This is a genomic window from Psychrobacter sp. LV10R520-6, assembly GCF_900182925.1.
Classification (GTDB): Bacteria; Pseudomonadota; Gammaproteobacteria; order Pseudomonadales; family Moraxellaceae; genus Psychrobacter.
On sequence record NZ_LT900024.1, the window covers coordinates 115,344 to 173,014 of the forward strand.

Sequence of the window (57,671 nt, forward strand, 5' to 3'; positions counted from 1 at the left end):
GATTTCATCTCCTACTACGGAAAGTACGGACGCGCCAGTCGCCGACGTGGTAGACCCTGTACCTTCATTAACTTCATCGCCAAGTATGGCTTATGAGCAGGAGACTGTGATGTCCAACGATACTTCTAACGAGGCACTAAATAAAACGCCACTAAATAATGAATCGGTAAACAGGGAGCCAGTAGCAAGCGAACCATTAGCGACAGAGCCAACGGTTCATCAAGAACCGACTACGCGACAAAAGTCAGTAGTCAGTCCAGAACATGATAAAACCACCAAGACCGAGTTACAAGAAGAAGCCGACCCCGATGTGCTACGCGCCAAACAAGCGGCCACTGCGCAATTCTCAGGAACGGCTAATTTAGGCCAGTCTCGTGATCTTGGTACTAAAGGCAATAATGCCATGGATCAGGCAATTAATAATCCCGCTAATGACGGATATGTAGAGAAAAAACCCAGTGGCGGTTGGTTTATTTGGGTATTTATTGCCATCATTATTATTGGATTGGCCCTATGGCTGTTCAACATGGGCGGTGCGTAATTGATAGCTTAGATCTACCGCTCACCCTAAAATTTTCTACCAGCTTATAAATGTTGATTTATAAGCTGTCAGTATATTGATTCGCAAACTGTTCAGTTCGCCTAAACAGTAACAACATCAGTCAGTTTTGTTATACTGTCGAGCTAGATTTTAGCCCCATCAGAGCTGTGGATGTCCGCTATTTATAGCATGCTATATTTACCAGAATATCAATGCATGTTGTAACTCTATTGTTTGTGATTCCTGTTTTTACCACTCTCATCTTTTGCCAATATTGTGCTAAGAGACTATTTACTATGATAACTTTTGAAGAATATCAAGCCTTTAAAAATCGTGGCTTTAGCCACGCGCCACTGGTTAAAAAACGTTTAATGGATGCTCAGACTCCGGTATCTGTGTTTTCTAAAGTACGAGACCTAAGTGGCTCAGCGTACTTATTTGAGTCAGTGGTAGGTGGTGAGCGTTGGGCACGATATTCGATGATCGGCTTAGGTAGTGATCTTATTTTGCAATATGCAGATGGTAACATGACGATCAAAAAAGACGATCATATTGATATCAACGCAGTTGATGAGCCGTTTGACTACATTCGTAAGCTGATGGCAGGCTATAAGATGCCAACATCAGATGACGTCGAAGCATTACCCAGTTTTAGTGGTGGGCTAGTAGGCTATTTTGGCTATGATATGGTACGTGTTATCGAGCCTAGTGTTGGCTTATCTGACGCGCCCAATCCAATGTCATTGCCTGATATGTGGTTAATGCTATCGATGAGTGTGATCGTTTTTGATAATCTAGAAAATACTTTATCGATTATTGTCTATGCCGATTGTAATGACGAAGAGGGTTATGGTGCTGCTATTCGTGAGCTTGAAAAGATCGAAGACAAGCTCGCCGAAATGCCAAATTTAAGCGCGCCGATTATGCCAACCCCGAAGTTTGTATCGCAGACGGGACAAGAAAAATACTGTGCCGATGTCAATAAAATTAAAGACTACATTTTGGCAGGAGACGTAATGCAGGTTGTGCCTGCGCAGCGTTTGACTGCGGATTATAAGGGTGACTCCCTTGCCGTATATCGCGCCCTGCGGTTTTTAAACCCGTCGCCATATCTATTTTTAGTCCACGGGTATACTCTTGATGATCATAAGCGCTTCGATATTATTGGGGCTTCTCCTGAGATATTGTCACGTATTGAAAATGGCAAAGTGACGGTCCGTCCATTAGCAGGAACGCGTAAACGTGGCCAAGACGAAGCCGAAGACTTAGCGCTTGAAAAAGAGCTACTCAGCGATAAAAAAGAAATTGCCGAACATTTAATGCTGATTGATTTAGGGCGTAATGATATTGGCCGTGTCTGTGAATATGGCAGCGTCAAAGTTACGGAAAAAATGTTCATTGAGCGCTACTCGCAAGTGATGCATATTGCTTCTAATGTCGAAGGTACCATATTACCCGATAAAGACGCGCTTGATGTGTTTTGTGCAACCTTTCCGGCAGGTACGCTCTCAGGAGCACCCAAAATCCGCGCAATGCAAATTATTGATGAGGTTGAACCAGTACGACGTACGGTATTTGGTGGTTCAGTCGGTTATCTAGGCTGGCATGGTAATATGGACACCGCTATTGCCATTCGAACCGCAGTCATGCGCCGAGGTAAGATACATATTCAAGCGGGTGCTGGTGTGGTCGCTGATTCGGTTCCAGAAGCGGAATGGGAGGAGACCAATAAAAAAGCTTTGGCCTTGGTTAAAGCGGTAAAAATGGCTTGCGATGGACTGCGGATTCGCTAATAAATATTTGCTTTATGAATGATAGGCAGACGCTGCTAGAAATAGCAGTGTCTGATGCTTATAAAAATAGTAGCATAATCAAACATTTAAAATTATTTATCAAAAATAATGCGAAAATATAGAAATAGGGGTTGTGTTATACAATATATTTGATAGAATACACCCCACTTTGAGAGAACAAGCCGACTTAGCTCAGTTGGTAGAGCAACGCACTTGTAATGCGTAGGTCGCCAGTTCGAACCCGGCAGTCGGCACCATTTCTTTCAAAGTAGCTTTTTTTAGAATTACTTTAATTTGAATTTATTTTGATTAAAAGTGACTTTTATAAAAAGCAACCTAAGGTGGGATTGGGGAGCGGTCAAACCCAACAGACTGTAAATCTGTCGCGAAAGCTTCGAAGGTTCGAATCCTTCTCCCACCACCATATTTTTCTAAAGTTTGTCATAGCGCCAAGCATACTCTAAACCAAAACAGCTACTGGTTTGACACCAAGACTGTTTTTGGTTAAATATAGAGTTAATGCGGGTGTGGTATAATGGTAACACCTTAGCCTTCCAAGCTAATGACGCGGGTTCGATTCCCGCCACCCGCTCCATACATGTGGCATCAATCGCAAATGGTAGCTTTAAATAGCGACGAATAATTCATCATGACAGTCAGCTGATATAGCTTATACTGCTTCGTGATATTTTTTAGTATAACCTACTGGTTGTCTAAAATACGCTCATATAGCTCAGCGGTAGAGCACTCCCTTGGTAAGGGAGAGGTCTTGAGTTCAATTCTCAATATGAGCTCCATTTATTATTCAAGTTTGCGTGGTCGATGTACGATTTAGGCATGATATGAAGAAGCGGGCTATAACCATATCAATCTTATATAACACCGTTATAAACTTTTGGCCGATATTGAAAAAAATTCAGCAGACTCGGTAAGTAATGATTCAAAGGTGACACTGAGGTGTTGCCTTTTAGTGCTGCCAGTATATTAATTGCTATGTAATACTCTTGTTTTACATACCAAACAGATTGAAAAAATTAGCATAGTGCCCATATAGAGTAGTTAAATAGACTAATAGATAATATTCAGTAGATAAGCCATAGCGTCAACGGTTTGATGGTTTTAACTCTGTCATAAGCCGTCAAACAGCTATTCATTATGATTCACCAATAAAGAGGAATACCCCATGGCAAAGGCCAAGTTTGAACGCAACAAGCCACACGTCAACGTCGGTACTATTGGACACGTTGACCATGGTAAAACCACCCTTACTGCTGCTATCGCAACAGTAGCCGCTAAAACCTCAGGTGGCGAAGCCAAAGACTACGCGTCTATTGACTCAGCCCCTGAAGAAAAAGCACGTGGCATCACCATCAACACCAGTCACGTAGAATATGACACCGAAGCCCGTCATTATGCTCACGTTGATTGCCCAGGTCACGCCGATTATGTTAAAAACATGATCACTGGTGCCGCCCAAATGGACGGCGCAATCCTAGTCGTATCAGCGACTGACGGCCCTATGCCACAAACCCGTGAGCACATTTTGCTTTCACGTCAGGTTGGCGTACCGTACATCGTCGTATTCATGAACAAATGCGACATGGTTGATGACGAAGAATTGCTTGAGCTAGTAGAAATGGAAGTTCGCGAACTTCTTAGTGACTACGACTTCCCAGGTGATGACACCCCAATCGTTAAAGGGTCTGCTACCGAAGCCCTAAAAGGCAGCGAAGGTCCATACGGCGCACCTGCTATTGTTGAACTACTAAACATTTTAGACACCTACATCCCAGAGCCTGAGCGTGACGTCGACAAAGCATTCTTAATGCCAATCGAAGACGTCTTCTCAATCTCAGGTCGTGGTACCGTTGTTACTGGCCGTGTTGAATCAGGCATTGTTAAAATCGGTGACGAGATTGAAATCGTCGGTATCAAAAACACCCAAAAGACGACTTGTACTGGTGTAGAGATGTTCCGTAAACTGCTTGACGAAGGTCGTGCAGGCGAAAACTGTGGCGTATTGCTACGTGGTACTAAACGTGAAGACGTACAGCGCGGACAAGTATTGGCCAAACCAGGTTCAATCACCCCGCATACCAAGTTTGATGCTGAAGTATACGTACTAAGCAAAGAAGAAGGTGGTCGTCATACCCCATTCCTAAACGGCTATCGTCCCCAGTTCTACTTCCGTACCACTGACGTAACTGGCGCAATCCAATTACAAGACGGTACTGAAATGGTCATGCCTGGTGATAACGTTGAGATGGGCGTAGAGCTTATCCACCCAATCGCTATGGACAAAGGTCTTCGCTTCGCTATTCGTGAAGGCGGCCGTACGGTAGGCGCTGGTGTTGTTGCTACTGTTAAGGACTAATACTTAGTTACTGATTTCAGTACTTAAGTGTTTGACTAAAAAGCTGCTCTCTTAATCGAGGGTGGCTTTTTTTATGGAAGAGGGTAAGCGTTAGGGTGGTAATATTACTTATTAATGAAAAATGAGCTTTATTTAAAAAGAAAAATAAAGGAAGGATAATGCTAAGTATAAAAAAGCTATCAGACGATGCCGCTGAACGTCAGAAAAATATTCAAGCAGTAGCGGATATCGAAGCAGTTGTTCAGATGCAAGATGCATGGACTTATCAGGCGCTTACTGACTTACTTGCACAAAATAGTATGAAGTTGATGACCGCTACTCATCCCATTAATGAAGATATATTAGGGTACTGTCTATATCAAGTGGTCTTTGAGCAAGCAGAAATATTGCGTATCGGCACCCATCCTAAGCATCAAAGGCAAGGTATTGCCTCGCAGCTGTTTGCTGTCCTAAATAAAGAAATGGAAGCTAACAGAGTTGAGAGTCTTCTATTAGAAGTACGAGCAGATAATGCACCAGCGATAGCTTTATATGAGCAGCAGGGGTTTACAGTTATTCATCGACGTAAAAACTACTATCAACAGCCGCATCAGTTATCGATAGATGCGTTGATTATGCAGCTTAGTTATGTTGAGTGACTGTTTTTAAGAAGTTGGTGACGTTTGCATTTTACAGTCTTCAATATTGTGCTTATAGGTACTGTCTGCTTTCATACGTTCGAGGACAGCAATGCGCTCGGCGAGTAGCTCAACCATAAGATTAATATTGGCCTGTTGTTTTTTAACTTGTTCAAGTTTTTGCTTGGTAACAACTAACTGATCATCGAGATCAAGGTATCCATCATAGTAATCATTAAGGCTGTCTTTGATTTCAGTCAAAGTAAAGCCAATGACCTGTGCGCTTTTAATCAGTTCAATACGCTCAACACATTCTGGATGAAACTCAGTATATAAACGTGATCCTGCTTGGCGTTTGCGAGATTTTAGTAGCCCTAATTGATCATAATGGCGAACGGTATCTTTGGTGGTATTGGCCTGTGTGGCTAGTGTTCCAATGAGCAAAAATGAGGTATCAAGTGCCATAGCATAACCTTGTGAGCATAAAGAACAAGCTAATATTCAATAAAAAATTAAGAATTAAAACAATAAAATAGTGCAATAATCGCTCATTTTAAGACTCGTTTTTTTGTATTTGCCACGGCGTTGGGGACTCTAGCATAGCAACTGCCAATGCTTGATGAGAGTTAGGTTGCCATGTTACTGAGCGACTGCCAACTAAGGTATCTAATTGGGTGAGGAACTCAGCGCGTGGTAAGGTTTTCGCACCTAAGCTCATCAAATGCTCATTGGGCAGCTGACAGTCTACCAGTGCCACATTACTCTGTGTACATAAGCGCATCAGTCCCCAAAATGCCAGTTTTGAGGCGTTTGATGCACGGTGAAACATGGATTCGCCAAAATAGATGCCACCTATTTTTAGCCCGTATAGACCACCAATCAGCTGTTGTTGGTCATCCCAAACCTCAATGCTATGAGCAAAGCCGTGAGCATGCAGCTCGGTATAAGCGTCGATCATCTCGTCGTGAATCCAAGTGTGCTCGCCTTCAGCCAACCCATCACTGCGCGGTAAACTACAGGCGTGTATGACCTCATCAAAAGCTTGATTAAGCGTTAATTGCCAACGCTCACGTTTGGCTTGGCGACGTAGAGACTTGCTCGGCTGATAGTCAGTCGGTACCATCACGCAGCGCGGCTCAGGGCACCACCAAGCGATAGGTTCATCTTCATTGAACCAGGGGAATAGCCCTTGAGCGTAGGCAGAAATTAAGGTTTCAGGAGCTAGGTCACCGCCTACTACCACCACGCCGACACCATCAGGGTCGACGTTAGCAGGGTTTGGGAAATTATAACACCCAAGACTTTTTAAGGTCTCAGGCGTTATATACGCGGCTTCAAAAGGACGCGTAATAGAGTCGCTAATGGCCGTTCGCGCCGCTGTATTATGAGCGGCTTGATCAGAATGGCTCACTTAAGCCTCTGTGTCAGCAGTCAAGGTAGAAGCGTAAGTATGGTCTTGCGCATGGGTTTCACCTATGGCATCTAGATACTTTTCGGCGTCAAGTGCAGCCATGCAGCCGGTTCCCGCTGAGGTAATGGCTTGACGATAGACATGGTCTGCCACGTCACCAGCAGCAAATACGCCTTCAATACTGGTCTGGGTTGCATTACCATTAAGTCCGCTATTAACAATAATATAGCCATCTTTCATATCTAATTGACCGTCAAATAGGTCAGTATTGGGCTTGTGACCAATCGCAACGAACATACCAAAGACATCTAACTTCTTGGTGCTGCCATCGACAGTAGACTTAATCACCACGCCATTGACGCCCATATCATCGCCAACCACTTCTTCAACACTGTGATTCCATTCGATTTTAACGTTACCTTTTTTGGCTTTTTCGAACAGTTTATCTTGTAGAATTTTCTCAGAGCGTAAGCTATCGCGGCGATGTACTAAAGTCACTTCGGCAGCAATGTTAGACAGATACAAAGCTTCTTCGACTGCCGTATTACCACCGCCGATGACCGCGACTTTTTGATCTTTGTAAAAGAAACCGTCACAAGTAGCACAAGCTGAAACGCCCAAGCCTTTAAATTTTGTTTCTGACTCTAACCCTAGATACTGGGCAGAGGCGCCCGTTGAGATAATTAGGGCATCGCAAGTGTAGCTGCCGTTGTTGCCCTCTAATTTAAAAGGACGTTCGCTCAGATCAACGGTGTTGACGTGGTCATAGACCAATTCAGTACCAAAGCGCTCGGCATGGGCTTTCATACGATCCATCAGCGCAGGACCGGTTAAGTCATGAGCATCGCCCGGCCAGTTATCGACTTCGGTAGTGGTGGTGAGCTGTCCGCCCACTTCCAAACCGGTGACCATAACAGGCTTTAAGTTAGCACGAGCAGCATAGACTGCTGCCGAATAGCCAGCAGGGCCTGAGCCTAAAATAATAAGTTTTTCGTGACGAGGAGTAGGGGTAGCAGTTGTCATGGATGTTCCTTACTAAAGGTGAAGATTGATAGTATAAATAACAAATATAATGAAAAATAATGATTAAAAATTAGCACTAATGTAGTTTTTCTAATTGCTGTGTGATACTAACATAAGGGCATTCAGCAAAAAGCGCAAGTTTGCTAAAATAAACATGGATATCACTACAATCAAAGCATGTTTACCTTGAAATATTATTGTTGAAAAATCGCGAGAGACTCCAAAAATATCAAACAAAGGTTTTATAATTCTTCTTTTAGTTATGGTGTTTGTTTGCTAAATCACTTATTGGTCTGTTTTCTTACTCGCTTTCTTACATTCTTTATTAATAACACGGTCGCCACTTAAGCTATGTATTTGTTATTATACAAAGTTATGCTGAGTGTAATAGGCATTGGACAATATTAGTTACTGTAAAGAACGAGATAAGTCAGTACTCCTAGGCGTATTTTACGCCATAAATTGCACTCTATATACCTTTATTGGCTATGCCATAATAAGCAGTCGGCTATGTCATAATAGCCACTGTAGTAATAAGCACTGTAATAATAGCCACTTCGCTACTCAAATTTAAATAAGCATTTTATGTCAGCATGGTTAGACTTAATCATGCTTTGGCGACTATTTAGTATTAATAAAGCACTAATAACAAGGCAGATCTTACGTGATATCAGCACCGCTCATTGAGTATTTAAAAAAAGGTATATTTACCCTTCTTGGGTCAATATTGGCAGTTTATCTGTTCATTATTCTATTGACCTATACCGGCAACGATCCCAGTTGGTCGCATATCAGTAGCGATATGACCACCATTAATAACATGGGCGGCGCGATGGGGGCTTGGTTGTCTGACCTACTCTATAGCTTTTTTGGCTTTGGAGCATGGTGGCTGCTGGCGTTTTTGGTCTATGAGTCTGTTTTAATTTGGTGGGACAATAAGCCGACGTTTTGGCTATTGCGGCTAGTCACTTACGTGTTTTTGATATTAAGTGTGAGTGCCTTGTTTGCACAATTGGTAGCCTTGATTCAGCAGGTGTCAGATCCAGTAGCAACAGGGCTTGAGGGCGTTGCTGGTGGTATTATTGGACTTGAGTTACAAGCGCGTTTGGCCCAGCTATTATCGCAGTGGGGTAGTGTGGCATTTTTGGTAGTATTCGTTATTATTACTGCCACCTTTGCATTCAATATCCATTGGCTGGCTCTTTATCATAAGCTTACCAACTTAGCCTGGTTTGGTTCTAGCGTTAAGGCTGAGGATAGTGTGCAGAATGCCGGGCAAGAAAATGACGCCACACAACAAAGTAACACCATACAACAAAATACCAAAAGCTTGCTCACTGATGAAGATGCAAAAAACAAGAATGCTCAGCGAGAGAAACCAGACAATGGGCAATTGCCACTTGAGCTGCAACCTGCTCACAATTCTCTTAACGGCAATCAAGCATCAGATAACAGCGGTCGCTTCAGTGATGTGTTGACAGATTTTTTAGCTAAATCAGGGCTTGGCGCCAGCGTCAAAGCATCTATGGCAGCTGCGGCGGCGAATAATGCTATGAATGATGGCTTACAAACAGCTGCATCTACCCCTAACAGTCATTCTACTAATTTTGCCAATGACTCCCATTCCGCTGCAGCTACCTCTAATCCTACCACCGCAACCGTACGCAAAGTGGAACCTAGTTTTGCATGGAACGACGCAGGTACTGTTGATGATTTATTAGCAAATGGGTCAATGACTGAGCAAAATACGTTTGCTCCTAGTTCTTATAGTAATGCTACAGCTCCTTCAAACGTTGAGTTATCAAATGCTTCAGTATCACAGGTAGGGTCAACTGCGGCTGTAGAAACACCCACGGCTGATTTTACTCCCAACCATGAACAAGGTTCTGTTCAGCAAGCATCTGATGAGGTGGTCACTAATACGCCAACTGCTGCTGAGTCTAGTACTGCTGAACCACATACTTTAACGTCAAATACTGATAGCTTAAATACTGATAGCTCAAATGTTGATAGCTTGGCAGACGCTTGGTTAGCAGAGCATGCTCCAGCTCCAGTAGCTGCACCATCAGAATTTACAGAATCAGAAAACGATCATAGCTCGACTGCTCAACCAGCGCTAAAGACGCCATTAGATTCTGCTAACGATTTATCTGCTGATCTAACTGATGATTCTAAATTATCAAATGCTTCTGAGCCGTTAATTTCACCTAAAGTACCAAGTGCTTCTCAAGTAGCAAGTATCGTTTCACCAGCACCAGCACCAGCACCAGCACCAGCGAGCACCAGTCATTCACATCAGCAAGAACCGAGTGCGGTAGCTGATATGACTCCGACCAATACACCACCTGCTAATCCAAAAGCTACTCCAACGGTAGCGACCACTAATTCAGGTGCGACTGCCAATCAAAGCACAAGAGTTGAGACTGTAATAGATCCTAAATCAACCTTTAGCTTTGCAGTAGCAGATGGTGATTCGAGCAATCATATTACCGACATGATGCCAGAAGACGATAAATCGTCTGAAGATGATTTGCATACACCAGTTATGCCTGAAATTCATGATGATGCCGCCTTTTCTCAGCGTTCAAGGTCGATGCAAACGGCTAAATATCGTGACAGTCTTTCGGCTATTCCAGCGATATCTATTCTTGATAAGCCAGACCCTAATCGCCAGCCTAGCTATACCTTGGCTGAGCTTGAGCAATTGTCAGAACTGTTAGAAATTAAACTGCAAGATTTTAATGTAAAAGCGGAGGTAGTGAATGCCATTCCTGGGCCGGTAGTTACGCGCTTTGAAGTGGAACTGGCTGCTGGTGTAAAAGCCAGTAAAGTGACGGGTATTTCACGCGATTTGGCGCGCTCGCTATCAATGGCGTCTCTGCGTGTAGTCGAGGTCATTCCGGGCAAGCCTTATATCGGTATCGAAGTACCTAATAAAAAGCGTGAAATGGTGCGCTTAATTGAGCTGCTCGATACCGAAAAATTTAACGACCCCAAAGCGCAAATCAGCATGGCAATGGGTAAAGATATTGGCGGTAAAGCGATTATTACTGACCTTGCGCGTGCGCCACACATGTTGGTCGCTGGTACGACAGGTTCGGGTAAATCAGTACTGGTCAACGCCATGCTGCTATCGATGCTACTCAAATATACGCCTAGTGAGCTGCGGCTTATCTTGATTGACCCTAAGCAGCTTGAGCTTGCCAACTATAATGACATTCCGCATCTGCTGACTCCCGTAGTTACCGATATGACAGAAGCGGCCAGTAGCTTGTCATGGTGTGTGGCAGAAATGGAGCGCCGTTATCAGCTCATGAGCTTGCTTAAAGTCCGTAAATTAGACGAGTTTAACAAGAAAGTCCGCGCTGCTGAAAAAGCAGGCAATCCGATGATAGATCCTCTATGGCGCCCCAACGATAATGTGAGTATCAGCCAAGCACCTAAGCTTAAGACTCTACCAATGATTGTCATTGTTGCCGATGAGTTTGCCGACATGATCATGCAGGTGGGCAAGCAGGCTGAAGAGCTAATCACCCGTCTCGCACAAAAATCGCGGGCGGCAGGGATTCATTTAATACTTGCGACCCAGCGTCCATCAGTAGATGTCATTACCGGCTTAATTAAAGCCAATATTCCAGTACGGGCGGCTCTGCGGGTTAACTCTAAAGTAGATTCGCGGACGATTTTGGATAGTGGCGGTGCTGAAGATATGCTTGGTAATGGTGATATGCTGTTCTTAGGCCCAGGACAAATTGAGCCAGATCGCGTTCATGGGGCTTATGTTAGTGATGAAGAGGTCAATAGCATTTGTGATGCGTGGCGTGAACGCGGCGCGCCCGATTATATTGATAATATGGCAGGTAATTTTGAATTGTCTAGTCCCGGTGGCGGCAGTACGACCAGCGCCTCTGGTGAAGATGATGATCTTTATAATGATGCAGTCGGTTTTATTATGGAGACCCGTAAGGTTTCAGCCTCTAGTATTCAGCGCAAGTTCAGTATCGGCTATAACCGCGCAGCAAGGATTGTTGACTCGATGGAAGAGGCCGGACTGGTCAGCTCTATGGGTAAAAGTGGCAAGCGTGAGCTGCTAATGTAGGATTGTTAAATCTGCTTGAGCAAAGAGAAGACGAGTTACGAGAGTAGCTCGTCTTTTTTGATTCAAAATGAGTCCTACACAATGTTAGGATCAAGAATGAGAAGTATTGTATGTAGCTTGCTTGCCGCTTTAATTGGTTTATCAAGGCTAGCATTGGGTATCATTGCACTGTTTAATCCAGACGTGTTTGAGCTATATTTTTTTATGGACGCTTTAATCGGCGGTAGCATTTTAGGATGCTATGGTATTTTTGGTAGAGCTTTATTTTTGCAAGAGAAAAGGAATGGAAACAGTGATAACCATACTATGCAAACAGCATTTAAGTAAAAAATGCCATCGAACAGCTATAGAGAAAAGTAAATAAATAAGATTAAATATACGATATTTTCGATACAAGTTATTCTACTGACTGGTCATTATCCTTCTGGTGTCTGTTGCCCTTTGTTTTAACGCGCTATACTCAGTCAACACTTATATACCAAGGAAGGTCAGGAATGTTTAAAGAATATACCCAATATGATGCGCTAGGATTAGCAGCATTAGTAAATTCAAAAGACGTCAGCGCCAAGGAATTGCTGGATGCAGCCGTTGATAGGGCCAATAGTCTTAATCCCAAATTGAACGCCATCATTCACCGTTTTAATGAGCGCGCTTATGAAGCAGCGCAAGCAGGACTGCCAGCAGGTGCGTTCACTGGTGTGCCTTATTTACTCAAAGACTTATCGTTTGATTTTGCTGATGAGCCGCTGACTATGGGTAGTCGTAGCGTCAATATCGTGACTGACTACGATAGTGAAATCGTCAAACGTATGAAATCAACAGGCGTAAATACCTTTGGTAAGACCAATACCCCTGAATTTGGCTTAATTATCACTACCGAACCCAAAGCGCATGGCGTAGCGCACAACCCCTTTAAAAAAGGCTATAGCACTGGAGGCTCGTCAGGCGGTAGCGCATCGGCCGTGGCCAGCGGCATTGTACCGATGGCAGGAGCAGGCGACGGTGGTGGCTCGATACGCTTTCCTGCGGCATGGTGCGGGACGTTTGGGCTGAAACCAAGTCGCGGTCGCAATCCAGTAGGTCCGTCAATTGGTGAAGGGTGGGATGGTGCCAACGCCGATCACGTTATCACTCGCAGCGTTCGTGATAGTGCAGCGATGCTCGATGCGACCAGTGGCGCTGAAATTGGTGCGCCTTACGTCATTGCACCACCTGAGGGATCTTTTTTGCAAGCAGCCATGCGCGCTCCTAGACCTCTAACGATTGCCTTGCATAAACAGCCCTTGGTTGCCAATACCGTAGTGGACAAGGAGGTCTTAGCAGTACTTGAGCAGACTGCTGCCCAGTTAGAAGCGATGGGTCATCGCGTTATTCCTGCTGAGCCTACTATTAATATTGATAAGTTCTGGCATGACTTTTTGGTGGTAGTCTGCGCGCATACCGCCTTTACTATTGATAATGTCGAGCGCTGTTTTGGGGCTGAGCACGTAAAAAATCTCGAACCGCAAACCTATAATATGGCAATGCTTGGACGTTCGTTGTCGGCGGTGGACTTGGTTCATGCCAAACATGGCTGGCATAACAGCCAATATCAGACTGGGAAGCTGCTGACTGAATACGATATGATTCTGTGTCCGACCGTGCCTACGCCTGCGGTGAAGCATGGCATATTACCGGCAAGTCGTAAGGATGAGATGCTGATGCGTAGCGCTGGAATGCTTAATAAAGGCTTTAATATGGGTAAATTTGCCTTTAGCTCGGGTATGATTGAGAAACTTAGCGCGCCAGTGTTAGGTAAAATGGGTTTTACTATACTAGGTAATATCACTGGATTACCCGCCATGTCGTTGCCACTAGGCATGAGTAAAAAAGGTTTGCCTATCGGCATGCAGCTGATTGGGCGCATGAATGACGAGACTACGTTATTGAGTGTAGCAGGGGAAATGGAGCGTGCAGGTCTGTTTACCAAATCGGCTTTTGAACTATAGCACTCACAAAAGTAACTGTGTTTCTATGTTTGTAATGACGTCTTGTAATTATTAAACGTAGTTATTGTATTATAAAAATGATGCAGTATGGTTGGAAGACTTTCTGAAGCCTTTGAAGTAGCGATATCGCATAGCAAGCGAGAAAATTACTTTCAGCCATACGAATACTAGCTATGGAGTATTTGATGAGTGTGGCTATTTTATTTGGTATTAACTCTAAAACCAATCAAAGGGCTATTAATCAAAGCGATAAATATCCATACCTAAGCTATGATGGGCCATACTTTCATGAACAACAGAGACCCGTTGACCAGCCCCTAATGCAAAGAATAATGGTAATAAATGTTCATCACTTGGGTGGATATTTTGATAATCGGGATACTGTTGCCAATCTAACGCAGTAGGAATGTCCGTTTTAAGCTGTTGCAGTAACCACAGTTTAAAGTCTTTGGCGGCCGAGTCGATACTAGCTGCTTCCCAGCGTAATTTTTGTAAATTATGAGTAATATTCCCTGAGCCAATAATCATTATTTGCTCATCAAGTAAACGCGCCAGCTGTGCGCCTAACTGATAGCAAGCGATACTGTCATAATGCTGTGGTAAGGAGATTTGGACGATAGGGACATCGGCTTGAGGATATAGATGCCGAAGCGGTGCCCATACGCCATGATCACAAACTCGTATCGGATTGACACTACAAGCGATATCGTGCGCATTCAACTGCTGGGCAAGTGACTCAGCAAGCGGAGCATGACCTGCCGCCGGATACTCTAATTGATATAACTCAGGATCTAAGCCCGAAAAGTCATGCCATGTTTTTGGCTGAGGGTTGCTGCTGATTTCAAGCTTAGAGGACAACCAATGCGCAGACATAATGACAATCGCACGCGGCTTGGGCAAGTTTTGTCCCATACGTGCCAATGCGCTAGTCGTTGCGGACTGTTCAATAGCAAGGGTTGGGGCACCATGCGAGATAAATAGCGCTGGCAAGCGCGCCGCATTCGTCAATCCGGCAGGCGCATCTTCCCAAGCCACCGCCGCAGATATAGGCGTGGCTGCGTCGGCAACATTGCGATTATGAACGCGATATTGATTAGGATGGGAGACGTTAGGTTTAGCAGGTTTTGAATAGCTCATGCAAAGTTTATTAGGGCGCGCGCGGGTTTTTCAATCTGTTTTACTATTACTATTTTATAGCTGTGAGTTTTCCACTTGTTTTATTTAACTATTGTTAAATACCAGTCTCTAAATGCCAATCTTTAAATGTCGCTTTTTAATTGCCATCTTTCAATTACCACGATGATAAGGATGATTGTGATTGATACTCATCGCCCGATATAACTGTTCCATTAACACCACACGTACTAAGGGATGCGGCAGTGTCAGCGCTGATAACGACCATTTCACATCTGCCTTTGCCAATACTTCCTGTGATACCCCATCTGCGCCGCCAATGACCAGCGCAATATCATCACCTTGCTGCATGGCCTCCGCCAGTTTATCAGCCAAGCCTTCCGTCGATAGCATCTTACCTTTGACATCTAATACCCACAGCTGTTCGCGTCCAGCTGTAGCGTGGGCGGCTAATATTGTCTGTCCTTCTTGCTCACGGTACTGCGCTAAATTGGCGTCAGACGGACTTTTAGCACGTTTGGCAGCAGCAAGTTCAACGATTTCGGTGCTCAGCATCGGTTGAATACGTTTATAATATTCATTAAAACCGCTTTGCACCCAACTGGGCATTTTATTACCAACGGTCAAAAGTCGTACTTTCATTGCTAGTTGTCCTTTATATTCTATAGTTATAATGAAGGTTATAATAAAAATAAGGTTTATTTCACTTTATTTGAGTCGTTTTTATATGACGACCAGACTTCATCAATCGGTCAATGGTGCAAGTGTCTCAGCGACGGTATCATTGTCTGACGCCTCTTTATTTTTAGGAATAACGGTTAGTTTGGCATCAGATTCAAAAACAACGGCCTCAACATCATCTAGGTTCCTAATACCGTCGGAACGCATGGCGCATTCAATCTCTTGACGGGTCAGGCGTTCATCGCGCATGGCCTCCGGCAAAAACTGCCCTTGATAGAAGACGATACGCGGCTCAGACAATAGAACGCTGCTAAATTGTGGTGATATAGAAGCATATTTGGTCACCACAAACTGCAACATGTATAGCACTACGATAGATACACCACCTTCTATGAAGGGAATGCTTTCGAGCAAAATGGTACTGGCTCCCAAGGAACCGATCATCACGGTAACAATCCAATCAAAATTATTAAGCTGGGAGGTGGCGCGCTTGCCAGAGATTTTGGTGGTGACAACAATGAGGACATAAACCATGACTGCTGTCAGGACGATACGGCCAAGCTTGTCTATACTATCAAAAATTAACATATCCATGATGCTCGCTCCTAGTGATGATGTTGGGTCGCTCGTACATAAAGACACGACCGCTTTAAGTTAGCCTAACGGAATTTGCTTAGCAAGGGTGAAAAAAGTTTGTAGCATGTTCGGGTTAAAAGCACATACGGTTCGTTTATGAGTATTTTATTTAGGGGCAAGCAGTCGATTAAATATCCAAATACCTAGGCGAGCACTGACCAAGGTCAGTAGCAATATCATCACTAGCGCACTTAGCAGCGGTAAGGGCTGCTGAACTGTCATTTCAATTAAGACTTCACGGCTGACAGCATCGAAAAGAAATAGCCATAAACCAAGCAAATAAATGGTGGTCAGTAACCAAACCGCTCCAATACTACCTATGGTAAGGCGATTCATCTCGCTGTTTGTGAGCGCGCGGTGTTGATGCTTGATGAATTTATTTACCGCAATATATGCGCCAATTAGAATGGATAAGGCCGTCACCAGCTGCGAGCTGAGCGGTATTTGGGTTTGAATCATCATAAATATGGCGCTAGCAAGAATATAACCAACCGCAAAAAAGCCCACGTATTGTACCAAGTGGGTCTTTTGGGATTGCCCAGAACGGTTTGGTTGAACCTGACGCTTCTTGCTAAGATTGGGCATTGTGCGTGACATAAGCTTGCCTATACTAAGATTAAAAAATAATGTAATTAGAAAACATCGTAATTAAAAGGGTAATACTTGCTTTTTAGCGCCTACCTGTCACACCCATAAGACCAGAAGAGTCTTCTGGATGACTATTAGTGCTGGGCCGTCCAGTCCAACATGGCATCTAATACTGGTCTTGCAGTATAAGGGTTTAATGCCTGCTTGGTGTTAATCAATCCTACCACGGTATAGTCCTTACCTGATTGCCCTTTGACATAACCTGCCATTGCAGTGACGTTTTTTAAGGTACCGGTCTTTATCCATGCGCGTCCAATCGCGGCTGAGTCCGGTAAGCGTTCGCTATGAGCCGCGATAGTACCAGTAACGCCAGCCACGCCCAAGGAATCGACATAAGCACCAAAGCTTGGGTGGTTATAAGTGTAGGTTAATAGCTCGCTTAAGTTGGCCGCGGTAACGGTACAGTCGCGGCATAATCCTGAACCATTGGTCAGATGCGGCGGCGCTGTGGTTAGATTCATTTGCCACCACTGATTAATGCTCTGTAGCGCGGCTGGATAGTCGGTAGGTTTTGGCTGACCAAATTGGTATAAGCTGGTTGCGCCTGTTGTATTAGCATGAGCCAGATCAGTTTTGGCTAAATTACCTTGACCATAAGCACCCAATGACAATGCCACTTGCTCGGCCATGACATTGTTAGAGAAGTGGTTGATATCATATATTTGCTGGACAAGTGGCAGCGATGGATAGCTAACAATGGGCAGTGGCGAGAGTGGCAGTGATGCCAAACTGTTTTTTGTTTGGTTAGTTTTAGCAGATTTATAAGGTGTTTCTTGCGTAAGCACTTTTCCGCTAAGCGTATTACCCAGCTGTTGCCATTTTTCGGCGACCACGCGGGCGGCAAAGTCCTTGGCATTGGGATAGGCCACATAAAATAAATGCTTACCGCAACTGTCTGGCAGCTTGGCGTTGAGCGTTAATTTATCCGCTTGCCACTGCGGTGCTAAACTGCGTTTGGCTCGAGCACAAGCGGCTGGGCGTGTATTGATTAAACTGGGCAGCTGATAGTTTGCCAGCTGGGGAGTATAAATCAGCTGCGCTTGTCCCTTATCTAGCGGATAACTTTGAATACCCATACTGCTAAAGTTAACCAAAAACCCATCAGGACTGGCGTTATAAGGACGCAGCGGGGCGTTATCAAAGTCAGCAGGATTCTTACTAACATTTTTAAAGATAGCGCTATCGATAATGATGTCACCATCAATATGATGAATACCTGTTTTCTGTACTTTATACAGCAGTTGTTGCAGGCGCTTGTGAGTCATTTTTGGATCACCGCTGCCTTGAATAATGAGGTCACCGTACAGACGATTGCCAATTATCATTCCGGTATGGTAAACCCGCGTGTGCCAAACAAAGTCAGCGCCCAACGTATCTAGAGCAATAAAGGTAGTAATGAGCTTCATGGTGCTGGCAGGCAGGCGTGCGATATTGGGTTCATGGCTGAGCAAAGGCGCTGCTACAGGTTTGATAGAGGGTGAAGCGCTCTTAATATCAGTAGAAGGAGTAGTAATGCCAGAGCTCATTGGTAGTATTGAGGGTGTACTTTTGACACTTTGGTAAGTATAAGCATCATCGGTATAAGCGTGGAGTTGACTTTCTTTTTGTTGAATGTCCTGCTTACTGACCGTAATAACCGTACTTTCTTTAATAGTAAGGGTCGTGTTTGCTGCAGGTACCGGACTACTATTATTAGGGGTGTTATGATTGAGACTACTATCAATAACTTGAATTGGAAGTGGCAAGCGACTGGCATTCTTCTCGCCGACTGGGGTTATGAGGATACTAATATCAGTAGGCGTTAACTCTGCCCGAGTGAGCGCCGTTTGAATGGCTTCTGGCAATGCAGCCTGAGCGCTGAGCGGTGCTAATAAGGCCAATCCTAGCAGGGTATTTAGCTTGGTGCGCGACTTAATGTGGGGTGGTGACATCGCAATAAGGTAAGTACTGGGAGCGTTACTGGTGGCGCTAACTGAAAAGGTATGAAAAAGTTGAGAAGTAGCTCGCATGGGAAATCTATCGTCAGGTATTAAAAACCATCCATAGTAACATGAGTTGTTAAGTGAGCGTAGGCACAGTATAGGGATAAAAGGATTGCAGGGGCAAACTTGCCAAAGATAAACGCGTTGCTATAAACGTATTTTTTTTATTTTGAATCGACTATAAGAATATCAGCGCACATGCAAAAAAGCCATTGCGGTCATCACCGCATCATTATAGGCATCGTGAGTACCCAATTCGGGAATATCGTAATGAGCCAGAATATTGGTCAAATGCTGTGATTGATTGGGAATACCTTGGGTATGACCGCCCATGCGCCGACTGTATAATTGGCGGACATCAATTACTTCATTAGGTAGGGCAGTGCCCATATAGCGCTTGACTAAGGGGTTCAAAAACCCAGTATCTATCTGCGGACAAAACCCTACTATCGGTCGATTACCAATGAAGGGCAGTAGCAACGCCAGCATCTCGTCGTAGCTGATGCCATGCTCAACGTCGGCTGTCCGTAAGCCATGAATGACAATGGTATCGCGATTGGGCATCACTGGCGGGCGGCAGACCAGATGCAGACCGTTGCCGCTATCGATGGTATTGTCATTGATATGAATTGCTGCTACTGATAATAGATGATGCTTTCTCGGATTAAGACCGGTCATCTCACAGTCGATGGCGACCCAGCGCTCAGCTACTGGCGGCGCAAACATGGATGCCAGCTCTGGGCGCTGTAGCTGCGATTTTTGCCAAGAGGTCGTTAACTGCTTAAGCCAGCTCATAACATTTCCAAATCCATAGCGCATAATCCATAGTTAGCATAAGTTAGCCTCTCTATCCATCTCAAGCTGTTTGTCCTATCTCTAACTGCTATCCTATCTCTAGCTGATAGTGCCGACGTAGCTGGTTTTTAAAGCTTTTGACCACCGCGAGACACTCTTTTAATACGTCACGCTCAAGAGCAGACAAGGTGGTTGGGTCAACTTGCCGCGCATACTTATCATCTGTAGCTAGCGCTACGGCTAAGCGCTGTGCCATAAAAAACTCCAATGCCTCACCTAAATTATCCGCGCGCTCTTGCGTTAATACGCTGGCTTGCACTAGCGCTTTTAGTCGGTCTCTGGAGCTAGGAACCTGTAAAATGTCATGCTCTAACGCTAGCGTGCGGATGCCGTGCACCAGTGGGAAAAGTCCTGATTTTTTGAGATCAATGTCATGCGAGTTGGGTTTACCCAGTAGAGGGGCGAATTTTTGCCACCACTGATTGACTTCGCCGAACTGTAAGGCGGCACGAACAAACTGCCGTACGAACATACCATCTGCTTGTCGATGTGCCACTTTTAGATGTTCGCGAATCTGTGTTAGCAATGCCTCATCACCGCAAACGTATTCACCATCGAGTATCGCTGATAACCAAATGCCATGCATAGGATCGGTATTTTTAAACCATAAGCTGATTTGTGCTTTGAATGGCTTGATTGGCTGTCGCCACATGGGGTTGGTCATCATAATATTGCCTTCGCATAGTGGATAGCCAAGGTTTGCTAACTGGTTATTAAAGGTCTCAGCAAACTCTGCTAAATCAGGATGCGAATAGCCATCTCTAATAATCAGGGCATTATCTTGGTCTGTACGCATGATCTGCTCACCGCGCCCTTCTGAACCCATGACAATCACGCAGGTATTCGACATAACCTCATCGGGAACAATCAATCGCCACAGCTTAGTAAATACTTGCGCATTGAGTGTCTGTACCATTCGGCTAACGATACCAATTTTGACCCCGTTTTGCTGCTGCACTCGAATATAGCGGCCAATCAACTCAACAGCGGTATCGAGGCTGGTTAAGTCTTTAGCTTGTTCAATTTCGATACTAATAAGTTGGGAGTGATGGCCGATATGAGCGAGCATATCGCTTTGACCCAGTACACCTGTTACGTTGCCGTTAGCATCAATCACGGGCAGGCGGTGAATACGGTAGCGGGTCATGGTTAATAGCGCATCGCCAATCTCATCGTTAGCGTCAATAGTACGCAGATTAAAGCTAGCATAGCGTTGGCATAAAGTAGTGGCAGGGTCTTGCTGATCGCTGACGGCGCGGCAGATGTCAGTATCGGTTAGAATCCCCAGCGTACGATCTGAGCTGTTTGTATCTTCTAAATGCCCTGATGGTCGTACCAGCACGTGTTTCAGTCTCGCTTCAGTCATGATACGTGCCGCCTGATATAAGCTGCTATCAGCGCCGACAATATGTACGGGTAATAAAATGACATCGGTCACCGGCTGGAACATAATTTGCTGTACTTCTTGCTGAGCGGTATAGCTGCTAGCGCCTACTCCTTGTGCACTGCGCCGCTGTTGCAAAGCCTTTAGTCGTTCAGGGAGCTTATCTGATAATAGTTGGCGCACCAAATGATTTTGCGCGCTAATTCTATCAATTGCCGCCCCATTAATTTGTAGCAGCAAGGAGTCCTCGGCAGCACGGAATTGATAGTACTGCGTATTTTCATTCTCTTGAGTGTGCGCTCTAGTGCGTGATTCAGGCGTGCGACGACTGTCAAACCAGTCATTACTGTTGAGATGGTCGGAATGATTACTGCCTAAGTAAATAGCGACAAACTTGCCATCAAGCAGTTGCTCAACTTGTCCTTTTAGCACCACAAAAAAGTACTGTAGATCATCAGCGGCTAAGGTTTCTTGTTTGGCAAGATAACGGACTTGGGTATTTTTTTTGAGGCTTTGGCGCTCAGCTGAGCTTAAGACGTCAAAGGGAGGTTGGGTAAAATCAAGATGGGGCATGGCATCATCCTTGATGGCACGTTCAACGAGCAACGTATAATAGGCGGCAGGTAGTAGGACTATTTCTACTATAGCACTATCTTGCTGCTAATCCCTGATAACATTGATATTAGCAGGGATTTAGCAATGAGCTATCAAGGATATTTTTGAGTTTTTAGATGCTCAATTTTTTTAGCTCCTTAATATTTTCGCTCTTGAGGTCTCAGTTTGTTTAATAGGCTTAGGCGATAAGCAGTTTACGAATACGACTGATAGCCTCGCGACTCTCCTCAACGCTGGCCACCAGGGCAATACGGACGTAGCCTTGTCCTGGATTCTTACCTTTAACTTCCCGCGATAAGTAACGTCCTGCCAGCGCATGAATATTGGCTTGTTCATATAGCGCTTTAACAAACATCTCATCATCGCAGTCGAACTGCTCAGGGACCTTCACCCAAAAGTAAAACCCAGCTTCTGGCATCCGTAGATCCAATAGCTCACCTAACTCAGCCATCCATAGCGCAAATTTTTCTCGATACAATGCACGGTTTTGCGCCACATGCTTTTCATCTTGCCAAGCCGCGATAGAGGCAAGCTGATGTGGTATCGGCATCGCACAGCCTTGATAGGTGCGATATTGTAAATAAGATTGCAAAATATTGGCATCGCCAGCGATAAAGCCTGAGCGTAGACCGGGTAGGTTTGAGCGCTTGGATAAGGAATGAAACACCACGCAGTTTTTAAAGTCATCACGACCCAGAGCGGTGCATGCTTGGAGCAAGCCTATGGGCGCAGCATCAAAGTACAGCTCGCTATAGCATTCATCACTAGCGATGATAAAGCCATATTGGTCTGACAGACGAATGAGCATCTCCCAGTCGTCCAGGGTCATTACCGAGCCGGTAGGATTGTTCGGGCTACAGACAAATAACAGCTGCGTTCGCGCCCAAACTTCTTTTGGTACCGCGCGGTAGTCACCTTTAAAATTATTGTCATGTGTACAGGGCACAAAGTACGGCGTTGCCTGCGCAAGTATCGCTGCGCCTTCGTAGATTTGATAAAACGGATTGGGCATCATAATGACGGGATTATGATGTTGTGAAGACGGTTGGTTGTTTTGTGTACTGGTTTCTGGGCTGGAATCTTTATTAGTCTCTGTATCTGCTTTATGGTCAATAACCGCTTGAGCAAAACTAAAAATCGCTTCGCGCGTGCCCATTACAGGTAAAACTTCAGTATTGGCATCGACATGATGGAGAAAAAATCGCTTCTCAAGCCAATGAGCAATGGTTTGACGTAGCTCAAAAGTGCCATTGGTGGTTGGATAAAGACATATTTTGTCCAGATTTTCTTTTAATGCGTCCAATACAAATGCTGGCGGAGCATGCTTTGGTTCACCAATACCCAGTTTAATCTCAGAATAAAGAGCGGCGGGGCTACTGTTAGCAAGCAAAGTAGCCATTTTAGCAAAAGGATAAGGGTGCAGATGCGTTAAGTTGTGGTTCATAAGTGTGGTAACTATAAGTTGTGATTGGTAAGTGTGATAACTATAATAGACAATTAGTTATAAAGTTATAAAGAAAAGTTACATTTTAGCAGTGTAGCACTTCTCTTATTTTTTGTCTTATTATCGATAGCTTATAAAAATAAATGCAACGACCATCGCGCATTAGAGTGATTTACTGTAAGGATAACTGACTGATATGCCTATTTTCTCCAATAATAGTGAGCAGCGCACGGAATTTTATAAAGAGCTACAACGTCGTGAGCAGCAATGGTGGCAAGCACGTCAGCGCCTTGTTATGCTTAGAGAACGGCGGATGTTTTGGTTTGGGGATAACAGTTTGATTATGTGGTTGCTATGGCAATTGGTCAGCTATGTGGTGGTAGCTACTGTACTGATGCTGTTGGGAAAATTGCTACAGATGTCATTACCATTATGGGGATATATTGTCTTATTTGGCATACAAACGCTGATTTTTGTCATCATGTTTACCTTAAGAGGTCGGTTGGTTAATCATCTTCAAAACCGTATCAATACGGCCGATTTAGTACGTGAAACGGCACTCAATGAGATGGTTATCTTAGCGTCTGATAGTATTTTTCCTGATATTCACGCCCATGCGCCTATCTCTTTGCAGCGTATTCATGAGCGTTATGAAGCGCAGTTACGCTTGGGCAGCTTGCAATGTCTATTGCAAAAAGAGATTGAAGCCGGACGGCTGTTGTTATCTGAGAATGAAATATCGGCAAGGGTATTACCTCCAGAGCTTGCCGACGATGAACTGACACCCTATGCCGGCGAGATGATCTACAAAAGCATGATCTAAGTGTTTTTTAAGTAATGCTCTTTAAATCATAACCTCTATTAATCCTGCTATTAAATCTTTCACTAAGCTTTTCATTAAGCCTTCCACTAAGCATAAGTGCCATCACTACGTATGCTAAGACTCGCTCTTAGAGCGGCCTGCAACGTTTCGAGCTTATCAGCAGATAACGGTTTATCGTCTTGGTCACTGATAGTAAACATATCTTCTGCGCGCTCGCCTAAAGTAGTAATGCGCGCAGCGTGAACCTCGATTTTTTGTTGCAAAAACACCTGTCCTACTCGCGCTAAGAGCCCCGGCTGATCCAGCGTCTGCAAACTCATAATATGTTGATCCGAGGCTTCATTAAACTCAAAGCTGATGGTAGTAGCTACTTCAAAATGTCTCAGCTGGCGCGGGATACGCTTATGAGTAAGTTTAGGTACGGTCGGATTTTTGAAGGCATCAATCAATCGCTGTTTAAGCTCTTGCTGACTGTCTTCATCGACTAATAGCGTACCACTGCGATCCAGTAGCACGTAAGAATCCAAGGCAAAATCGCGGGTAGCGGTAATAATACGCGCATCCAAAACGTCTAAATTCATCTGATCAAACACGGCCATAGTCACGGCGAATAAGTTGACCTGATCTTGGGTATAAACAAAAACCTGTACAGCATCAAGTGCCAGTTCTCGATGCTCACGCAGTACGACCAGCGGCGCGCTATCAGCGTTAGAAGCGTAGCCAATAGGCGGATGGTTCAATATGGCCTCGGTATGCCATAAGATATCTTCTGCAATTTCTCGCAAAAAGTACTCATCGCCCAAATCGTCCCACAATCTAAGCACCTCATCGCGATTCATATGCTGATTATCGACATTATCTAGCATCGTAAGCGCTTGTTTGCGCGTGGCACCGATCATCTCTTGACGATTGGTTGGCGCATCAATATCAGCGCGTAAAATACGACGTGTTTGTGAGTAGAGCTGCTTCATGAGTGTCGCCCGCCAGCTGTTCCATAGCTGTGGATTGGTGGCGTTCATATCAGCGACTGTCAGTACGTATAGATGATTGAGGTGGGTTACATTGCCGATTAGATCTGCAAAAACAGTGACCACTTCAGGATCAGAGATGTCTTTTTTCTGTGCAGTCATCGACATCAAAAGATGATAGCGCGTCAGCCAACCAACCAAACGAGCATCCGCTTTACTCATACCATGTGCCAAACAAAAATTAATCGACTCAGTTTCGCCAAGCTGACTGTGATTGCCGCCGCGACCTTTGGCAATATCGTGGAACATCGCTGCCAATACCAAAATCTCTTTGCGCTCGATACGCTGAAAAATGGAACTAACCAGCGGAAAGTCTTGATAAAAGCGTTCATCAGTAAAGCGGTGCAAAATTCGAATCAAGAACAGCGTATGGGCATCGACCGTATAACGATGGAATAAATCATATTGCATCAGGCCAGTCACTTGCGCGAAGGCTGGGATATAGTTGCCCAACACTCCGTAGCGATTCATGGCACGTAAGCGGTGAAAAAGATAGTTTTGTTCTTTTAAGTTGGCCAAAAACAACGCTTGATGTTCAGGATTATCACGATAGTTTTGATCAATACCGCGCGCTGCAACTTTTAGCGCGCGTAAAGTTCTAGTACGGACGTTTTTAATCCCATATTGACCCATAAGCAAAAACATCTCTAAAATCGCTTCAGGATGCTGGGCAAAAACTCTGTGATGCGCCATTGCAATTTGCTCACCGATTTGATTGAAGTGGGCATTAAGGGGGCGTTTGTTTGGGCGCTCATCATCCGGTAACTGCGGCTCTATAATAGTCTCGTAGTAGTGATTGATCAGCATCTCGGATAGCGTCGATATTTGCATGGCACAGCGATAATAGTCGCGCATAAAGCGCTCTACCGCTGCATTAGGCTGATCATCCGGCTGGGTCTCGTAACCCATACGCTGGGCAATGTCGCGTTGATAATCAAATAGCAGTTTGTTTTCATTGCGTCCGGTCAGCTCATGCAAATAATGGCGTATTTGCCACAAGTAAACTTCTGAAAAGTTCAGCTCATCGAACTCTTTTTCGGTCAAAAAGTCTTGCTGTACCAAGTCGTAAAGCTTACCGACCCGAAAGTAACGCTTAGTCACCCAGCCGATGATATGAATATCACGTAGACCGCCAGGGGCCGTCTTAATATTAGGCTCAAGGTTATATTCTGTGGCATTGTGCTGAAGGTAACGCGACTTGGCCTCGGCAATCTTCACGTCATAAAAATCACGCTGTGACCACAATTTATTGACGATATCGTTTGGCACATCCTGTAAGACTTCATTGCCAATGAGCGATCTGGCTTCTAACAAACTACTGGCAATCGTATGATCACTCGCCGCCTCTAAGCAGTCATCGACACTGCGCACTGATAATGCCGGTTCAAGGCCAATATCCCATAGCATGGCGACCAAGCGATCAATTTTTGTGCTGACGTTGTTATCAATATCACTAGGAGACAGCAGCAAAATATCCACATCTGAATATAGCGACAACTCACCGCGGCCATAGCCACCGGTGGCAAACAGGGCCAAATCAGTTTTATCAAGCTCGAACCAGGAGAACAAGGTGATAAGCAAGCCATCAATGGCACAGGCACGTGCTTCTACCAACTGGCGGATATTGACGCCACGTTCAAGCTCTCGGCTGATATCCTCATTGATTTGCGTCAGCCATTCAGGAATACCCAGTAACGGGTTATCCGGAGTAAAACCTACTGCAGGCACATTAGCCGATAATAGTGGCGGTAGTGGAGAAAGATAAATGGAGGCAACATCGCAAGTAAACATGAGCGTTATCCAATTAAAAATATAAAATAAGAACAATAAAAAGTATAAGGGTAAGAAAATAGTAAATGCAATACTTCGTTTATATAATTAACCCAAAAAAAAGACCGCCTAAGCGGTCTTTCATTATATTACTGAGTTAAAAAACTTAAATCTTCTTCAGGACGAGTGGTAAATACCTCGCAACCATTATCAGTCACAACCATAGTATGTTCCCACTGCGCGGACAGCTTACGATCTTTGGTAATCGCGGTCCATTCATCTGGCAAAATCTTGGTCTGCCATGTTCCTTGGTTAATCATCGGCTCAATAGTAAAAGTCATGCCAGTTTTTAACTCAAAACCTGTGCCTTTTTTACCATAATGCATCACTTGTGGCTCGTGGTGAAATTCATCGCTGATACCGTGACCACAGAACTCGCGCACGATACTAAAACGTTCAGGCTCGACCACTTCTTGAATAGCCGCCCCGATGTCACCTAAGCGCGCGCCATTTTTGACGACTTTCATACCGGCATATAGGGCATCTTGTGCCACTTTACAGATACGATGCGCCATGATGGAGCCATTACCGACGATCCACATTTTTGAGGTATCACCGTAATAGCCGTCTTTAATCACCGTCACATCAATGTTGATGATATCACCGTCTTTTAGCAGTTTGTTTTCGGTTGGAATACCGTGACAGACCACATGGTTGACTGAGGTACAGATAGATTTGGGAAAGCCATTGTAATTAAGCGGGGCAGGAATAGCCTGTTGCACATTGACGATATAGTCATGGGCAATTTGGTTCAGCGCTTCTGTGCTGACACCAACCTTGACATGCTCGTCTAGCATGACGAGTAACTCGCTAGCAAGCTTACCGGCAACACGCATTTTTTCTATGGCTTCAGGGGACTGGATAAGGGATTTTTTAGTCATCATTATCGGTCTTATAGTTATGGAATTTATGTGGTTAAATTATACCATAAATGAGCGTGCCTCGGTTTTGTAGTCAGTCATCGCAATAACGTGTTAGTAACAGCTATATCAGACACATACACTTATCTATAGTGACTGCGTCGTCACGTTAATATTACAGTAATTAACAAAATTTTGTTGCATGTTGCAGAATATATTCGTAATGTATTTTGAGTTGCTAAAAGGAATAGCGACTGTCTTTTTCAGCTTTTCTCGGGAAGATATTTTTAGCATAAAGACATTCAACCCTCATTGTTTCTGATGATAACAAGGACGTTATTATGAAAAAGAAAGCCATGAAAATAAAAGCTATTAAGCTCAGCGCTTATCTTCGTACGGCCATAACACCCAGTGCATTTTTACCGACTATTGGTGCGATTGGTACCGGTATCCTCCTAATGACCCTGCAAACCACTTCTGCTCAAGCCGCTGGACAGTATTATAACTGTGCCACTGACAGCGGTTGTGAGTTGGTCGGTGCTAGATTATTTACCTCAAACTATACTAAAACCCAGTATCCAGTCGTACTGGTGCATGGACTTGGTGGTTTCAATAAGCTATTTGGGGTTGTTGACTATTTTTATGGTATTCCTCAGGATCTAATGAGAAACGGTACCGACGTATATGCAACCAAAACCTCAGCAGTTAATAATAGTGAGGTTCGCGGTGAGCAGTTGCTGCAACAAGTCAAAACCATTACGGCCGTTTCAGGCAAACCTAAAGTCAACTTACTTGGACACAGTCAGGGCGGTATTGATATCCGCTATGTCGCTGGTGTGGCGCCGGAATATGTGGCTTCAGTTACCGCCGTCTCAAGCCCAGAACAAGGGTCAAAAACAGCAGATGATGTACTTAAAACAATTTCAGCAACCGGTGTGGTTGGTGATGCTACATTGGGCTTCTTAGAGCTCATCGGTGGCTTCACAGACTAGTATCTGGAAATTGCAAAAACAAGATGGTTGGAAATCTCTCGTTGCTCTGTCTACCGATGGCGCAGCACGCTTTAATGCTAAATTCCCTGCAGCGATGCCGACACGGTATTGTGGTCAGCCAGCCAACACTCGAGTCAATGGTATCAAATACTACTCATTCAGCGGAGTTGGGCAAGTGACCAATATCCTTGATGTCGGTGACGCCGCATTAGCGTTGACAAGCTTATCATTTAAGGGTGAAGCAAACGATGGCGTGGTATCCGCCTGCTCAAGCCGACTTAGTCAAGTGATTCGAGAGGATTATAGAATGAACCACTTGGACGCGGTCAATCAGGTATTAGGTTTGACTGCATGGGGAGAGGTAAATCCCAAAACCTTATACCGTGGTCAGGTCAATCGTCTTAAAAACTCAGGCTTATAAGCTGAATTTTAAAATATAAACTGACTCTTAGAACAAGACGCTTCTTTTATGTCAAATAATCGTCATCCAGCCACTTTAGCAATTCTCATCATCGCCGCGGTTATCATAATAATCGGGGCGATTGTTATATGGTTTAAGTCTAATAATGTTGACGCAGAGTTTTCTCAATCAGCTTCTAATACAGTAGATAATGACCCTAGCGTTAATAGTAGATCAGCGCCAGACATGTCTAATCCTTATAAAGGACTTGATGCTTCTCCTGCCCAAAATAAAGCTAAATTTACTACAGAGCCAAAGAGTTCATCTCCTTCATTACCAGAAGTAGAGGTTGACGAAGAGAGTGTTATAAATGAGGACTAACCGTAAATGGTTCAATGTTATTACTTGGTAATGCCGCTAAACTCATAAAGTGTAACAAACCGTTAGCAGGTAATATCCCAACTAGCAATAGATGTTAGCAAAACACCTATACTCAGGAACAAACACTGACCGAAGCATATACATAACCTGTCATGACAAACACATGCCAGCACTACATGATGGCGTCTCTTTTTAAGTAGGTATAATAAAGTCTTTAGGTAGTAATAATAAAACGATGATCCATAAGAATACTTATAAAGATAATTATAGCAACGACAATTAACTTAACCACTGTAGGAGTTTATATGAAAAACATGACTAAAGTAATGATGGCTGCAACCCTTGCTGCAGGTACACTAGCGGCCGGTTGCCAAACAACTCCAGGCGTTACTGCACCAGTAGCTCAGACACTTACTAATGATGCATTACAAGCCCATAACTGGCAGTTAGTCGATGCTACACGTACTAATGGTGCTAAAGTTACTCAGCTATTCTTTGATCCAGCCAAACCGTTAACGCTCAACTTCATGAATGTTAATGGCAATAACCGTGTTACTTTTATGAACACTTGTAATAACATGGGCGCTGAGTATAAAATTGTGAATAAGAACGTTCAATTCAATAACGTTCTTAGCACTATGATGGCCTGCCCTGAGCCACAAGCTAGCTTTGATACTGCGACCATGGCAACAGTACAAGGTAAATATAGCTTAAGCAAAAGTGCTAATAATGTGCCTATGTTGACTATTACTAATGCCAGTCAAGTTGCTAATTTTAAAGCGGTATCTAAATAATTTTGCTCAGTAGCTTATTAGTCTGAATCGTTTTATAACTATAAAAAAGTTAAACGATTTATAAATAAAAAACGCCTCACTATGATGTAGTGGGGCATTTTTTATGGCGTTTTACCAAAAAGCTAAGCGATAATTGAGCTAAACTATAACTATTGTTCTTGATTGTTAATTATTTATATATTTATCTCTCGCCAAAATCTAACTGAGTTCTACTTTATGATTATCTCTGCTATCAATCAGCGTGTCACCAATAAGCGCCTTGGTATTACCGTTATGAGCGCTACTCTCAGTATTTTCTTGACGGCTTGTAGTACATTACCAACGACAGGCGCTGCGCACAAAGCGACGAGTAGTCTAACCAGTAACCCGCTCATAGCGGAGATGCCTGTAATAGATCGCCAAGGAAGTATTGCTTATGTAGAGGAGCAAGGCGCAGGTGCTGCCAAAATATCTACGCTTTATAGTATTCGTCCTGATGGTAGCGATAGACAATTAATTGAGCAACTTAACGGCTATATCTATGCGCCGGCGTGGTCAACCGATGGGCAGCTATTGGCATACAGTAAGCAAATACCGCGCCAGTCGCCAAAAATTTATATCTATGATCGCAATAGTAAAACGAATAATCTAGTGGTCAATGCTAACGGTAGCAATTTATCGGCGTCATTCTCACCGGATGGACAGAAAATGCTCTATAGCTCGACGGTTATTGGCAATGCCGATATCTACGAGATGCGTTTAAAGGATGGCAGTACCACCCAGCTTACCACGCTACCGAGTACTGAAGTTCAGCCCAGCTACGCTGCTGATGGTAAAAGCTTCGTCTATGTCAGTGATAAGGTTCGCGCTGGCCGTCCACGTATCTATCGTTATGACTTTGCGAGCGGCAACGCCACTAAGATATCTACTGGCGGCTATGCTGCCAGTCCGCAGCTGAGTTTTGACGGCACGCGCATGGCTTATCTGAACGGTCGGCAAGCGGCGGTCATGACTCTATCAACCGGGCAAGTCGTCAATCTAGCAGAAACCGGTCTTGATGAGCCAGCACGTTTATCACCCAGTGGCAGTTATGCCGTTTATCCAACGCGAAATATGCAGGGCAGCGCACAAAAGGGTGGTAGCCTAGTCATACGGTCATTGTCTGGCGGTACAAGCTATACTATCAGTAGTAAGGCAGGTGGAGTAGTGCGGTCACCGACGTGGGGACGTTAACCTTTAAGTTCTAGAATTAGTATTAAATAATCTGTGTATTAAACAACTTATATATTAAACACTTAATGAGAAAAATATGGCGCACAAAAAAAAGAATGTACGGAAAAAAGAATGTCCTGTCTGCCAACGAGAGTTTAGCTGGAGCAAGAAGCTGGATAAAAACTGGGATAGTATGGTCTATTGCTCAGACAAATGTCGCCGGATTAAGAAGTATGAGGGCTTAGATCATCAGAAATAAGATTGAGAGGGAATAGAAACTAGAGATGCTCTAAGTCTGGCTTAATGAGTTAACAGTGTAAGGAAGACTATGGCACATAAAAAAGTAAACCTACCGCAAAAAGTCTGCCCTGTCTGTCAGCGGCCCTTTAGCTGGCGTAAGAAGTGGGAAAAGGATTGGGAGCAGGTTATTTATTGTTCTGAGCGGTGTCGGCGGGGTAAGGCTCACGACGATAGAATAAGTAAGCACTAATATACCTATAACTCTTGTAATTGCTTAATTAACCAACTGTGAATGGGACTGTCGCTGGTACGTGGATGCCATGCCGCTATGACCATGAATGTCGGTGGTAAGTCCTCCACTTCTAATTTTTTAACCTTACTACTGGGTAATAGTCGCGCAGGATAGAAGGCAATCATATCGGTGGTATGTAGGATATCGGGCACCGCCGAAAAGCTAGGAACCGACATAACAATATTTCGCTTAAGACCTCTTGCTGCAAACCATTGATCGTGAGAGCCGCGCAGATTCGCACGCGAAGGGGATACCACCAGCTGCGGATGAGCGGCAATCTGCGCCAGTGTTAGTGGCTCTTTTATAAATTCGTTGCCACAGCCCGTAATGCATAAATGCTGCTCTTCAAGCAACGTCACATACGCTAAGTTGTCAGGAATAAACTCTGGAAAGGTAATCAGTAAGTCCAGTTCGCCTGCCGTAATAAGCTGATTAATATTGTCGGAGGCAAAGTCGCGTACTATTAATTTTAGACCGGGTGCTTCTCGGCGCGTAATATTAAAAAGCTGCGGTAGCAATGCCTGTGTTGCGTAGTCGGTTGCACTAATCGTAAACACGCCTTTATACGTCTGCGGCGAAAACACATCAGGCTCTAACAGTGCCTCTAGCTGCTTTAATATAAGGCTAATGGGCTGCTGCATCGATAGCGCTTTTGGCGTTGGCACCATGCTATTGCCTTGGCGAATAAATAAGCGATCATCAAATAAATCGCGCAACTTACGCAGTTGCTCACTAATGGCTTGTTGCGTTAGCCCTATTTTGCGTGCGACTTGCGAGAGGTTTTTTAGATCAAGCAGCGCCTGTAGCACTCTAAGCTGTTTAATATCGAGCCGATTAATACCATTCATAGTTGTATCTTAAACAAAAAACGGTTGTTTCTAATTGTACCTGTAAAACTCTATGCTTACCAACATTGCTTAAGCAACCAATCAAACCTCAAAATAGGTTACGTGGTTCAAATGATAAGCCCATCAGTTTGCTTTAAAAGAGAGTTTTATGACACAACCTATTCCAAATACCAACACTTTATTTTCATCTGTAAAACTTGGACCTTATACGCTCAAAAATCGTATTGTGATGCCAGCGTTGACACGCTCTCGCAGCACACAACCTGACAATATTCCTAACGAGTTGATGGCGAGCTACTATGCCCAGCGCGCCTCAGCAGGCTTTATGGTAACCGAGGGCACACAGATTGAGCCAAGAGGCCAAGGCTACGCATGGACACCAGGTATACACTCACAAGCCCAAATTGAAGGCTGGAAAAAAACAACGCAAGCCATACACGCTAAAGGCGGTATTATTTTTGCTCAGCTTTGGCACGTAGGCCGCGTGTCTCACACCAGCTTACAACCAAACGCAGCCCAACCTATCGGGCCTTCTGCTATAACTGCTGATAATGTAAAAGTATTTATCGAAACAGGCCCAGGCGAAGGTGCTTTAGATGATCCAAGCGCGCCACGTGCCCTTAGCACGGACGAGGTTGGCGAGCTAGTAAATATGTACGCCCAAGCAGCACGCAATGCATTAGAAGCTGGCTTTGATGGTGTAGAACTTCATTGTGCTAATGGTTACTTAGTGAATCAGTTTATCTCTGAGCACAGCAATACACGTGATGACCAATATGGGGGTTCGCTGACCAATCGTCTGCGCTTCTTAAAAGAGATCGTCGCAGCTGTCAGTGACGTCGTTGGTGCTGATCGTCTGGGTGTGCGGTTTGCGCCTTTATTTACCAGTACCAACGAGACCCGCGTGTATTTAGGTCTGGTAGAATCAGACCCTCACAACACTTATGTTGAAGCGGTCAAAGTGCTCGAACAAGCGGGCATTGCTTACTTATCAATTGCTGAAGCCGATTGGGATAATGCTCCTGATTTACCGGAGTCATTTTATCAAGCGGTCAGAGCAGAGTTTTCAGGACGTATTATCTATGCAGGTAAATATACTGTAGAGAAGGCAGTCAATATGTTATCTAAAGATTATGGTGATTTATTTGCCTTTGGTCGTCCTTTTCTTGCTAATCCCGACTTACCTGAGCGCATAGCCAATAACTGGCCACTCAATGAGGCCGATCCTACCACTATGTATGGCGGCACTGACATTGGTTATAGTGATTACCCTTATTACCAAAATAGTTAAAAAATAAAAACAGTTAAAAAATAAGGCCATTCGTGGCCTTATTTTTTTGTTTATGCCCTTAGCCTTTTTATGTGTTTTAAGCTATTTTAGATGAGTCATGACAATACAGCTGGCGCAAGAAGTGGGAAAAGGACTGGGAGCAGGTGATTTATTGTTCTGAGCGGTGTCAGCGGGGAAAAAATGAGAGTTGAGTTTTTATTTCGGCAGAATATAATATACTAAATAAAATATTGAGCTAGTCAATATCGATACCACGAATTCAAAGTTACTTAAAAGAAACGAATAAGATAATGAGTAAGAGTGTTAAAGCTACATTAAACGCTTGGTAAACAACGATAATATTTTTCATGTTACCAATATTTTTGGTTAGGTACTGTTTATGCTTAGATAACTTTTTTTCTACAACCCCTGAATCCAACTGGATAAGATTAATCTTATTTTGTATTTCAATCTCTAAGCTACTGACATTCGAATATGTTTTTGAGGTGACAAAGTAGTTAAATGTTGACCATACTACAATAGTTAATATCACAAAATATAGAGAAAGTGCTTCACTTTGGAATTTCGATAGCAGATAGATGTAAACACCAAACTGTAATGGTATAGCCATAACTTTACTATGAAAGCTAGAAGTTAGCTCTTGCAGTTTTTCAACGTAATCAGAAAGGTCTTTATTGAATTTTTTTTCAAACTCTTCGAAAGAAAAGTTATGTTGATAAAGGCTTAAAGCATTCTCTGCATTTAAGATTAAAAAATTAAAATTAGTTAAAATCGCATACAAGTCTTTTTTAGGTTTGTCAGATAAAAGCCTCGCTATAGCATCTTTAAAGAAACTTGGGAAGTTATCAGTATCTAATAGATGTTCTAACTTTCCAAAGTCTAACTCATGTGTCGTACTATAATAATTTATTCTATTCGCATCAGAATGGTAGCCTATAGCTACTTTTCCATAAGTACTTGAAAGCAAAAAAAATATCTTATTGATTTCATCATCAAAATCGATTATTTGATTGTCTATCAGAATAGATTTTAATCTCAGAAAATATTGAATATTCCTTAACAGACAATTTTGTGGAATGTGAGTATTTAAAATAATATAATTAACTGAATCACTTATAATTTTAGTATGTTTGAGAGCATCACTAAGGTTTTTAAATATTTTAATATCTTTATTTTCAAGTTTTATTTTAAAATAATCACCTTCAATGTGATGTTCTATACTAAAGGAATCAAGTATATCTTGATGTATTTGATACTTATTACTGATTGAGAGCTCTCTAGTATTTTTAGAGGTATCTTCCTTGAGACACACTCCTAAAACATCGAGGAGCTTTTCGATATCAGTCATCGTAATCAGTACTCCTATGTTTCTGTTCATTAATAATTCTTACTAAATCTTGTGACTTAATGAGAATTGTTTCATTATCATCTAAAATTCGAATATCTTCTTCATTGAATTTATCATAATTTGCTTGTATCCAAATCCCATCAGCTTGAGCAGTAATTTTGTAAAATTTATTTAAAAACTTACCTTTTAGTTTAAACTCATGACTAATTTCTATATTTTGCGAATCACAATAATCTATAATTTTATTAGGGTCTTCAAAAACATATTCGCTTAGACTTCTAATATTAACAAGTCTATTACTCTGGTTTTTAGCATAGTTATAGACTTGCCTCTTAACTTCGTCTCTATCTACACCTTCATCTAATTCAATATTATTAATTATTTCAAATAAATTTCCAGCATCTATATTTTCTGAAACTGGATTCGAGATACCTATCCAGTTTGTAAAATAATCTGAGACATTAGTGTTACCCTTAACCAACTGTAGGTATCTAGAATCTGGATTATTTAATAAATTGCTTATATTGATTCTGACGCCCATAGCGAAGTGTTTAACATCAAGGTATCGAACAAGTTCCAAATCCCAACTATTGTTAGGATTTTGAAACTCGATATTTGAACCTGTTGTCTTACGGACAAAGAATACTCCAAGGTAGTTATGGCTAGCAACTCTATAAAGAGTAAATACTAGATAACCTCCTTTAGCACTAGATAGATTAAATATTTGTTGATATAAGTTTGTACATAATAATTGTGACACAGTTAATAAATCAATGTTTTCAAAATCATCAATAGTTGATTTAAAGCCTAATTCTATCTCGGAAAGAACTGCTCTATTGATAGTTCTATTAGAAAAGGCACTATTAAGCGTTTCTACTATTTCAATTATTTGTTCATTCTCGGAGTTTATCAAGCTAGTTGTCACCATAAGCCGGTTTAAGCGGCTTTTAATTTATCCTGTTTCTGCTCTTTTACTGGGTTCAATGTCGTCGGCCCAACTGGTGAGCAGTTTCTAACCTCTTTTGAGCCCCAACGTATAGGGTTTTCAGCTTTAGCGAGATCCATCGTCATCTTACGCTGAGCTAATATCTCAACATCTTCACCCGTGTGGCGCTGATTGGGGGTCACAAAGCGAAGCTGACTGTGCTTATGCTCATAATTATACCAGCGAGTGAATGTAAGTACCCATCGTCTTGCATCATTCAGGCTTTCAAAGCCTTGTGTTGGCCAATTAGGGCGATACTTACAGGTTTTAAACAGCGACTCTGCAAACGGATTATCATTACTTACCCTCGGTCTACTATAAGAAGTAACCACACCAAGCTCATACGCTTTCATACGCATGGTTTGTGCTTTCATGGGTGCGCCATTGTCTGAGTGTAATACCACACCCGTGTGTAGCGCATTTTCACTGATTAACGTACGCTGTAGCAGCTCGGCTGCCAGTGTTCCTGACTCGTGATCATGCACTTCCCAACCGACAATCTTACGGCTATACACATCCTCAATCATGTACAGATAATAAAACTGCCCGCGAACAGGGCTTGGCAAATAAGTGATGTCCCAGCAGAACACTTGGCAGGGTCCTGTCGCCGTGAAGGTCTTTGGTGCCTTTGATACTCGAGGGGCAAGACTGCGACCTCGATGATTGAGTTGTTGGTGTTGCTTAAGTACCCGGTAAAAAGTGGACTCTGAACCATAATACAACCCCTCATCAAGCAGTGTCGGTACAATCTGGGTGGGCGGCAAGCTTGCAAAGCGTGGCAGGTTACACACGGCAATGATCGCGGCTTGCTCAGACGCGCTTAGCTTGTTCTTCGGTACGGGACGTATGGCATCTAATCGCTTGTCCCAGCTCACCTGACCCGCGCGGTACCAGCGCCGATAGGTACGTAAGCTAATTCCAACCTCTTCACAGGCAAGGTTAATTCTAGCACCTGACTGATTCGCGTCTTGTATCCACGCTAGATATTGTTTGCGCTCTGGCAGCAAGGTCAGTCGTCCTCGTGCTCCTCCCAAAACGCATCCAACTTTTTTCTGAGCACCAGTAAAGCGGCGGTTTCAGCCAACGCTTTCTCTTTTCGGGCAAGCTCGCGTTGTAGCTGTTTGATGTGTTTGCGATCCGTCTGCTGTTGACGCTTATCTTTAAGGCTTTGTTGTTTGCTGCTACTAAAGCCTTTTAGGGCGTCGCTACGCCACGCTTTGATTTGTTCGCTATAGAGTCCTTTACGGCGGCAGTATTCACTGAGTTCGGCTTCGCTTAGACTGCCGGTTTCAATGACGGTGGCAAGTTTGGTCGCGCTTGACCAGTCATTGGGGGTTCTCTTGTTTCCAGGCATGGGCTGACCTTGTTGTCGGGCTTGGTTGCGCCAATTATACAAAGTTTGTAGCCCAATGCCTTCATTTCTTGAGACTTCGGCGATGGATAGGTTCAAGGGTGGTTGTAGTTTGTTTAATATCGCCTGTTTACGTTCTTCACTATAGCGTGGCATGATGAGTCCTTGATGCCCCCATTTGGATTGTTTTTTTAGGGGTGACAACTATCCTGCCATAGGGGGCAAGCGCAAAATTAATGTTAAGTGTGGAAACTATTTTCAGTCAATTCCAACTAATAATCAGGCTCACAAAACCCACTGCTGATAGAGTTAAAATGAGTTTGGACAAAGTCTAAATAGTATTTATTTTCTAATTTTTGCCATATATCAAGGGTTAGTGCGTACAAACCAATCCTACATATTCGGGTTCAACCACTTCTCAGCGGTTTTCATGTCCCAATCTTTACGCTCAGCATAACTCTCTAGCTGATCGGTGCTGATTTTCCCCACGTTGAAGTACACACTGTCAGGATGCGAGTAATAAAACCCGCTGACGGATGAGGCAGGCCACATCGCGTAGCTTTCCGTTAAGGTCGTACCGATCGCATCAACCGTACCGAGCCATTCAAACAATTTACCCTTTTCGGTATGCTCAGGGCAGGCAGGATAACCAGGAGCAGGGCGGATGCCGATGTATTTTTCTTTGATCATTTCATCTTTGCTCAGAGTTTCTTCCGGCTGATAGCCCCAATAGTCTTTACGAATAAGCTCATGTAGATGTTCGGCAAATGCTTCAGCTAAGCGGTCAGACAATGCTTGAGTCATGATGGCATTATAGTCATCACCATTGGTTTTGTATTCTTCAGCGAGCGCCTCTGTACCCACCATGGAGACCGTAAAGCCGCCAAGGTAGTCGGTGTGCGCTTCTGATGGCGAGATGAAATCTGCCAAGCTAAAGTTAGGCTTGCCGCTGGCTTTGTCGCTTTGTTGGCGCAAATGCTCGAATTGATACGTTGGCTTACCGCCTTGTGCTGGATCGTTATCATAGACAGTAACCGTATCAGCACCGGTGCGCCGTGCAGGCATGAGCTTAAACACCCCTTTAGCAATGATTAATTTCTCATCAATCATTTTTTTGAGCATATCTTCTGCATTACCAAATAAGTCGCGCGCTGCTTCGCCAACCACATCATCTTGCAGAATTTTGGGATATTTACCCGCCAGTCCCCAAGAGATAAAGAAGGGCGTCCAGTCAATATAAGGCAGTAGATTGGTTATTGGATAATCGTCAAGTATGACTTGGCCTTGCTGGTTAGGAGTAGGCGGTACATAGTTGTCCCAATCATCCTTAAAGCCAATTTTGATTGATTCGGCATACGATATTTTGGCGGCTTTAGGTTGGCGTTTGGCTAAGCGTTCACGTACTTTAATATATTCTGCGCGAGTTTCATCAATTAGGCCTTGGCGGTTTTCTTTTGATAGCAATTTAGTGACCACGCCGACCGCGCGTGAGGCATCAGACACATAGATGACGCCGTTGTTTTGATATTGTGGTTCGACTTTGACGGCTGTATGAGCTTTGGACGTGGTCGCGCCGCCAATCATCAGTGGTAAGGTTATGCCGCGCTCTTGCATTTGCTTGGCGACATAGACCATCTCATCGAGGCTAGGAGTAATCAAGCCTGATAGCCCGATAATATCGACTTTTTCAGCAAGCGCGGTATCGAGGATTTTTTCACACGGTACCATCACGCCCATATCGACAATGTCATAGCCATTACAGCCGAGCACCACGCCGACGATGTTTTTGCCGATATCGTGGACATCGCCTTTGACCGTCGCCATGAGGATTCTACCTTTGGTTTCCCCTTCAACTTTTTCGGCTTCGATGTAGGGATTGAGCCACGCGACAGATTGTTTCATCACCCGAGCGGATTTGACCACTTGTGGTAAGAACATTTTACCCGCACCAAATAAATCGCCAACGATGTTCATACCATCCATCAAGGGCCCTTCAATGACCTCAAGCGGTTTGGGATATTTTTCCCACGCCTCTTTGGTATCCGCTTCAATATAAGTAGTGATACCTTTGACTAAGGCGTGAGCAATGCGTTTTTCGACTGTGTCTTCACGCCATGTCAGATCGACTGTGCTGTCTTTTTTCTTCCCACCAAAGCTGTAATTTTCAGCGACGGTCATCAACTGTTCAGTAGCATCTTGTCCCGTCTCACCTTGGTTGCGATTGAACATCACATCTTCGATGGCATCGCGCGCTTCTTTAGGGATATCGTCATACAGCTCAAGCATGGCGGGGTTAACGATACCCATGGTTAGACCAGCTTTGATAGTGTGATATAAGAATACTGAGTTAATGGCTTCACGAATGGGGTTACCACGGAAGCTGAACGAGACATTGGACACGCCGCCCGATACCATAGCATTGGGCAGATTATCAGTAATCCAACGTGTGGCATTAATAAAGTCGGCGCCGTAGTTATTATGATCAGTGATACCAGTGGCAACCGCAAAGATATTGGGATCAAAGATAATATCTTCTGAAGGAAAGCCCACTTCATTGACCAATACATCATAGCTGCGCTGACAGATGCCGGTTTTGCGCTCGTAGGTGTCGGCCTGCCCCTCTTCATCAAAGGCCATCACGATGACCGCTGCCCCGTAACGCATACAGAGACGCGCTCGTTCGACGAACTCATCATGACCTTCTTTTAAGGAGATGGAGTTAACAATTGATTTGCCTTGGATACGCTTCAGACCTTCTTCGATAATGTCCCATTTAGAAGAATCAATCATCAAGGGCACACGGCTAATATCGGGCTCACCCGAAACCAAATTAACGAAATGAATCATCGCCTGTTTGGAGTCGAGCATGCCCTCGTCCATATTGATATCGACGACTTGCGCACCGCCTTCGACTTGGTCACGAGCGACATCAAGTGCTTCGGTATAGGCTTCGGTTTTAATCAAACGCAAGAATTTCTTGGAGCCGGTAACGTTGGTACGCTCCCCGACGTTGACGAACAAGCTTGCAGGGGTGATGTTAAACGGCTCAAGTCCGGATAAGCGGCAGGCAGGTGGAATCTCAGGAATCACACGCGGCGGGAATTTAGCCACCATATTGGCAATTTGGCGGATATGCTCAGGTGTGGTACCACAGCAGCCACCGACGATATTCAAAATACCCGCTTTGGCAAAGCCTTCGAGTAGGGCAGTGGTTTCCTCTGGCGTTTGGTCGTATTCACCAAACTCGTTGGGCAAGCCCGCATTTGGATGCGCAGAGACATACATGTTGGCAATATTGGAGAGCGTTTGAATATGTGGTCTGAGTGCATCAGCGCCTAGCGCACAGTTAAAGCCCACAGAGAGCGGCCTGGCGTGGCGGACTGAGTTATAAAACGCCTCAGCTGTTTGCCCTGAAAGCGTGCGACCCGACGCATCGGTAATCGTACCCGATATCATAATCGGCAACTCAAAACCGATATCATCAAATACACCGGTTACCGCAAAGATTGCTGCTTTGGCGTTCAAGGTATCGAAAATAGTTTCGATTAGGATAATATCAACGCCGCCTTCCATCAGCGCCAGTGTCGACTCGCGGTAATTAAGTACCAACTCATCAAAGGTAATATTACGGAAGGCGGGGTCATTAACATCAGGCGACAGCGAACAGGTACGTGATGTTGGCCCCAACACCCCAGCGACAAAGCGTGGCTTTTCTGGCGTCTTAGCGGTGAATTCATCAGCGGCTTCGCGGGCAAGTTTGGCGGCGGTCTTGTTTAGCTCTGGCACCAGATACTGCATATTGTAGTCGGCCATCGACAGCCGCGTGCCATTAAAGCTGTTGGTCTCGATGATGTCTGCGCCAGCAGCAAGATGATCGCTATGAATCTCTTTTACCATATGTGGTTGCGAGAGCACCAATAAGTCGTTGTTACCTCGAACATCTTGATTAATATCAGCAAAACGCTCACCGCGATAGTCTGACTCCTCAAGCTTATAGTTCTGAATATGGGTTCCCATCGCGCCATCTAGCACTAAGATTCGTAATGCCATTTGTTCAGTGATGCGCGCACGGGCAGTGAGCTGCTGTGCCTTATAAGGAAAAACCGCTGGCGGCGTCAGTATAAAATCATCACCGGCTGATGTGGCAGAAAAAGTAGGAGCATTATCGGCTGTAGAAGAGGTCATCGAGGTCATAGGAACGCTGCTTATATCGTCAATATTATTAAGATAGGATAGAAAGGGATAAGATTCAAAAGCAAAAAATGCAAATTCTTAGTATTTTAGCATGAAAAGTCCAGCTCTCGCGGGCATGTCTTTAGTCATCTTTAGCAATTAAGTTTAGAGATAAAAACAATAATGAATCTTAGTAGTCAACATGCTACCAAATAGGAGTAAAGACATTCATTCGACTTAGAATTATAAACAAAAATATTATGATCGCAAATTCGAATGAGTTACGAACTAAAACATATAAGATTGCTCAGTATTTGTACAATAAGTTTGCTTTTAAAATTAAAAATTACCATTTTGCTTAAAAACGAGGTGAAACTTACACGGCTATTACAAAAAGTAGCGTAAACACAAATTGCTTATATTATTTTATATGTTAATTTAATTTCAGAAGGATGGGTCTTTCATAAGACAATCTTATGAATACAGATTCATAAGATTGTCTTGTGAATCTGTATTCATAGCTTTTTTGCTGTTGAGCCTCAGTCAATCTTAGGATTATTTATCTTTGGAGAAGCACACGTAAACCGGTAAGAAAATAACTAGGATATACTTCATTATTAAGGAAAAAACTATGAAAATTACCAAAATCGCTACCCTAGGTGCATTAGCCGTATCAATAGCTGGACTTAGCGCCTGTAACAACATGATGCCACAAAAAGAGGCTGCAATGAAGGCGCCGATGCACAGCCAATCAATGGCAAAAATGAACGTGGTACAGCTTGCGCAAAGCAACCCTGACTTCTCAATACTAGTAGAAGCCGTACAAGCAGCAGGGCTTGGCAGTATGCTATCTGATCCTAACGCTCATTACACAGTATTTGCACCAACCAATGATGCCTTCATGCAAGCGTTGACTGAAACCGGCAGGAGCAAAGCGCAACTGTTTGCAAACAAACCACTATTAACTAAAATCTTAGGTTACCATGTCATCAGTGGTGATATGGCTATGTATGCCAAAGATGTTAAGCCTGGTAATGTTATGACAGCTAGCAATGATACCTTGATGGTAACCAGTCAAGGCATGTTGATGGATGAGATGGGACGTACTGCTAATATTGTGAAAACAGACATGGCAGCTACTAACGGTGTCGTACATGTCATCGATAAAGTGTTATTGCCTAAATAAACCTTAAGCAAGAATTAACGGATTAAATATATCTGTTATAAGAGGGTAAAGCTGATATTAATGTCAGCTGACGCTCACCATGAGCTGGCTGCTAAGTTGCCAATATTGGATACTTTCCGTATTAGCATTACTACTATTCAGCTCATTAACGTTTAGCAACTAACTAATTACTGATTGATTGATTGATAGCTACTTTGTCTAGCCTTAAAGATTTTTACTGGTCAAACAAGTTATTGATGAACATCTATAAGGACATAACCATGTTAAAAAAGAATTTATTATCCTTGGCAATGGCCATGATCGTATTGCCTTTAGCTGCCTGTAGTAACAACGAGGAAGTGGCTACACCAGTTGAGACTGATGCCGAAACGGTAGTAGTGGCTGAACCTGAAGTTATGGCTGAATCTGAGCCTATGGCCGAAGTTGACCCTATGGATGCTGATATGGCCGCCGATATGACTGCTACGCAAAGTATCGCTGAAATGGCTGCTGGCAATGAAAACTTAACAATTCTAACAGCGGCACTGCAAGCTGCTGGTCTTGATACTATGATGATGGAAGCAGGCGAATATACTGTATTTGCCCCAACTGATGATGCATTTGCTGCTGTATTGACCAAACTAGACGTAACTAAAGAAGAGTTATTAGCCAATACAGACTTGCTAAAAAGCGTTCTTCCGTATCACGTAGTTCCTATGGTTGTTAAAGCGGCAGATATTCCTTATGGCACTCCTATCGAGACTGTTAACGGTCAAATGATTACTATTAGTGATGCTAATGTTATCACTGATGCTAGCGGTAACATGGCCAATATCGTTGGAACAGATATGATGGCAACCAATGGCGTTGTTCATGTTATTGACACTGTATTATTACCAAAATAACAGTTGTTTGAATAAGACTGTTCGTAAATAACTTAATAGTAGACTAATCAAAGATAAGAAGCTCAGCTATACGCTGGGCTTTTTTGTGCGTGCAATTTCTTATCCATAGTAAGCTTTTATAAATAAAGCAATTAACACTATATATTTTAAGTAAGCCATAAAAAACCCATAACCGTAGCCATGGGAATTTTAGATTGCCTTAAGTATTATTAGGGCGTGTTGAACATTCACAAATAGGCACTGCTGATAGCTAAAATGGTTCCAGACAAGAGGCAAATTGACGATAATGCAGATGCCTTAGCTAGAGTTGCTACACACTGCTCATGAATAGCTGGGGGGGGGGCAATTTTAGCATCAGCCCTGAGGACGGAGTAAGCAAAGCACTGCTTTGCCCGTCCGCAAGACAAGAGCTATGCTCGCAGTGGGACAGGACTCTTTTTTGCCACTACTTCATTAAAACTATCCGCTTAGAATGACTAAACTAGATATTTTTAATCTTGAATCGACTAAAAAATAGTCTCTGTCAGTGCCATGGTCGAATGTTCAACACGCCCTAATGACGATTACTTTAATATCGTAGTTATGTCTTAACAAAAAAAGTAACGTATCTTGTGATTACTCTTTTTATATATAACGACGACAAGTTCGCATACCCTATGCCATTAGACAGTACATTGGCTTCTTCGTTATATTATTTATAATAAAAGGTGATTGATACTTACTTCTGAAACTGAAACCCAGACAGTTCATCAAGCGGGTCTGTTCCCTGTGATTACAGGAATTGACTAGAGTTCATAGCTTTACTTGTTTTAAATGTACTGGCTATTTTTTAGATCTTCGATCAAAAGACCTATCTCTGAAGGCTAATTATTGGATCACTAGCTATCCATATAACTAACGGTTGTCCCACAAAAAAGCTCGTGACCATCGCCACGAGCTTTTTTTGATTTTACCTAAGAACTACTTAAGGATTATTTGATAAGACTTACTTCAAATAGCCTTATTTAAGATCTTTATGTAGAGGATCTTTATTCATGTCTTCCATCTGTTTGCGATGACGCTCTTCCCAATATGGCGCGTTTTTGATACCAAATTTTGCGGGATCAAAACTATAGTGTTTCACGCCAGCTTTACGCTGTGCTTCGTAGTCTTTAAGCATGGTTAGAGTCGGACGGGCCACAATGAAGATGACTAAGATACCAACGATGTTCAACCAAGCCATCAAGCCAACACCAATATCACCAATAGCCCAGATATAGCCAGCTGAGTTAAGACCACCGTAGGCAACCATCGCCATGATTAAGATTTTGACTAGGAATCTACCGATTTTACCTGCTTCTTTTCCTAGAAAGCGGGTTAAGTAAGCAACGTTTACTTCAGCGATATAGTAATAGGCCAAAATAGTAGTAAAGGCAAAGAAGAATACTGCGACGGCAATAAAGACATTACCGAAGGAACCGTATACTGATTCCATCGCCATCTGCGTAAAGGATGGTGAGCTAATTACAACATCGGCTGGTACGTTCTGTACCAAGAACTCACCGTCAGGCAGTGTACCTTGGATATTATAAGTACCCATGGTCAAAATCATGAACGCAGTAGCAGAACATACCAATATTGTATCGACATAGACTGAGAATGCTTGTACTAAACCCTGCTGTGATGGATGCTCAACTTCTGCAGCAGCAGCAGCGTGAGGGCCTGTACCTTGACCGGCCTCGTTGGAGTAAATACCACGTTTAACACCCCAGCCGATAGCAGCACCAAAGCCTGCTTGAGCGGTGAAAGCGTCGCCGACAATCATACCAAATACTTGTGGAATCATCTCATAATTAGCGAACATAATGAGCAAGGCTAAGACAATATAACCGATTGCCATAAAAGGTACTGCGTATTCGGTAAAAGTTGCAATACGCTTAATACCACCAAAGATGATAATACCTAGGACCACTAAAATAATACCTAGCGCCACTAAACGCATAGAGCCGACTTCTAATGCGCCGACATTCACTATAGTACCTTCGCCCATGACCTGTGCAAAGGCATTGATAACGCCGTTTGCCTGCACACCTGGTAGGAATATTCCACAGGCTAAAATAGAGGCAATCGCAAACAGGACGCCATACCATTTTTGACCAAGTGCCCGCTCAAAGTAATAGGCAGGGCCACCACGATATTCACCAGTAATCTCGTCTTTTTCTTTGTAAATCTGTGCCAGTGTTGATTCAACATAAGCGGTTGAAGCACCTAAGAACGCCACAACCCACATCCAAAATACCGCACCTGGGCCACCGAAGCCGATAGCAGCTGCTACCCCTGCGATGTTACCCATACCCACACGTCCGGCAAGCGATACCGCAAGTGCCTGAAATGATGAAATACCATCCTTACTAGACTTACCTGTAAATAGTAATTTTATCATTTCACCGAACAGACGCACTTGTACGAAGCGCGTCATGATGGAATAGAACAGACCAGCACCTAAGCATAAGTAAATTAATGCTGGGCTCCAAATAATTCCGTTTACTACATTGACTAAACCTTCCATATCTCTATTCCTAGTACTGTCTCAAAGTGGCTATGCTTGTCTAACTGTTTAAGCGAGATGTATAAACTAAACGTAACGACTTAAATTTATAGTCACTTAACCACTCAGGATAGCTTGTAGTTGTCCGTGTATATCCGCTTGCCTTATTACCAACACTGACAGTATCAATATTGTTTAATCAATACTATTTATCAAAATCAGTGCCGATGCTAAAATTAGCTGCGGCTGCAATTCCTTTTGCCATTTTAATCATTGCAATATCATGACGTCACGCAGTAAGAGTGGATAAATAACAAAAAAACCAGCGAATAAAGCAGTTGGTTACTATAGTTAAATACCCAGCAAAAGAGTGACAGCATTCAACGTGCAACTAGCCGTCATGATGGTCTCAACTTGCCCATAACTCTCAGTCAAATGACTGTTAATACCCATCGCTATTGATTTAAGCGGCAATTATTTATCAGGTATCTCAACCGTTATTGATAAAAAATTGATGGCCATTCAGCTTGGTATTTGTGCTAGTTATACGATAAGTTGAGAAAAACAATTGATAATTCGTACTCTGCCTATACTAATTGAGTAACAAATCCACTACCGATTGTGTGCAAAACATACGGTTAAGTAACTGCAATTTGCCACAAATATATGTTGATTACTAGATTTTTTTTTGATTACTGCATACTTTTTGTTTTAGAAGGGTCGTTAGTAAACGGATGTGTGGTCATATAGAGGTTTTGAGAGAAAGAATTTTTTAGGGGATAGTATTAAAAGTAGTGATTCATATTGAGACTCTGCCGTTGTGTTTTGGTAACGGTGAGTTGTAAAATAGCAATGTTAACGCCATTATTAGCAGCATATGTTTAGGCTATAGAGCCAGCACTGTATAATCGCTATCATAATTGATAACTGTCTAAATGTTGTTTTCATATAAGCTTTTGTATTACAGGTGTTTATATCATAGACCCAGATATCACAGAAACCTGCTATAAAGACCTACTATAAATAGGCGCACAGATAACAAATGCTTATCGTAGTAGATAAAAAAGTTATCAAGGCATGTGTTACCGGTTATCTATAGTTATTTATTATTCTTAGGAGAGACAAATATGTCGCGTAAAGCTATTATAAAACCTATGTTACTATCAGTAGTATTGGCAATATCAGCCGTCAGCTTAAGCGGTTGTGGCTATAATAATCTCCAGTCACAAGACGAGCAGGTGACTGCCTCATGGTCAGAGGTTGTCAACCAATACCAACGCCGTTCTGATCTGGTTCCTAACTTAGTTAAAGTCGTCCAGCAGTACGCCGATCAAGAGCAAGACGTCTTTACGCAAGTGGCCGAAGCGCGTTCACGTGCAGGCGGCATCACCTTGACTCCGGAAGTACTCAATGACCCACAAGCAATGGAGCGCTATGCAGAAGCACAAGCACAGATGGGCGGTGCATTATCACGTCTGATGGCTGTTTCTGAGCGTTACCCTGAGCTAAAGTCTGATGCGTTGTTCCAAGACTTGCAAGCGCAGCTAGAAGGCACTGAGAACCGGATTGCGGTTGCTCGTAATCGTTATATCCAAGAAGTACAAAGCTATAACACTACTGTGCGTCAGTTCCCAACCAATATCACCGCAAAAGTATTTGGTATGGACGTAAAACCAAACTTTACGGTAGCGAATGAAGAGGCCATCTCTACTGCTCCAAGCGTTGACTTTGGTGAAGACGATGCGGCTACCGCTCAGTAGTTTTTAACTGATCAATAGTCTTTAATCAACAAGCTTGAAAGTAAAACGGTGCTACAGGTTATACGATAGGTTTTTATTACTATAAAGTGTTAGTGTCGGTTGGCACAAGCGGCGGCTTTATCGGTTAGGTTGGAATTTTTAATACATCATTGAGCGTCGCACGATAGCCCAATTTAGCACGACATAATTCAGCACGGATGTTACTCGAGGTGGTATAGACTAGATGAATAATTCAAAAGCAATCGTATCGGCATTACTATTCATTATCGGTGCCAGTAGTGCACCCGCGCTGTATGCCGCTCCGAATGACGTTGCTGTCGCTGCTGATAGCACCTCGGATATGCAAAATCGTAGTGTTGAGGATTTAGTGGCCTTGGCCAAAGCAGGTGAGGCCAATGAAGCTATCAATGATGCGGTGTTGGGCAACGAGGCCATTAATGAGGCAGTGCTTGGCAACGATGCTTTGAATCCCAATGCGGCTGCTGATAGTACAAACAAGGCTGATGCACAAACCAAATCCGCAACCCCTTTACCGCCTGTTGAGTCGAGTGCGGCTACTATCGATGCCGATAAGCTGATATTGAACGAACCGGTCGTTGATCAGGCCAATATCTTAACGGCCCAGCAAAAACAACGCTTGACTGAGCAACTGAATAGGATTTATCGGCAAGGCCTAGCCCAAGCGGCGGTCGTTATTGTACCGACTACTAACGGTCTACCCATATTTGATTATGCGTTGCAAGTGGCGGACAAATGGCAACTGGGTGATAAAGACATTGATGACGGCTTGCTAATTGTGTTGGCCGTCAATGACCGTGAGATCTATATCCTAAGCGGTTATGGGTTAGAAGGTGTGATGCCAGACTCTGTGCTTAATCGCATTATTCGTGAGGATATTACCCCACTTTTTAAGCAGAACGACTATGCTGCTGGCCTTTTTGCAGGTGTTAGTGCTCTTGAGGCTCGTTTAAATGCAGATCCTGAAGTATTAGCCCGTGCCGATGCGCAGGCCGCTGAGCGCAGTGCTCAGCAAGGAGAAGATGAAAACCCATCTTCGATCGCTTTATTCGTTATGGCTATGATATTTGGCAGCTTTATCACTAGTATCTTTGGCCGAATATTTGGCTCTATTTTGACCGCTGGTGGATTTCTTGCCGGCTCACTAGCCTTAGGCGGTGGCCTTTTTATGACCATTATCATGGCCATATTTCTATGGTTGTTCTTGATTTCGCGTGGTTCAGGCGGTGGTCGTGGAGGTCGCGGCGGCGGCATGGTCTTCCTGCCAGGATTGGGTGGCGGTAGCAGTGGCGGCGGATTTGGCGGAGGAGGTTTCGGTGGTGGTGGTGGCGGCTTCGGCGGCGGCGGTGCTGGCGGTTCATGGTAGACTCATTCATTAGGCTATATTTACTAAGTGATAGTACTTACTAGGCCATATTTATCAGATTACAGTCAGCAATGGCGTACTTGAGGAAATAATATAATGGCACAAAACAACTTACCCTCATCACAGGCAAGTTTTGCCCGCTGGTGGCGACAAGTCCTGTTTGTCCCGATGCTGCATAGCAGATGGCTGACATCAGAGGCCAAAGCGCGTTTGACGACCAAAGTGACCAAAGCAGAGCGTGGACATCGCGGTGAAATATTCTTAGTGATAGAAAACAATTTGCCCATCCAAGAGGCCTATCATATCAACTGCCGCACGCGCGCTATTGACTTATTCAGTGAATATCAGGTGTGGGATACCGAAGAAAATACCGGTGTCTTAGTCTATGTGAATATCTGTGAACAAAGCTTAGATATTGTTGCTGACCGCGGTATAAGTGCGCACGTCAGTCCAACCGTATGGCGAGCGATGTGTGACAAAGCGGTGGCAGGTATCGCCAATAAAAAAACGGAAGAGAGCTTGACTGATTTGTTAGATGAGGTTGGACAGCTATTGGGTCAGTACTATTATCTTGAAGACAATCCGTCGGGTAATGAGCTGTCTGATACCGTAGTATTTCTAAAGTAGCTTTGATTGTTATAGTTAACCCAGTTTGGAAGCGATACAGTGCTACTGGGATGCTACTGTAACAAACGTTTTGCAGGCTCGAAGCACGCTTGCGAACAGCACGCCAGAAAAATTTATACCAGCAGCACGTTGCTATAAGTGACTCTCTTTTATTTTGAATCGACTATAACATCGCTTCAACTCTACATCAGAAAAATATATTTGTGCAAATTTTTGTATGAAACCAGAAAATAATGAAATTTTTAACCAAAATAAAAAACATGACCGGACCCACATGATTGACTTAATCAAAAGATTGCCAAAAGCCGAACTTCATTTACATATTGAAGGCTCACTGGAGCCTGAGCTGATGTTTAGGTTGGCTAAAAAGAACAATGTAGAGATTCCCTATGAGAGTATAGAAGATGTGCGGAATGCATATAACTTTACCAATTTACAAACCTTTCTAGATATATACTACGCTGGTGCCAATGTACTTATCAACAAAGATGATTTTTATGATTTAACTTGGGAATACATACTAAAATGTGTTGAAAACAATATCATCCATACTGAAATATTTTTTGATCCACAAACCCACACTTCAAGAGGAATACCTTTTGAAACGGTAATCACAGGAATCAAAGAAGCTCTGGCTGATGCAAAAGAAAAGTATGGCATTACCTCTTGTATTATCATGTGTTTTTTAAGGCATTTATCGCAACAAGAAGCCTTTGAAACTTTAGAACAGTCTTTTAGATTTAAAGAAGATATTATTGGCGTTGGTCTCGATTCATCAGAACTTGGAAACCCTCCCTCAAAGTTTGAAGCGGTATTTAAAAAAGCCAAAGAAGAGGGTTTTAAGTTAGTCGCGCATGCCGGTGAAGAAGCTGATTTTACCTATATTTATGAAGCTTTAGATTTATTGGCTATTGATAGAATCGACCATGGCGTTCAATCTATTAAAAGCCCAGAGCTTATGAAAAGGCTAAAAGAGGAACAAATGCCTCTTACCGTTTGTCCGAACTCAAACATTGAGCTAAAGGTTTTTCAAACCTATAAAGAACACAATATAAAAGAGCTTTTAGATTATGGCTTAAATATAAGTGTCAATTCAGATGATCCTGCCTATTTTAAAGGCTATATAAATCAAAACTTTATAAACTTATGTGAAAACCTACCAATAACAGAAGGCGATATAGTTACTTTGGTAAAAAACTCCTTCAAATCTTCATTTATAGATAATGATTTAAAAAATGAGTATTTAGCTAAAGTCGATGAAGCAATCTAATTAATTTTCCAGTAAATCGCTGCACTAAAAGTTACTTTGCTAGTCTTGCTACGAAAACAGTGCACTGATTTGATTGAACAGTTGCGGCATCACAACGCCGGCATTCGCTACTAGGGTGATGTCAACTACGGTATTGGGCGTAGGATTGGGGTTTATTTCGATAATCTTAGCACCGTTTTGTTTTGCTATTTGGGCAAGTCCAGCAGCAGGATAGACCAGACTGGAGGTACCAATACTTATAAATACCTCACAATTAGCGGCGGCATTTTCTGCCGTTTGCCATGCCTCAATAGGTAACGACTCACCAAACCAGACAATATCGGGTCTAATATAACCGTCACAATGGCCGCAATTTATTAATTGGTCTGCAAAACTAACTTGTTCATGGGCAACATTAGAAGAGTCAGAACCGTTCCAAAAATATTACTCAAATCTCACTAAATATATCTAACTAGCTAGATTTAAAATTTTCTTTCTGCTTCAATGCCATGCGCTACCTCTCGTTTGAGACTTAGACTGACTACGACTCCACAGACTTTTTTAATTGGCGATGGAACTCACCGACCAATGAGCGGGGTTATGCGACTGTTAAAATAACAGTCGCGTTATTTAAAATATTGATACTGGCGTTGAGATCGCGGTCATGTTTGGACTGACACTCAGGACACGTCCATTCGCGCATCTTTAGTGTTAATTCATCTTTGCCAAGGATGTGATTGCAGTTTGAGCAAGTCTTTGAGCTTGGGTAAAAACGACCGACTGACTTCACAACCTTGCCTTGCTCATTGGCTTTATAGATAAGCTGACGCTTAAATTCAAAGAAACCCAAATCACTAATGGCGCGTGACAGCTTTCTATTTTTAACCATGCCTTTGACATTAAGACTTTCAATCGCAATCACATCAAACTCTCTGACCAAGCTAGAGGTTATTTTGTGCAACGAATCCTGCCTGATACCTCTGATCTTATAATGCAAACGAGAGAGCTTGGTTTTCGCCTTTTCTCTGTTTTTACTGCCTTTTTTAGTGCGACTCAGGTTTTTATTGAGTGTTCTTAATTTGCTTAAATATTTAGCTAAGGGCTTAGGTGCTTTAATTTTGGTGCCGTCTGATAAAACTAATAAATCGGTAATACCAAGGTCGATACCAACGCTTTTACCTGTCTTGATAATCTTTTTAACCCTGTGGTCTAAATCAACTGCAACGCTGACAAACCATTTCCCGCCGCGCTTAGAGATGGTGGCCGCCATTATTTTACCGTCAAACCGTAAAGCCTCTTTCATGCGCACCCAGCCTAAATTAGGGATGCGAATGGATTTACCTTTAATGGCAAATTGGTCGTTAGAGAGACTGAATCTATCGTCTTTACCACGCTTGCGCGTGACGGGGTATTCAGCCAGCCCTTTAAAAAAGTTGTTATAAGCATCGCCCAGTTGCATGATTGCGGCTTGCGGGGCACATTTTGTCACTTCCGTCATCCACGGGAATAGCTCACGTTTAATGGCGTTCAATTCGCGTCTGAGCTTGGCTTGTGAGGGTCTGTTTAGATTTTTGGAATCAATCTCAATACCAGCCAATAAACAGGCGTCACGGTAGGCCTTGTCCTCTCTCTATTGACGTTGCCACTCATGCAAGGCCCAGTTGTAAGCTTTCCGCGCCACACCGCAAGCACGGGCAAAATGGTTCGCCTGTACGTTGTTTGGTTTGAGTTCGATGATATGACCACGGATCATAATACTTGTTTAACCGCCTCTATTAGTTTTTGATTTTTCTTGCTGCGAGAACCGTAGAGCCTCGCTGAAAATACAGTGATAATCTCTAATACATCTTGGGCTAATTCTTGCTCAAAACTAAGTTCCTCGCCTTGATTGATAATGACCACCTTAACATCACGCGCCTCACATAGCATAAACACCAATTCAGCACCAAAGCGTAAAAGTCTGTCTTTGTGGGTGATTACCAGTCGCTCGACTTTGTTGTCAAGAATGTCGTCAAGCAGGGTTTTTAAGCCTTTCTTCTTATAGTTCATACCACTACCAAAATCGGTGATTGTCTCGAAACGCCAACCTTGTTTGGCACAATAAAGTTCCAAAACCTGCGCTTGGCACTGCAAGTCATCTTTTTGGTCACGACTTGAAACACGAGCATAAGCAATGGTTTTTCGGTCTAATTTTGGTGGTGTATTTAAAGGGTGTGGTCTTACTTCATTTAAATCATAACGTCTGTGACCATTTTCGGTTCTTTTGGCGACTAACGTACCATCTTCATCCCAACGTCTTAATGTCGATTGAGCAACCCCAAAATGCTTGGCCGCCTCCCCAATACTAACCAGTTTTCCCATAACCCTATCTCTTTATTGTTTTTTAATTTACTTATTATAGATATAAATGATTAGAATTGGTTATATTTTAGGTAACTGTTCGTAACCCTGTTCATAGGGCGCATTACAGCGACTGCAACGATTACGCCAAAGATGACCGTGTAAATGGGACACGGTACTGCCAGCCTGCTCGTGTAAATCATCAACGTTTTGGGTAATTAGAGTCAGCTGTTGATTGTTTGATTCAGCGTGCTGTTGCCATTGTGCAAGGGCGTGGTGGGCTGGATTGGGTACTTTATCAGATACCAGTTGCCGACGCCATTGATACCATGACCATACCAGCTGCGGATCACGCGCAAAGGCTGCACAAGTCGCCAAATCCTCAGCACGATATTGCGACCATAAACCAGTTTGCTTATCTCGAAAAGTAGGAATGCCGCTTTCTGCCGAAACCCCTGCTCCGGTTAAGATACAAATGCGCTGTTTTGAGACTAATAATTTGGCAGTACGCTGCACTTCAACGATTAACTCTGACGACAATTCTGCTAACATAGCTTAACCCTTGCTAATAATGGATGCATAACCCTATGATAGACGGAATTTGGTGGCTTGTCATATTGCTAGCGGTGGTTGCCAGTTTGTGGCTACTGGCCTATCTGCGCGGTGCTAAAAGTGATGATAAAACCAAGGCATCTTCGCGTGCAAAAATATCTCCTAATGATGGCCTGCAAAAAACGGCTGCCATGCTCAAACAATATTTCCCTGATTACCGAGTGTCCCGTAAGAACAATCATTTACTTGTCATCAAGCAGGGCAAAAAAATCGCGATGATTACCATTGATAAAAAGCTCGCTACTGGTCAGCGCCGTTTAGGTGACGTGCCTATTATTAATTATCACCGCACACCTAGCCGTGCTCAGCTGAGCACTAATTTACAAGATGCAGAGTAGGGCTACTTATCGTTTTAATAGTAGCCAAACGGTCACTATCACCCAGAATGCAGATGCAAAAAACAATGCAGCCATGACATCTCCCAATCCTTGACTTTTATTAATATAGAAGTTCCTAAAGGGTTTTAGAGGTAATACTAGATAAGGAATAAGTGGCGCGAGGATAAGACAAATCAAAGAAGTGGTGCGCTCGGCGGGAATCGAACCCACGACCCTCGGCTTCGGAGACCGATACTCTATCCAACTGAGCTACGAACGCATGATGTGACTATTTATAATGTACTGTTCAAAATACTGCCGATTAATGGTTAATATTTTGAAGTATGTCAAAAAATAAAGACCGCTTAGTTTAACAAATAAAAGCCAAAAAGCCAATGAGTGAGGCCAGCTATTAAGGTTTTTTGAGAAAAAACAACATAGTCAGCAAACAGGCATGGCAATCCACCCCTCTTTTCCCTTATAATGTCAGGGAGAATGACCATTGATGATCACCGATTACAATTGTGCCCGCTGACCTAACGACCGTTTGCTATTGATGACTGTGCGTTATCACAGGAGGACAAACAGGACGTTTACGTTGTGCCAGCCCCTTGTATATGTAATAAGAGAACGTGACGAATGAGAAAAGTAGTGATGTTATCGGCAGCTGCCATTCTAGGAATCGCTAGTATCGCGGTGAGCCAAGCTGAAGATATCGGAGATACGCCTGTAACTGTCTCTGATGTAGCAGAAGCACAGGACGTTGTCGATAAGGCACCTGAAGTGCTAGGTGATGATGTACAGGCTGCCGCCGACACCACAGATGCTGCTCCTGCTGACGAGACTGCGCAAGCAGCGCCTGCTGCTGACGAAGAACCTGTTCCTGTCGAAACCCCGCAAGTGCAAAAGCTAATTGCCTTATATCCCAATTTAATCGCACGTATTCAGCCTGTTGGCCAAGTGTGTTTTGAAGAAGGTGATATTTGTAATGTGACTGTGCGCTCGTCTGGCCCCTCAGCGGGTGACGGCCCTCGTGATGGTGGTACGGTATATAATGCTGTTTGTCAGACCTGTCACACAGCGGGCTTGCTCGGTTCACCGATTTTTGGTGACGCGGGCGCTTGGGGACCACGTATTGCTAAGGGCAAAGAGACCCTATATACGCATGCTATAAATGGTTTCAACGCTATGCCAGCTAAAGGTGGTGCCGATATTCCTGACGAAGAAGTTCAAAATGCAGTAGATTATATGGTGAGTGCAGCCAGTTAGTCTGATGGCTATTCATATTTTGATCTGTGTCTGATGTTATTCAATAACAGATGAAATTGCTTATTTATGATATGCGTTACCAACTTGTAAAGTGCCTATTTCAGTCTATGAGATAGGTGCTTTTTTTATGATTGGTATTATTAATGTTGTGCTTGCATTAAAGCATGGTTGAAATTTGCCAATCGTAACCTTATTTTAAGACATTACACTATCCATCCTAAAAATGAATTTTATAATCCAATAGAGGTATTCATGTCTGAGGTACCAGCGCTTTCCGTCCAGAATTTATCCAAAACTTATGACAACGGGTTTTCGGCGTTAAAAAATGTCACCTTAACCGTGCCGCAAGGTGGGTTTTTTGCGCTACTGGGGCCAAATGGGGCGGGTAAATCAACGATGATTGGTATTATCAGCTCTTTGTTTCAACCGACTAACGGTAGTGTGCATATTTTTGGTGCTGACCTATTAGCCAATCCTTCGGTGGCCAAGCAGTATTTAGGCATAGTACCGCAAGAATTCAACTTCAACATGTTTGAAAAAGTAGAAGATATTCTGATAACCCAAGCAGGTTATTTTGGTATTTCTGCCAAAGAGTCAAAACCACGCGCCGAGCGCTTACTCAAAGCCTTGGGTCTATGGGATAAACGAGACAGCAAATCGCGCGAGTTATCTGGCGGTATGAAACGACGCTTGATGATTGCTCGCGCGTTGATTCACAAGCCCAAGCTGTTAATTCTTGATGAGCCAACCGCTGGTGTCGATATTGAGTTGCGTCGCTCGATGTGGGAGTTTATGCAGCAAATTAATATTGAAGAAAATACCACTATTATTCTCACCACTCACTATTTAGAAGAAGCTGAGCAGCTGTGTAAGCGTATTGCGATTTTGGATCATGGTGAGATTCGTATTAATACTGAAATGAAAGACTTGCTGGCGCAATTGTCCGTTGAGACCTTTGTGTTAGATTTGACTCAACCGCTCACTCAGCCTTTAGTCATCGATAAAGTAACAGAGATTGCCCAGCCTGATGAGCTAACTGTGGAAGTGACTTTGAGTAAAGGCGAGACTCTCAACTGTGTCTTTGAGCAGCTCACCAAACTTGAAATAGAGGTTGCCAGCATGCGTAACAAATCTAACCGTCTAGAGGAGCTATTTATGCGGCTAGTAGACAAAAACGTTCAGAGTGAGGACAGTATGAAGGAAGCAGGGTTATGAAACAGCCAGTAACTATAGATCCTAATGAGACCATGTCTTGGGCCAAAAAGTGGATTGCTTTTCAAACTATATTAGTAAAAGAGATTCGTCGAATTCTTCGTATTTGGCCACAAACCCTGTTGCCACCGGTCATTACCATGGCTTTATACTTTGTCATTTTTGGTAAGATGATTGGCTCGCGGGTAGGGGAGATGGGCGGCGTACCGTACATGCAGTTTATCGTCCCGGGGCTCATCATGATGGCAGTGA

At 43.4% G+C, this 57,671-nt stretch carries 50 protein-coding genes, 5 tRNA genes and 1 pseudogene (2 of these 56 cut by a window edge); 31 read left to right on the plus strand and 25 right to left on the minus strand.

Annotation, left to right across the window (positions count from 1 at the left end; all coding sequences use genetic code 11):
• From U1P77_RS00455 to rimI, 8 genes are all read left to right on the plus strand, one after another.
• A protein-coding gene (locus tag U1P77_RS00455) for an FHA domain-containing protein (RefSeq protein ID WP_321155523.1) crosses the window boundary here: on the plus strand, positions 1–541 show its end. It extends 665 nt beyond the left edge of the window; the window shows 541 of its 1,206 coding nt (coding positions 666–1,206); its start codon lies beyond the left edge, outside the window; its stop codon occupies positions 539–541.
• Between the two features lie 296 nt (positions 542–837).
• Entirely contained in the window at positions 838–2,334 is a 1,497-nt protein-coding gene (gene trpE, locus U1P77_RS00460; RefSeq protein ID WP_321155524.1) for an anthranilate synthase component I, read from the plus strand.
• Positions 2,335–2,515: 181 nt separating this feature from the next.
• Positions 2,516–2,591, plus strand: a tRNA-Thr gene (locus U1P77_RS00465).
• A gap of 83 nt (positions 2,592–2,674) precedes the next feature.
• A tRNA-Tyr gene (locus U1P77_RS00470) sits at positions 2,675–2,758 on the plus strand.
• Between the two features lie 97 nt (positions 2,759–2,855).
• Positions 2,856–2,929, plus strand: a tRNA-Gly gene (locus U1P77_RS00475).
• Positions 2,930–3,056: 127 nt separating this feature from the next.
• Positions 3,057–3,131, plus strand: a tRNA-Thr gene (locus U1P77_RS00480).
• Between the two features lie 386 nt (positions 3,132–3,517).
• Positions 3,518–4,708, plus strand: a complete 1,191-nt coding sequence (gene tuf / locus U1P77_RS00485; protein ID WP_321155525.1) for an elongation factor Tu — start codon at positions 3,518–3,520, stop codon at positions 4,706–4,708.
• Positions 4,709–4,866: 158 nt separating this feature from the next.
• Positions 4,867–5,346, plus strand: coding sequence for a ribosomal protein S18-alanine N-acetyltransferase (rimI, locus tag U1P77_RS00490; RefSeq protein ID WP_321155526.1), 480 nt, complete (start codon positions 4,867–4,869; stop codon positions 5,344–5,346).
• Between the two features lie 6 nt (positions 5,347–5,352).
• Here rimI and U1P77_RS00495 read toward each other — a convergent pair whose 3' ends face one another.
• The 3 genes from U1P77_RS00495 to trxB all read right to left on the minus strand — a co-directional run bounded on the left by U1P77_RS00495 (position 5,353) and on the right by trxB (position 7,759).
• The gene (locus U1P77_RS00495) at positions 5,353–5,790 is read right to left on the minus strand and encodes a MerR family transcriptional regulator (RefSeq protein ID WP_321155527.1); all 438 of its coding nucleotides are present in this window, start codon (positions 5,788–5,790) and stop codon (positions 5,353–5,355) included.
• An 88-nt stretch (positions 5,791–5,878) separates the two neighbouring features.
• Positions 5,879–6,676 carry a leucyl/phenylalanyl-tRNA--protein transferase gene (gene aat / locus U1P77_RS00500; RefSeq protein ID WP_414479054.1) on the minus strand — a complete coding sequence of 266 codons (798 nt, stop codon included), beginning with the start codon at positions 6,674–6,676 and terminating at the stop codon, positions 5,879–5,881.
• A 60-nt stretch (positions 6,677–6,736) separates the two neighbouring features.
• A complete protein-coding gene (trxB, locus tag U1P77_RS00505; protein WP_321155528.1) occupies positions 6,737–7,759 on the minus strand; it encodes a thioredoxin-disulfide reductase in 1,023 nt (340 codons plus the stop codon).
• A 664-nt stretch (positions 7,760–8,423) separates the two neighbouring features.
• Here trxB and U1P77_RS00510 point away from each other — a divergent pair.
• The 3 genes from U1P77_RS00510 to U1P77_RS00520 all read left to right on the plus strand — a co-directional run bounded on the left by U1P77_RS00510 (position 8,424) and on the right by U1P77_RS00520 (position 13,846).
• Positions 8,424–11,858, plus strand: coding sequence for a DNA translocase FtsK 4TM domain-containing protein (locus U1P77_RS00510; protein ID WP_321155529.1), 3,435 nt, complete (start codon positions 8,424–8,426; stop codon positions 11,856–11,858).
• A gap of 81 nt (positions 11,859–11,939) precedes the next feature.
• Complete coding sequence (locus U1P77_RS00515) at positions 11,940–12,185, plus strand: hypothetical protein (protein ID WP_321155530.1); 246 nt, start codon at positions 11,940–11,942, stop codon at positions 12,183–12,185.
• A 167-nt stretch (positions 12,186–12,352) separates the two neighbouring features.
• Entirely contained in the window at positions 12,353–13,846 is a 1,494-nt protein-coding gene (locus tag U1P77_RS00520; RefSeq protein ID WP_321155531.1) for an amidase, read from the plus strand.
• A 237-nt stretch (positions 13,847–14,083) separates the two neighbouring features.
• Here the strand turns inward: U1P77_RS00520 and U1P77_RS00525 are convergent, their stop codons facing one another.
• The 8 genes from U1P77_RS00525 to dapC form a co-directional block, all read right to left on the minus strand.
• Positions 14,084–14,983, minus strand: a complete 900-nt coding sequence (locus tag U1P77_RS00525) for a DODA-type extradiol aromatic ring-opening family dioxygenase (RefSeq protein WP_321155532.1) — start codon at positions 14,981–14,983, stop codon at positions 14,084–14,086.
• Between the two features lie 150 nt (positions 14,984–15,133).
• Positions 15,134–15,622: a 23S rRNA (pseudouridine(1915)-N(3))-methyltransferase RlmH gene (rlmH, locus tag U1P77_RS00530; RefSeq protein WP_321155533.1), complete on the minus strand. Its 489-nt coding sequence runs from the start codon at positions 15,620–15,622 to the stop codon at positions 15,134–15,136.
• A 102-nt stretch (positions 15,623–15,724) separates the two neighbouring features.
• Positions 15,725–16,255, minus strand: coding sequence for a DUF421 domain-containing protein (locus tag U1P77_RS00535; RefSeq protein WP_321155534.1), 531 nt, complete (start codon positions 16,253–16,255; stop codon positions 15,725–15,727).
• Positions 16,256–16,402: 147 nt separating this feature from the next.
• Positions 16,403–16,894, minus strand: coding sequence for an ABZJ_00895 family protein (locus tag U1P77_RS00540; protein ID WP_321155535.1), 492 nt, complete (start codon positions 16,892–16,894; stop codon positions 16,403–16,405).
• A 125-nt stretch (positions 16,895–17,019) separates the two neighbouring features.
• On the minus strand, positions 17,020–18,954 hold the full coding sequence (locus U1P77_RS00545; protein ID WP_321155536.1) for a D-alanyl-D-alanine carboxypeptidase/D-alanyl-D-alanine-endopeptidase: 1,935 nt from the start codon (positions 18,952–18,954) through the stop codon (positions 17,020–17,022).
• 162 nt (positions 18,955–19,116) lie between these two features.
• The gene (locus U1P77_RS00550) at positions 19,117–19,722 is read right to left on the minus strand and encodes a 3'-5' exonuclease (RefSeq protein WP_321155537.1); all 606 of its coding nucleotides are present in this window, start codon (positions 19,720–19,722) and stop codon (positions 19,117–19,119) included.
• A gap of 88 nt (positions 19,723–19,810) precedes the next feature.
• Positions 19,811–21,739: a DUF294 nucleotidyltransferase-like domain-containing protein gene (locus tag U1P77_RS00555; RefSeq protein ID WP_321155538.1), complete on the minus strand. Its 1,929-nt coding sequence runs from the start codon at positions 21,737–21,739 to the stop codon at positions 19,811–19,813.
• 220 nt (positions 21,740–21,959) lie between these two features.
• Positions 21,960–23,225 (minus strand): succinyldiaminopimelate transaminase, encoded by a 1,266-nt coding sequence (dapC, locus tag U1P77_RS00560; protein ID WP_321155539.1) that lies wholly within the window; start codon positions 23,223–23,225, stop codon positions 21,960–21,962.
• 196 nt (positions 23,226–23,421) lie between these two features.
• On the opposite strand from dapC, the gene U1P77_RS00565 reads away from it, so the two are divergent.
• Positions 23,422–24,048 (plus strand): hypothetical protein, encoded by a 627-nt coding sequence (locus tag U1P77_RS00565; RefSeq protein ID WP_321155540.1) that lies wholly within the window; start codon positions 23,422–23,424, stop codon positions 24,046–24,048.
• An 86-nt stretch (positions 24,049–24,134) separates the two neighbouring features.
• Here the strand turns inward: U1P77_RS00565 and glnD are convergent, their stop codons facing one another.
• On the minus strand, positions 24,135–26,867 hold the full coding sequence (glnD, locus tag U1P77_RS00570; RefSeq protein WP_321155541.1) for a [protein-PII] uridylyltransferase: 2,733 nt from the start codon (positions 26,865–26,867) through the stop codon (positions 24,135–24,137).
• A gap of 128 nt (positions 26,868–26,995) precedes the next feature.
• The gene (gene map / locus U1P77_RS00575) at positions 26,996–27,787 is read right to left on the minus strand and encodes a type I methionyl aminopeptidase (RefSeq protein ID WP_414479055.1); all 792 of its coding nucleotides are present in this window, start codon (positions 27,785–27,787) and stop codon (positions 26,996–26,998) included.
• Between the two features lie 320 nt (positions 27,788–28,107).
• Between map and U1P77_RS00580 the strand changes: the two genes are divergently transcribed.
• The 7 genes from U1P77_RS00580 (at position 28,108) to U1P77_RS00610 (ending at position 32,014) form a co-directional block, all read left to right on the plus strand.
• Entirely contained in the window at positions 28,108–28,758 is a 651-nt protein-coding gene (locus U1P77_RS00580) for an esterase/lipase family protein (protein ID WP_321155543.1), read from the plus strand.
• Positions 28,742–29,179: a hypothetical protein gene (locus U1P77_RS00585; protein ID WP_321155544.1), complete on the plus strand. Its 438-nt coding sequence runs from the start codon at positions 28,742–28,744 to the stop codon at positions 29,177–29,179. Before U1P77_RS00580 ends, U1P77_RS00585 begins: the two co-directional genes overlap by 17 nt.
• A gap of 48 nt (positions 29,180–29,227) precedes the next feature.
• Positions 29,228–29,539 carry a hypothetical protein gene (locus U1P77_RS00590; RefSeq protein ID WP_321155545.1) on the plus strand — a complete coding sequence of 104 codons (312 nt, stop codon included), beginning with the start codon at positions 29,228–29,230 and terminating at the stop codon, positions 29,537–29,539.
• 305 nt (positions 29,540–29,844) lie between these two features.
• Complete coding sequence (locus U1P77_RS00595) at positions 29,845–30,333, plus strand: META domain-containing protein (RefSeq protein ID WP_321155546.1); 489 nt, start codon at positions 29,845–29,847, stop codon at positions 30,331–30,333.
• A gap of 216 nt (positions 30,334–30,549) precedes the next feature.
• Positions 30,550–31,545, plus strand: coding sequence for a beta-propeller domain-containing protein (locus tag U1P77_RS00600; protein WP_321155547.1), 996 nt, complete (start codon positions 30,550–30,552; stop codon positions 31,543–31,545).
• 76 nt (positions 31,546–31,621) lie between these two features.
• Positions 31,622–31,783 carry a DUF2256 domain-containing protein gene (locus tag U1P77_RS00605; RefSeq protein WP_321155548.1) on the plus strand — a complete coding sequence of 54 codons (162 nt, stop codon included), beginning with the start codon at positions 31,622–31,624 and terminating at the stop codon, positions 31,781–31,783.
• Between the two features lie 69 nt (positions 31,784–31,852).
• Complete coding sequence (locus tag U1P77_RS00610) at positions 31,853–32,014, plus strand: DUF2256 domain-containing protein (RefSeq protein WP_321155549.1); 162 nt, start codon at positions 31,853–31,855, stop codon at positions 32,012–32,014.
• A gap of 5 nt (positions 32,015–32,019) precedes the next feature.
• Here U1P77_RS00610 and U1P77_RS00615 read toward each other — a convergent pair whose 3' ends face one another.
• Positions 32,020–32,904: a LysR family transcriptional regulator gene (locus tag U1P77_RS00615; protein WP_321155550.1), complete on the minus strand. Its 885-nt coding sequence runs from the start codon at positions 32,902–32,904 to the stop codon at positions 32,020–32,022.
• Positions 32,905–33,052: 148 nt separating this feature from the next.
• Between U1P77_RS00615 and U1P77_RS00620 the strand changes: the two genes are divergently transcribed.
• Together U1P77_RS00620 and U1P77_RS00625 are read left to right on the plus strand one after the other, a co-directional pair.
• Entirely contained in the window at positions 33,053–34,195 is a 1,143-nt protein-coding gene (locus U1P77_RS00620; protein WP_321155551.1) for an alkene reductase, read from the plus strand.
• A 110-nt stretch (positions 34,196–34,305) separates the two neighbouring features.
• Positions 34,306–34,386: pseudogene (locus U1P77_RS00625) on the plus strand (DUF2256 domain-containing protein); the annotation flags it as partial.
• A 74-nt stretch (positions 34,387–34,460) separates the two neighbouring features.
• Here U1P77_RS00625 and U1P77_RS00630 read toward each other — a convergent pair.
• From U1P77_RS00630 to metH, 4 genes are all read right to left on the minus strand, one after another.
• On the minus strand, positions 34,461–35,543 hold the full coding sequence (locus U1P77_RS00630; protein WP_321155552.1) for a hypothetical protein: 1,083 nt from the start codon (positions 35,541–35,543) through the stop codon (positions 34,461–34,463).
• Complete coding sequence (locus U1P77_RS00635) at positions 35,536–36,456, minus strand: nucleoid-associated protein (RefSeq protein ID WP_321155553.1); 921 nt, start codon at positions 36,454–36,456, stop codon at positions 35,536–35,538. Before U1P77_RS00635 ends, U1P77_RS00630 begins: the two co-directional genes overlap by 8 nt.
• A gap of 23 nt (positions 36,457–36,479) precedes the next feature.
• A protein-coding gene (locus U1P77_RS00640) for an IS3 family transposase (RefSeq protein ID WP_321155460.1) occupies positions 36,480–38,035 on the minus strand; the annotation gives its coding sequence in 2 pieces (ribosomal slippage) (positions 36,480–37,570 and positions 37,570–38,035; 1,557 coding nt in all).
• A 237-nt stretch (positions 38,036–38,272) separates the two neighbouring features.
• Complete coding sequence (metH, locus tag U1P77_RS00645) at positions 38,273–42,064, minus strand: methionine synthase (protein ID WP_321156565.1); 3,792 nt, start codon at positions 42,062–42,064, stop codon at positions 38,273–38,275.
• Between the two features lie 619 nt (positions 42,065–42,683).
• Here metH and U1P77_RS00650 point away from each other — a divergent pair.
• Together U1P77_RS00650 and U1P77_RS00655 are read left to right on the plus strand one after the other, a co-directional pair.
• Positions 42,684–43,238 (plus strand): fasciclin domain-containing protein, encoded by a 555-nt coding sequence (locus tag U1P77_RS00650; RefSeq protein ID WP_321155554.1) that lies wholly within the window; start codon positions 42,684–42,686, stop codon positions 43,236–43,238.
• 260 nt (positions 43,239–43,498) lie between these two features.
• Complete coding sequence (locus U1P77_RS00655; protein WP_321155555.1) at positions 43,499–44,122, plus strand: fasciclin domain-containing protein; 624 nt, start codon at positions 43,499–43,501, stop codon at positions 44,120–44,122.
• A gap of 1,000 nt (positions 44,123–45,122) precedes the next feature.
• On the opposite strand, the gene U1P77_RS00660 is transcribed toward U1P77_RS00655, so the two are convergent.
• Complete coding sequence (locus tag U1P77_RS00660; protein ID WP_321155556.1) at positions 45,123–46,670, minus strand: alanine/glycine:cation symporter family protein; 1,548 nt, start codon at positions 46,668–46,670, stop codon at positions 45,123–45,125.
• A gap of 1,106 nt (positions 46,671–47,776) precedes the next feature.
• Between U1P77_RS00660 and U1P77_RS00665 the strand changes: the two genes are divergently transcribed.
• The 4 genes from U1P77_RS00665 to U1P77_RS00680 all read left to right on the plus strand — a co-directional run bounded on the left by U1P77_RS00665 (position 47,777) and on the right by U1P77_RS00680 (position 51,690).
• On the plus strand, positions 47,777–48,409 hold the full coding sequence (locus U1P77_RS00665) for a LemA family protein (RefSeq protein WP_321155557.1): 633 nt from the start codon (positions 47,777–47,779) through the stop codon (positions 48,407–48,409).
• Positions 48,410–48,632: 223 nt separating this feature from the next.
• Complete coding sequence (locus tag U1P77_RS00670) at positions 48,633–49,793, plus strand: TPM domain-containing protein (RefSeq protein WP_321155558.1); 1,161 nt, start codon at positions 48,633–48,635, stop codon at positions 49,791–49,793.
• Positions 49,794–49,889: 96 nt separating this feature from the next.
• Positions 49,890–50,420, plus strand: coding sequence for a TPM domain-containing protein (locus tag U1P77_RS00675; protein ID WP_321155559.1), 531 nt, complete (start codon positions 49,890–49,892; stop codon positions 50,418–50,420).
• Between the two features lie 274 nt (positions 50,421–50,694).
• On the plus strand, positions 50,695–51,690 hold the full coding sequence (locus tag U1P77_RS00680; protein ID WP_321156566.1) for an adenosine deaminase: 996 nt from the start codon (positions 50,695–50,697) through the stop codon (positions 51,688–51,690).
• A gap of 48 nt (positions 51,691–51,738) precedes the next feature.
• On the opposite strand, the gene U1P77_RS00685 is transcribed toward U1P77_RS00680, so the two are convergent.
• From U1P77_RS00685 to U1P77_RS00705, 5 genes are all read right to left on the minus strand, one after another.
• Positions 51,739–52,047: an SIR2 family NAD-dependent protein deacylase gene (locus U1P77_RS00685; RefSeq protein WP_321156567.1), complete on the minus strand. Its 309-nt coding sequence runs from the start codon at positions 52,045–52,047 to the stop codon at positions 51,739–51,741.
• A 220-nt stretch (positions 52,048–52,267) separates the two neighbouring features.
• Positions 52,268–53,266: an RNA-guided endonuclease InsQ/TnpB family protein gene (locus tag U1P77_RS00690; protein ID WP_321155560.1), complete on the minus strand. Its 999-nt coding sequence runs from the start codon at positions 53,264–53,266 to the stop codon at positions 52,268–52,270.
• Positions 53,267–53,299: 33 nt separating this feature from the next.
• Positions 53,300–53,422, minus strand: a complete 123-nt coding sequence (locus U1P77_RS00695; protein ID WP_321155561.1) for a helix-turn-helix domain-containing protein — start codon at positions 53,420–53,422, stop codon at positions 53,300–53,302.
• Positions 53,419–54,030, minus strand: coding sequence for an IS607 family transposase (locus tag U1P77_RS00700; RefSeq protein WP_321155562.1), 612 nt, complete (start codon positions 54,028–54,030; stop codon positions 53,419–53,421). The genes U1P77_RS00695 and U1P77_RS00700 overlap by 4 nt, the downstream gene beginning before the upstream one ends.
• A gap of 60 nt (positions 54,031–54,090) precedes the next feature.
• Complete coding sequence (locus tag U1P77_RS00705; RefSeq protein ID WP_321155563.1) at positions 54,091–54,561, minus strand: Sir2 family NAD-dependent protein deacetylase; 471 nt, start codon at positions 54,559–54,561, stop codon at positions 54,091–54,093.
• A 35-nt stretch (positions 54,562–54,596) separates the two neighbouring features.
• Between U1P77_RS00705 and U1P77_RS00710 the strand changes: the two genes are divergently transcribed.
• Positions 54,597–54,959 (plus strand): hypothetical protein, encoded by a 363-nt coding sequence (locus tag U1P77_RS00710; protein ID WP_321155564.1) that lies wholly within the window; start codon positions 54,597–54,599, stop codon positions 54,957–54,959.
• A gap of 182 nt (positions 54,960–55,141) precedes the next feature.
• Here U1P77_RS00710 and U1P77_RS00715 read toward each other — a convergent pair.
• A tRNA-Arg gene (locus U1P77_RS00715) sits at positions 55,142–55,218 on the minus strand.
• A gap of 374 nt (positions 55,219–55,592) precedes the next feature.
• Here U1P77_RS00715 and U1P77_RS00720 point away from each other — a divergent pair.
• The 3 genes from U1P77_RS00720 to U1P77_RS00730 all read left to right on the plus strand — a co-directional run.
• Positions 55,593–56,207: a c-type cytochrome gene (locus U1P77_RS00720; protein ID WP_321156568.1), complete on the plus strand. Its 615-nt coding sequence runs from the start codon at positions 55,593–55,595 to the stop codon at positions 56,205–56,207.
• 252 nt (positions 56,208–56,459) lie between these two features.
• Positions 56,460–57,422 carry an ABC transporter ATP-binding protein gene (locus U1P77_RS00725; protein ID WP_321155565.1) on the plus strand — a complete coding sequence of 321 codons (963 nt, stop codon included), beginning with the start codon at positions 56,460–56,462 and terminating at the stop codon, positions 57,420–57,422.
• 32 nt (positions 57,423–57,454) lie between these two features.
• A protein-coding gene (locus U1P77_RS00730) for an ABC transporter permease (RefSeq protein WP_321156569.1) crosses the window boundary here: on the plus strand, positions 57,455–57,671 show its start. 557 nt of this gene lie beyond the right edge of the window; 217 of the gene's 774 nt are visible here — the first part of the coding sequence; its start codon is at positions 57,455–57,457; its stop codon lies off the right edge, out of view.

Coding starts and splice junctions, on each gene's coding strand:
- trpE (WP_321155524.1), top strand. CDS start 838: ATGATAACTTTTGAAGAATATCAAGCCTTTAAAAATCGTGGCTTTAGC.
- tuf (WP_321155525.1), top strand. CDS start 3,518: ATGGCAAAGGCCAAGTTTGAACGCAACAAGCCACACGTCAACGTCGGT.
- rimI (WP_321155526.1), top strand. CDS start 4,867: ATGCTAAGTATAAAAAAGCTATCAGACGATGCCGCTGAACGTCAGAAA.
- U1P77_RS00495 (WP_321155527.1), bottom strand. CDS start 5,790: ATGGCACTTGATACCTCATTTTTGCTCATTGGAACACTAGCCACACAG.
- trxB (WP_321155528.1), bottom strand. CDS start 7,759: ATGACAACTGCTACCCCTACTCCTCGTCACGAAAAACTTATTATTTTA.
- U1P77_RS00515 (WP_321155530.1), top strand. CDS start 11,940: ATGTTAGGATCAAGAATGAGAAGTATTGTATGTAGCTTGCTTGCCGCT.
- U1P77_RS00520 (WP_321155531.1), top strand. CDS start 12,353: ATGTTTAAAGAATATACCCAATATGATGCGCTAGGATTAGCAGCATTA.
- U1P77_RS00525 (WP_321155532.1), bottom strand. CDS start 14,983: ATGAGCTATTCAAAACCTGCTAAACCTAACGTCTCCCATCCTAATCAA.
- rlmH (WP_321155533.1), bottom strand. CDS start 15,622: ATGAAAGTACGACTTTTGACCGTTGGTAATAAAATGCCCAGTTGGGTG.
- U1P77_RS00535 (WP_321155534.1), bottom strand. CDS start 16,255: ATGGATATGTTAATTTTTGATAGTATAGACAAGCTTGGCCGTATCGTC.
- U1P77_RS00540 (WP_321155535.1), bottom strand. CDS start 16,894: ATGTCACGCACAATGCCCAATCTTAGCAAGAAGCGTCAGGTTCAACCA.
- U1P77_RS00545 (WP_321155536.1), bottom strand. CDS start 18,954: ATGCGAGCTACTTCTCAACTTTTTCATACCTTTTCAGTTAGCGCCACC.
- U1P77_RS00550 (WP_321155537.1), bottom strand. CDS start 19,722: ATGAGCTGGCTTAAGCAGTTAACGACCTCTTGGCAAAAATCGCAGCTA.
- U1P77_RS00555 (WP_321155538.1), bottom strand. CDS start 21,739: ATGCCCCATCTTGATTTTACCCAACCTCCCTTTGACGTCTTAAGCTCA.
- dapC (WP_321155539.1), bottom strand. CDS start 23,225: ATGAACCACAACTTAACGCATCTGCACCCTTATCCTTTTGCTAAAATG.
- U1P77_RS00565 (WP_321155540.1), top strand. CDS start 23,422: ATGCCTATTTTCTCCAATAATAGTGAGCAGCGCACGGAATTTTATAAA.
- glnD (WP_321155541.1), bottom strand. CDS start 26,867: ATGTTTACTTGCGATGTTGCCTCCATTTATCTTTCTCCACTACCGCCA.
- map (WP_414479055.1), bottom strand. CDS start 27,787: ATGACTAAAAAATCCCTTATCCAGTCCCCTGAAGCCATAGAAAAAATG.
- U1P77_RS00580 (WP_321155543.1), top strand. CDS start 28,108: ATGAAAAAGAAAGCCATGAAAATAAAAGCTATTAAGCTCAGCGCTTAT.
- U1P77_RS00590 (WP_321155545.1), top strand. CDS start 29,228: ATGTCAAATAATCGTCATCCAGCCACTTTAGCAATTCTCATCATCGCC.
- U1P77_RS00595 (WP_321155546.1), top strand. CDS start 29,845: ATGAAAAACATGACTAAAGTAATGATGGCTGCAACCCTTGCTGCAGGT.
- U1P77_RS00600 (WP_321155547.1), top strand. CDS start 30,550: ATGATTATCTCTGCTATCAATCAGCGTGTCACCAATAAGCGCCTTGGT.
- U1P77_RS00605 (WP_321155548.1), top strand. CDS start 31,622: ATGGCGCACAAAAAAAAGAATGTACGGAAAAAAGAATGTCCTGTCTGC.
- U1P77_RS00610 (WP_321155549.1), top strand. CDS start 31,853: ATGGCACATAAAAAAGTAAACCTACCGCAAAAAGTCTGCCCTGTCTGT.
- U1P77_RS00615 (WP_321155550.1), bottom strand. CDS start 32,904: ATGAATGGTATTAATCGGCTCGATATTAAACAGCTTAGAGTGCTACAG.
- U1P77_RS00620 (WP_321155551.1), top strand. CDS start 33,053: ATGACACAACCTATTCCAAATACCAACACTTTATTTTCATCTGTAAAA.
- U1P77_RS00630 (WP_321155552.1), bottom strand. CDS start 35,543: ATGACTGATATCGAAAAGCTCCTCGATGTTTTAGGAGTGTGTCTCAAG.
- metH (WP_321156565.1), bottom strand. CDS start 42,064: ATGACCTCTTCTACAGCCGATAATGCTCCTACTTTTTCTGCCACATCA.
- U1P77_RS00650 (WP_321155554.1), top strand. CDS start 42,684: ATGAAAATTACCAAAATCGCTACCCTAGGTGCATTAGCCGTATCAATA.
- U1P77_RS00655 (WP_321155555.1), top strand. CDS start 43,499: ATGTTAAAAAAGAATTTATTATCCTTGGCAATGGCCATGATCGTATTG.
- U1P77_RS00660 (WP_321155556.1), bottom strand. CDS start 46,670: ATGGAAGGTTTAGTCAATGTAGTAAACGGAATTATTTGGAGCCCAGCA.
- U1P77_RS00665 (WP_321155557.1), top strand. CDS start 47,777: ATGTCGCGTAAAGCTATTATAAAACCTATGTTACTATCAGTAGTATTG.
- U1P77_RS00670 (WP_321155558.1), top strand. CDS start 48,633: ATGAATAATTCAAAAGCAATCGTATCGGCATTACTATTCATTATCGGT.
- U1P77_RS00675 (WP_321155559.1), top strand. CDS start 49,890: ATGGCACAAAACAACTTACCCTCATCACAGGCAAGTTTTGCCCGCTGG.
- U1P77_RS00680 (WP_321156566.1), top strand. CDS start 50,695: ATGATTGACTTAATCAAAAGATTGCCAAAAGCCGAACTTCATTTACAT.
- U1P77_RS00695 (WP_321155561.1), bottom strand. CDS start 53,422: ATGATCCGTGGTCATATCATCGAACTCAAACCAAACAACGTACAGGCG.
- U1P77_RS00700 (WP_321155562.1), bottom strand. CDS start 54,030: ATGGGAAAACTGGTTAGTATTGGGGAGGCGGCCAAGCATTTTGGGGTT.
- U1P77_RS00705 (WP_321155563.1), bottom strand. CDS start 54,561: ATGTTAGCAGAATTGTCGTCAGAGTTAATCGTTGAAGTGCAGCGTACT.
- U1P77_RS00710 (WP_321155564.1), top strand. CDS start 54,597: ATGATAGACGGAATTTGGTGGCTTGTCATATTGCTAGCGGTGGTTGCC.
- U1P77_RS00720 (WP_321156568.1), top strand. CDS start 55,593: ATGTTATCGGCAGCTGCCATTCTAGGAATCGCTAGTATCGCGGTGAGC.
- U1P77_RS00725 (WP_321155565.1), top strand. CDS start 56,460: ATGTCTGAGGTACCAGCGCTTTCCGTCCAGAATTTATCCAAAACTTAT.